Source organism: Pseudomonas sp. MH9.2 (assembly GCF_034353875.1).
In the GTDB taxonomy this organism is placed as follows: domain Bacteria; phylum Pseudomonadota; class Gammaproteobacteria; order Pseudomonadales; family Pseudomonadaceae; genus Aquipseudomonas.
Map to the genome: position 1 here is coordinate 229,178 of NZ_CP133784.1, position 56,831 is coordinate 286,008.

General features: G+C 56.7%; 52 protein-coding genes (2 of these 52 running past the window's edge). 27 read left to right on the forward strand and 25 right to left on the reverse strand.

Annotated features, from left to right (window positions below):
* The 6 genes from peaB to RHM55_RS01115 all read left to right on the forward strand — a co-directional run.
* Positions 1-731: the 3' portion of a quinohemoprotein amine dehydrogenase maturation protein gene (peaB, locus tag RHM55_RS01090; RefSeq protein WP_322179111.1), read on the forward strand. The gene continues 700 nt to the left of window position 1, outside the view; only the last 731 of its 1,431 coding nucleotides appear in the window; its start codon lies beyond the left edge, outside the window; its stop codon occupies positions 729-731.
* Position 732: 1 nt separating this feature from the next.
* Complete coding sequence (qhpC, locus tag RHM55_RS01095; protein WP_219059831.1) at positions 733-1,056, forward strand: quinohemoprotein amine dehydrogenase subunit gamma; 324 nt, start codon at positions 733-735, stop codon at positions 1,054-1,056.
* Positions 1,057-1,089: 33 nt separating this feature from the next.
* Complete coding sequence (peaD, locus tag RHM55_RS01100; protein WP_322179112.1) at positions 1,090-2,208, forward strand: quinohemoprotein amine dehydrogenase subunit beta; 1,119 nt, start codon at positions 1,090-1,092, stop codon at positions 2,206-2,208.
* Positions 2,209-2,372: 164 nt separating this feature from the next.
* Entirely contained in the window at positions 2,373-3,047 is a 675-nt protein-coding gene (locus tag RHM55_RS01105) for a type 1 glutamine amidotransferase domain-containing protein (RefSeq protein WP_322179113.1), read from the forward strand.
* Positions 3,048-3,121: 74 nt separating this feature from the next.
* Complete coding sequence (locus RHM55_RS01110) at positions 3,122-3,448, forward strand: SPOR domain-containing protein (protein ID WP_407074639.1); 327 nt, start codon at positions 3,122-3,124, stop codon at positions 3,446-3,448.
* A 93-nt stretch (positions 3,449-3,541) separates the two neighbouring features.
* Positions 3,542-4,036, forward strand: a complete 495-nt coding sequence (locus RHM55_RS01115; protein WP_322179115.1) for a hypothetical protein — start codon at positions 3,542-3,544, stop codon at positions 4,034-4,036.
* A 95-nt stretch (positions 4,037-4,131) separates the two neighbouring features.
* Here RHM55_RS01115 and RHM55_RS01120 read toward each other — a convergent pair whose 3' ends face one another.
* Positions 4,132-4,452 carry a DUF883 family protein gene (locus RHM55_RS01120; protein WP_322179116.1) on the reverse strand — a complete coding sequence of 107 codons (321 nt, stop codon included), beginning with the start codon at positions 4,450-4,452 and terminating at the stop codon, positions 4,132-4,134.
* 166 nt (positions 4,453-4,618) lie between these two features.
* Here RHM55_RS01120 and RHM55_RS01125 point away from each other — a divergent pair, with 166 nt between their 5' ends.
* Positions 4,619-4,873 (forward strand): hypothetical protein, encoded by a 255-nt coding sequence (locus tag RHM55_RS01125; RefSeq protein WP_219059824.1) that lies wholly within the window; start codon positions 4,619-4,621, stop codon positions 4,871-4,873.
* A 139-nt stretch (positions 4,874-5,012) separates the two neighbouring features.
* On the opposite strand, the gene RHM55_RS01130 is transcribed toward RHM55_RS01125, so the two are convergent.
* Complete coding sequence (locus tag RHM55_RS01130; protein WP_322179117.1) at positions 5,013-5,492, reverse strand: LEA type 2 family protein; 480 nt, start codon at positions 5,490-5,492, stop codon at positions 5,013-5,015.
* 235 nt (positions 5,493-5,727) lie between these two features.
* Between RHM55_RS01130 and RHM55_RS01135 the strand changes: the two genes are divergently transcribed.
* The 6 genes from RHM55_RS01135 (at position 5,728) to RHM55_RS01160 (ending at position 12,565) form a co-directional block, all read left to right on the forward strand.
* Complete coding sequence (locus RHM55_RS01135; RefSeq protein ID WP_322179118.1) at positions 5,728-6,738, forward strand: AraC family transcriptional regulator; 1,011 nt, start codon at positions 5,728-5,730, stop codon at positions 6,736-6,738.
* A gap of 163 nt (positions 6,739-6,901) precedes the next feature.
* On the forward strand, positions 6,902-8,566 hold the full coding sequence (locus RHM55_RS01140) for an AMP-binding protein (RefSeq protein WP_322179119.1): 1,665 nt from the start codon (positions 6,902-6,904) through the stop codon (positions 8,564-8,566).
* A 13-nt stretch (positions 8,567-8,579) separates the two neighbouring features.
* Positions 8,580-9,347, forward strand: coding sequence for an SDR family NAD(P)-dependent oxidoreductase (locus RHM55_RS01145; protein WP_322179120.1), 768 nt, complete (start codon positions 8,580-8,582; stop codon positions 9,345-9,347).
* A 14-nt stretch (positions 9,348-9,361) separates the two neighbouring features.
* A complete protein-coding gene (locus tag RHM55_RS01150) occupies positions 9,362-10,552 on the forward strand; it encodes an acetyl-CoA C-acyltransferase (RefSeq protein ID WP_322179121.1) in 1,191 nt (396 codons plus the stop codon).
* Positions 10,553-10,573: 21 nt separating this feature from the next.
* Positions 10,574-11,701 (forward strand): acyl-CoA dehydrogenase, encoded by a 1,128-nt coding sequence (locus RHM55_RS01155; protein ID WP_322179122.1) that lies wholly within the window; start codon positions 10,574-10,576, stop codon positions 11,699-11,701.
* Positions 11,702-11,791: 90 nt separating this feature from the next.
* Positions 11,792-12,565 (forward strand): enoyl-CoA hydratase, encoded by a 774-nt coding sequence (locus RHM55_RS01160; RefSeq protein WP_322179123.1) that lies wholly within the window; start codon positions 11,792-11,794, stop codon positions 12,563-12,565.
* Positions 12,566-12,580: 15 nt separating this feature from the next.
* Here the strand turns inward: RHM55_RS01160 and RHM55_RS01165 are convergent, their stop codons facing one another.
* Positions 12,581-14,749, reverse strand: coding sequence for a type VI secretion system Vgr family protein (locus RHM55_RS01165; RefSeq protein WP_322179124.1), 2,169 nt, complete (start codon positions 14,747-14,749; stop codon positions 12,581-12,583).
* Positions 14,750-15,048: 299 nt separating this feature from the next.
* Here RHM55_RS01165 and RHM55_RS01170 point away from each other — a divergent pair, with 299 nt between their 5' ends.
* Positions 15,049-15,753 (forward strand): YebC/PmpR family DNA-binding transcriptional regulator, encoded by a 705-nt coding sequence (locus tag RHM55_RS01170; protein WP_322179125.1) that lies wholly within the window; start codon positions 15,049-15,051, stop codon positions 15,751-15,753.
* Between the two features lie 92 nt (positions 15,754-15,845).
* Here the strand turns inward: RHM55_RS01170 and RHM55_RS01175 are convergent, their stop codons facing one another.
* The 9 genes from RHM55_RS01175 to RHM55_RS01215 all read right to left on the reverse strand — a co-directional run bounded on the left by RHM55_RS01175 (position 15,846) and on the right by RHM55_RS01215 (position 25,576).
* Complete coding sequence (locus RHM55_RS01175; RefSeq protein ID WP_322179126.1) at positions 15,846-16,172, reverse strand: chorismate mutase; 327 nt, start codon at positions 16,170-16,172, stop codon at positions 15,846-15,848.
* Entirely contained in the window at positions 16,169-17,107 is a 939-nt protein-coding gene (locus RHM55_RS01180; RefSeq protein WP_322179127.1) for a carbohydrate kinase, read from the reverse strand. Before RHM55_RS01180 ends, RHM55_RS01175 begins: the two co-directional genes overlap by 4 nt.
* Positions 17,108-17,122: 15 nt before the next feature.
* A complete protein-coding gene (gene xylB / locus RHM55_RS01185) occupies positions 17,123-18,604 on the reverse strand; it encodes a xylulokinase (protein ID WP_322179128.1) in 1,482 nt (493 codons plus the stop codon).
* 7 nt (positions 18,605-18,611) lie between these two features.
* Positions 18,612-20,093, reverse strand: a complete 1,482-nt coding sequence (locus tag RHM55_RS01190; RefSeq protein ID WP_322179129.1) for a mannitol dehydrogenase family protein — start codon at positions 20,091-20,093, stop codon at positions 18,612-18,614.
* Positions 20,094-20,111: 18 nt separating this feature from the next.
* Positions 20,112-21,215, reverse strand: a complete 1,104-nt coding sequence (locus RHM55_RS01195; RefSeq protein ID WP_322179130.1) for a sn-glycerol-3-phosphate ABC transporter ATP-binding protein UgpC — start codon at positions 21,213-21,215, stop codon at positions 20,112-20,114.
* A 46-nt stretch (positions 21,216-21,261) separates the two neighbouring features.
* On the reverse strand, positions 21,262-22,095 hold the full coding sequence (locus RHM55_RS01200) for a carbohydrate ABC transporter permease (protein WP_322179131.1): 834 nt from the start codon (positions 22,093-22,095) through the stop codon (positions 21,262-21,264).
* 10 nt (positions 22,096-22,105) lie between these two features.
* Complete coding sequence (locus RHM55_RS01205; protein WP_322179132.1) at positions 22,106-23,038, reverse strand: sugar ABC transporter permease; 933 nt, start codon at positions 23,036-23,038, stop codon at positions 22,106-22,108.
* A gap of 80 nt (positions 23,039-23,118) precedes the next feature.
* A complete protein-coding gene (locus tag RHM55_RS01210) occupies positions 23,119-24,429 on the reverse strand; it encodes a sugar ABC transporter substrate-binding protein (RefSeq protein ID WP_322179133.1) in 1,311 nt (436 codons plus the stop codon).
* A 241-nt stretch (positions 24,430-24,670) separates the two neighbouring features.
* A complete protein-coding gene (locus RHM55_RS01215) occupies positions 24,671-25,576 on the reverse strand; it encodes an AraC family transcriptional regulator (RefSeq protein ID WP_322179134.1) in 906 nt (301 codons plus the stop codon).
* Between the two features lie 130 nt (positions 25,577-25,706).
* Between RHM55_RS01215 and cobF the strand changes: the two genes are divergently transcribed.
* Positions 25,707-26,465, forward strand: coding sequence for a precorrin-6A synthase (deacetylating) (cobF, locus tag RHM55_RS01220; protein WP_322179135.1), 759 nt, complete (start codon positions 25,707-25,709; stop codon positions 26,463-26,465).
* A gap of 39 nt (positions 26,466-26,504) precedes the next feature.
* Here the strand turns inward: cobF and RHM55_RS01225 are convergent, their stop codons facing one another.
* From RHM55_RS01225 to RHM55_RS01235, 3 genes are all read right to left on the reverse strand, one after another.
* On the reverse strand, positions 26,505-27,809 hold the full coding sequence (locus RHM55_RS01225) for a glycosyltransferase (protein WP_322179136.1): 1,305 nt from the start codon (positions 27,807-27,809) through the stop codon (positions 26,505-26,507).
* 122 nt (positions 27,810-27,931) lie between these two features.
* A complete protein-coding gene (locus RHM55_RS01230) occupies positions 27,932-28,450 on the reverse strand; it encodes an Hcp family type VI secretion system effector (protein ID WP_322179137.1) in 519 nt (172 codons plus the stop codon).
* 288 nt (positions 28,451-28,738) lie between these two features.
* Complete coding sequence (locus RHM55_RS01235; RefSeq protein ID WP_322179138.1) at positions 28,739-29,107, reverse strand: response regulator; 369 nt, start codon at positions 29,105-29,107, stop codon at positions 28,739-28,741.
* 270 nt (positions 29,108-29,377) lie between these two features.
* Between RHM55_RS01235 and RHM55_RS01240 the strand changes: the two genes are divergently transcribed.
* The 7 genes from RHM55_RS01240 (at position 29,378) to nudC (ending at position 38,058) form a co-directional block, all read left to right on the forward strand.
* The gene (locus tag RHM55_RS01240; RefSeq protein WP_322179139.1) at positions 29,378-32,875 is read left to right on the forward strand and encodes a response regulator; all 3,498 of its coding nucleotides are present in this window, start codon (positions 29,378-29,380) and stop codon (positions 32,873-32,875) included.
* 68 nt (positions 32,876-32,943) lie between these two features.
* Positions 32,944-33,765, forward strand: a complete 822-nt coding sequence (locus RHM55_RS01245) for a protein-glutamate O-methyltransferase CheR (protein ID WP_322179140.1) — start codon at positions 32,944-32,946, stop codon at positions 33,763-33,765.
* A gap of 95 nt (positions 33,766-33,860) precedes the next feature.
* Positions 33,861-34,379: a chemotaxis protein CheB gene (locus tag RHM55_RS01250; protein ID WP_322183146.1), complete on the forward strand. Its 519-nt coding sequence runs from the start codon at positions 33,861-33,863 to the stop codon at positions 34,377-34,379.
* Positions 34,373-35,554, forward strand: a complete 1,182-nt coding sequence (locus tag RHM55_RS01255) for a hybrid sensor histidine kinase/response regulator (RefSeq protein WP_322179141.1) — start codon at positions 34,373-34,375, stop codon at positions 35,552-35,554. Before RHM55_RS01250 ends, RHM55_RS01255 begins: the two co-directional genes overlap by 7 nt.
* Before the next feature lie 88 nt (positions 35,555-35,642).
* The gene (locus RHM55_RS01260) at positions 35,643-36,020 is read left to right on the forward strand and encodes a response regulator (RefSeq protein ID WP_322179142.1); all 378 of its coding nucleotides are present in this window, start codon (positions 35,643-35,645) and stop codon (positions 36,018-36,020) included.
* Positions 36,021-36,329: 309 nt separating this feature from the next.
* Complete coding sequence (locus RHM55_RS01265) at positions 36,330-37,142, forward strand: crotonase/enoyl-CoA hydratase family protein (RefSeq protein WP_322179143.1); 813 nt, start codon at positions 36,330-36,332, stop codon at positions 37,140-37,142.
* Between the two features lie 79 nt (positions 37,143-37,221).
* Positions 37,222-38,058 carry an NAD(+) diphosphatase gene (gene nudC, locus RHM55_RS01270; RefSeq protein WP_322179144.1) on the forward strand — a complete coding sequence of 279 codons (837 nt, stop codon included), beginning with the start codon at positions 37,222-37,224 and terminating at the stop codon, positions 38,056-38,058.
* Here the strand turns inward: nudC and RHM55_RS01275 are convergent.
* From RHM55_RS01275 to RHM55_RS01300, 6 genes are all read right to left on the reverse strand, one after another.
* On the reverse strand, positions 38,026-38,805 hold the full coding sequence (locus tag RHM55_RS01275; RefSeq protein WP_322179145.1) for a TSUP family transporter: 780 nt from the start codon (positions 38,803-38,805) through the stop codon (positions 38,026-38,028). The two genes, nudC and RHM55_RS01275, sit on opposite strands and share 33 nt — an antisense overlap.
* A gap of 150 nt (positions 38,806-38,955) precedes the next feature.
* The gene (locus RHM55_RS01280; protein WP_322179146.1) at positions 38,956-40,101 is read right to left on the reverse strand and encodes a Gfo/Idh/MocA family oxidoreductase; all 1,146 of its coding nucleotides are present in this window, start codon (positions 40,099-40,101) and stop codon (positions 38,956-38,958) included.
* Positions 40,102-40,228: 127 nt separating this feature from the next.
* On the reverse strand, positions 40,229-40,996 hold the full coding sequence (locus RHM55_RS01285) for an SDR family oxidoreductase (protein WP_322179147.1): 768 nt from the start codon (positions 40,994-40,996) through the stop codon (positions 40,229-40,231).
* 24 nt (positions 40,997-41,020) lie between these two features.
* On the reverse strand, positions 41,021-42,088 hold the full coding sequence (locus tag RHM55_RS01290; RefSeq protein ID WP_322179148.1) for a phosphotransferase family protein: 1,068 nt from the start codon (positions 42,086-42,088) through the stop codon (positions 41,021-41,023).
* A 202-nt stretch (positions 42,089-42,290) separates the two neighbouring features.
* On the reverse strand, positions 42,291-42,605 hold the full coding sequence (locus tag RHM55_RS01295) for an SCP2 sterol-binding domain-containing protein (protein WP_322179149.1): 315 nt from the start codon (positions 42,603-42,605) through the stop codon (positions 42,291-42,293).
* A gap of 69 nt (positions 42,606-42,674) precedes the next feature.
* Positions 42,675-43,385: a histidine phosphatase family protein gene (locus tag RHM55_RS01300; protein WP_322179150.1), complete on the reverse strand. Its 711-nt coding sequence runs from the start codon at positions 43,383-43,385 to the stop codon at positions 42,675-42,677.
* 206 nt (positions 43,386-43,591) lie between these two features.
* Here RHM55_RS01300 and sohB point away from each other — a divergent pair, with 206 nt between their 5' ends.
* The gene (gene sohB / locus RHM55_RS01305; protein WP_322179151.1) at positions 43,592-44,614 is read left to right on the forward strand and encodes a protease SohB; all 1,023 of its coding nucleotides are present in this window, start codon (positions 43,592-43,594) and stop codon (positions 44,612-44,614) included.
* Between the two features lie 100 nt (positions 44,615-44,714).
* On the opposite strand, the gene RHM55_RS01310 is transcribed toward sohB, so the two are convergent.
* Positions 44,715-45,209: a DUF934 domain-containing protein gene (locus RHM55_RS01310; protein WP_322179152.1), complete on the reverse strand. Its 495-nt coding sequence runs from the start codon at positions 45,207-45,209 to the stop codon at positions 44,715-44,717.
* Positions 45,193-46,851 (reverse strand): nitrite/sulfite reductase, encoded by a 1,659-nt coding sequence (locus tag RHM55_RS01315; RefSeq protein ID WP_322179153.1) that lies wholly within the window; start codon positions 46,849-46,851, stop codon positions 45,193-45,195. Before RHM55_RS01315 ends, RHM55_RS01310 begins: the two co-directional genes overlap by 17 nt.
* A 507-nt stretch (positions 46,852-47,358) precedes the next feature.
* Between RHM55_RS01315 and RHM55_RS01320 the strand changes: the two genes are divergently transcribed.
* Positions 47,359-48,444 carry an ABC transporter substrate-binding protein gene (locus RHM55_RS01320; protein WP_322179154.1) on the forward strand — a complete coding sequence of 362 codons (1,086 nt, stop codon included), beginning with the start codon at positions 47,359-47,361 and terminating at the stop codon, positions 48,442-48,444.
* 4 nt (positions 48,445-48,448) lie between these two features.
* On the opposite strand, the gene RHM55_RS01325 is transcribed toward RHM55_RS01320, so the two are convergent.
* On the reverse strand, positions 48,449-48,667 hold the full coding sequence (locus RHM55_RS01325; RefSeq protein ID WP_322179155.1) for a DUF2970 domain-containing protein: 219 nt from the start codon (positions 48,665-48,667) through the stop codon (positions 48,449-48,451).
* Positions 48,668-48,818: 151 nt separating this feature from the next.
* Positions 48,819-52,526 (reverse strand): methionine synthase, encoded by a 3,708-nt coding sequence (gene metH, locus RHM55_RS01330; protein ID WP_322179156.1) that lies wholly within the window; start codon positions 52,524-52,526, stop codon positions 48,819-48,821.
* Positions 52,527-52,678: 152 nt separating this feature from the next.
* On the opposite strand from metH, the gene RHM55_RS01335 reads away from it, so the two are divergent.
* From RHM55_RS01335 to nfuA, 3 genes are all read left to right on the forward strand, one after another.
* Positions 52,679-54,982 carry a fatty acid cis/trans isomerase gene (locus RHM55_RS01335; protein WP_322179157.1) on the forward strand — a complete coding sequence of 768 codons (2,304 nt, stop codon included), beginning with the start codon at positions 52,679-52,681 and terminating at the stop codon, positions 54,980-54,982.
* Positions 54,983-55,195: 213 nt separating this feature from the next.
* A complete protein-coding gene (locus RHM55_RS01340) occupies positions 55,196-56,230 on the forward strand; it encodes an acyltransferase (protein ID WP_322179158.1) in 1,035 nt (344 codons plus the stop codon).
* 58 nt (positions 56,231-56,288) lie between these two features.
* Positions 56,289-56,831: the 5' portion of a Fe-S biogenesis protein NfuA gene (nfuA, locus tag RHM55_RS01345; RefSeq protein WP_322179159.1), read on the forward strand. Its footprint extends 51 nt past the window's final position; the window shows 543 of its 594 coding nt (coding positions 1-543); it begins with the start codon at positions 56,289-56,291; its stop codon lies beyond the right edge, outside the window.

Sequence of the window (56,831 nt, forward strand, 5' to 3'; positions counted from 1 at the left end):
GCGGGCAGGGTACTTACGACGTGGTTCGACGCAAGGCGCAAATGCTCCTGTCGCGTTACAACAGCCGTCCGGTCGGTGCACGGGTAACCCTGACCAAGGGCGTCACCGACGTCGAGACGATTTGGGATCACTTGTTCAACGAGATGGGTTTCGCCGAAGTCGGCTTCGCCCCGGTGACCTCCGGCGACATCAGCACTTACAACCTGTCCAGCGAGGAACTGATCGAAGTTTTCGCCAGCATGAAGGCTCTGGGTAGACGCTATCTGGAAGCTGCGCTGATCCATCGCAATATTGGATTCTCCAACCTGCATCAGTTGATCACCGACATCCATGAGGGGCACAAGAAAGCCCTGCCATGTGGCGCGGGCTTGAAGATGCTGGCCGTAGACCATAAGGGCGAGTTGAACCTGTGCCACCGGTTTACCGGCTCAACGCTGCCGACATTCGGCAACGTTCACACCGGGGTCAAACAGGTGGAGTTGAACGACTTCCTGTCCCAGCGCCTGGACCGCACCAATACGGGGTGTGAAGACTGCCGCATTCGTAACTTGTGCTCGGGCGGCTGCTACCACGAAAGCTATGCCCGTTATGGCGACCCGGCTCATCCGACGTATCACTACTGCGAACTGATGCGCGATTGGGTCGACTTCGGTATCGAAGTCTATACCCGGATCATGGCGGTCAATCCTGCGTTCATTACCAGCTATATCACTCCGCGGAAGGCGCATTGATATGAAACATCTCAAAGCAATCAACAATAAAGCCCTGAAGCTTGAACAGGCTGCGGCAGAGAACCGCATCGAAGAAGTGGTGGCCATGAGTTCGGTCGCCGGTTGTGCCTCGACCACTGACCCAGGCTGGGAAATCGACGCATTTGGGGGGGTGTCGTCGCTCTGCCAACCCATGGAAGCAGACCTCTATGGCTGTTCCGATCCATGTTGGTGGCCTGCCCAGGTGCCCGACATGATGAGTACCTATCCCGACTGGAACAAGGATGCGCAAGCCTCCAACGACAGCTGGCGCAATCTTGGAACAGTGTTCCCGGACGACAAATAAAAAATCGGACAGATGAACATGAGGGATATCAGCATGCTTCGCTCAGGCACCTGCGGCCTTGCCGCTTTCGCCATCCTTGGCACCTGTTCATTATCGGCCCTTGCCGATACGAACCCGACACTCGATCCCGGCCATGAGTACATGGTCACGACCAATTACCCGAACAACCTGCACGTCATCGACCTGCAGACCGACACCCTGTACAAGACCTGCACGTTGCCGGATGCCTTTGGTCCGGGCACCGTTCAGTTATCGCCGGACCACAAGATTGCCTACGTGCTGAATAACCACTATGCCGATGTCTATGGCGTTGAACTGGACAGCTGCAAGCAAGTCTTTCATGCCAGCATCACCCAGAAATCGGGTGAGAAAGCGCGGTCGATGTTCGCGTTCACGGTCAGTCACGATGGCAGGGAGCTTTACACCGTTGCCAACCCGACATTGATGCTCAAAGACCGCTATGAAGTGCAGCAGCCGCGCCTGGACATCTACGCCACCGATGCCGGCATGGACGCTAAGCCGGTACGCAGTTTTCCAGCCCCGCGCCAGCTGACCATCATGCAGAGTGGCGATGACGGCACTTTGTATGTGGCCGGTGCGGATGTCTACAAGGTCAACGTGAAAACCGGCAAGTTCGACGTGTTGATCCCCAGTCGGCACTGGACGCGTCCGTTGTACAGCCCGCCAGACGTGTTGTATGTGTGGAACCAGCAGACCTACAGGCATGATTTTGCGCTGCTCTACACCACTGCCAGGTTCAAGGACAAAAAAGAGGACCCGGCCACGGCCGACCTGCTTTATGGCTTGTTCAGCGTTGACCTGAAAACCGGCAAGACTGAAACCACGGACTTTGGCCCTTTGACCGAGATCTACTTCAGCGGCATGCGCTCGCCCAAAGATCCGAACCTGATGTACGGCGTGCTCAACCGGTTGGCCAAGTACGACATCAAGCAGAAAAAGCTGGTCACAGCAGCCAGTCTGGATCACTCCTACTACTGCATTTCCTTCAACAAGGCGGGCAGCAAGATCTACCTGGCCGGCACCTTCAATGATGTGGCGATCTTCGATGCCGACAGCCTGAAACCCTTGGGGAAAATCAAATTGCCCGGGGGAGACATGGCAATTACCACTGCGCAGATATTCATTCGCTAAACGCTCTCTGATCAAGCGCCACTCAAAAAACCGCAGTCCGGAAAAGGCTGCGGTTTTTTCGTCTCTAATCGGATTAAAGTGTGCACTGTGAAATGCCCCGGAACCTAAGGGGCATGCCTGTACTCCCACCTACACTGATTGAAAACTGGCAGGAGACACTCGATATGAAGATTCTGATGGTGCTTACGTCCCATGACAAACTCGGCGATACGGGCGAAAAAACCGGTTTCTGGCTTGAGGAGTTTGTTGCGCCGTACTACGTTTTTTTAGATGCAGGTGCAACGGTCACAGTGGCGTCCCCCAAAGGCGGTCGGCCCCCTCTGGACCCGAAAAGTGACGCCCCGGACGGTCAGACCGAAACGACTGAGCGCTTCAAAAAAGATTCGGCTGCGCAGCAGGTACTGGCCAGCACAGTCAAGCTGGCCGATGTGCAGGCCAGCGGTTTTGACGCAATCTTCTATCCGGGTGGTCATGGCCCCTTGTGGGACCTTGCCGAAGATCCGAAGTCCATCGCCTTGATCGAGGCGTTCTACAGTGCCGGTAAGCCAGTTGGTTCGGTCTGTCACGCGCCGGGTGTACTTCGCCACGCGAAGGTCAATGGCGAGTCGATTGTCAAAGGCAAGCGCGTAGCAGGGTTCAGCAACAGCGAGGAGGCGGCTGTCGGTCTTGCCCACGTCGTGCCGTTCCTGGTAGAAGATGAACTCAAGCGCCTCGGTGGTCATTATGAAAAAGTCCCGGACTGGCAAGTTCTGGCGATCACCGACGGCTTGTTGGTGACCGGCCAAAACCCGGCGTCTTCAAGTGCTGCGGCAAAGGCGTTGTTGAAGCTCCTGGTTTGACGGTGTTAAGCCTCCGGCAGCTCCGCGCCCGGCAGTGTTAAACTTCCCGGTACTTCACACGCGGGGGAATGGCTGTGCGCAGATTGTCCATAATGGTTGCGGTTTTGATGTTGGCGGGATGCGGTGCAGGCGAGCCGGATAAGCCAGCCAAGGTGCAGGCACCTGCCGTCGCGCAGGTCGCCGTGCCACAGTGGGATGTTCTGGTGGCAGAACCCAAAGCGGTCAGCGACCTGACAGACAGGCTCATCGAGCACGGGTTTCCTTCTTTTGTCGCGGTCCGGGACGGCAAGGAGCGAGTACTGCTGGGGCCGTTTAACTCAAGAGCGGAAGCCGAAGAAAAACGCGCCCAACTGGCAATGAAGATGAGCTACGCGGCTTCAGTGGTTGACCATCCGCAGTGAGCCTGTGGACGGCAGCAGGTGCAGCGCGACACCCTGCACGGGGGTGTGTTATCACCCTCGGTTCGATGTACTAATAAATAATGGAGGGGTTTTATGGACGAAGTACAGCGGTTAGGCGAGTTGTTGAGCGCCAATCAACGCAATGAAGAACACAAGCATCAGCAGTTCCACGCTGATCTGGCACATTGGGAATCGAGCATTCTCAAGCTGTACGAACAGATTGAAGGCTGGATGGCCCCCCTCAAAAACAGCGGGCAGATGGTGTTCGAATACGAGCCGCACCTTGCGCAAAGCAAGGGTTATCCGGATGAGAATTCGCCATTCCGCACGCAACGTATGACGCTGTCATTTGCGTCCCGTCAGGTGGTATTTGTACCCGATGCCATGGGCCCCAAAGGCCAGGTCTCGATTGCCGCGAGCGGCCTCAGTGTGCATGCTCAGGAACAGATTTCCCTGACCCTCACCCCGCCTGCGGAACAGTGGATGATGAACAAACGCATCGGCGTGAAGGAATCGGAAACCCTTCCGTTCACAGCGGATGGCTTTGCCAGACAGCTGCAGACGCTGGTCCCTCAGCACCCGGCTTAATGCAAATGGGTGCTGCCCTCTACGCAACGCGATCGCGCTGCGTAGGACGACGGGGCAGAGTCTCCCATCAAGCGGGCTTTGTACCTGGTTTCAGATCAAGAGCGACGCCCAAGCAGTAAGCCCACTACCAGGCCCAGCCCGGCAGAGAGGGCGACGGTCTGCCATGGGTGACCACCGATGTAGTGTTCGGTGGCGTCGACCACGGGTTTGGTGCGTTCACGCACGTTGGAGACTGAATGCAGGGCTTGTTTCAGCTTCAGGCTCAGCTGTGCACGCAGTGTTTCAGCGTCGTCGCCTACCAGCGTTGCGCTGTCCTTGAGCAATTTGTCTGATTCTTCTATCAGCGCCTGCAGCTCACTGAATGCCTGATCCTTGATTTGCTCGGCGGTGTTTTGCTCGGCGGTTTTACGGGCCATGGTTTCTTCCTTTCAATTGATGACAACAGTGAGCAATGGAGTCTCCGGCGGGTGGAAAAGTTGCAGTCTTTTTCGCGTTCATCGGCTAAGTGGACAAACATTACCGGGTCAGAAACTTCCCACAGCAGTGTAAGATACAGTCGATTTTTAGCCACAGGTGATCTGTATGAGCTTCAACCTGGCCAACCGGCCCGTCGCTGAGCGCGCAGCGCTTGAAGATGAAAAATCCAGACTGTTCGATCTCTGGCAAAACAACTTGGGCAAGGCCAAAGGCGATGCTGGCCGACTGGTGGGTGAAAAATCCAAGCGCAAGGGTAAATGGGCCGAATGGGTTCGTTCGGAACTCGACGGCATGTCCCCGCCTGAATACGCCAACATGGTGCGCAGCGAAATAAACCGTTTGATGGCGGCCGCCAAGTAGAGATCGGCTGAGGCAGCCTCAAAATAGCTCGGCGATTGCGTCCCTGACCTTGATGACTGCGGGGTCAAGCAAGGCGCTGGCGCACCAGCCGAGCTCTTTCGCGCGCATCAAGGCTGGCGTGCGCTTCATTAATGAGTAATCACCAGTTGCCGTAGACCGATTGAGGCAGGCTCAGGGTGCCACTGTCGCTGAAGCGCATGGTCCCGAACAGGCCACCTGCCAGCTTGCCGTGGAGCACGTAAGGCAGGTTGTCCAGGCTCTGGGTTTGTGTCAGCCCCAGTGCCTGGCGCAGTGCAGCGAAGGCCGACACACTGACGGGCACCACCAGCACGGTCTCGGAGAAGCCGGGTAGGGAGCCTTGCTGATCGCTGACGCCTGAGGCCAGCTGTCTGCCGTTGATGTCTAGCTCCAGGGCGACACCGCTGTAATTGATCACCTCTTCGTTAGGGTTTTGCAGACGAAGTTTGACCGCAAAGCGCAGTTCCAAATCCTGACCTTGCAGCGGTTCAATGCCGACTACGTTTATGTTTAGCGGGTCGCGGTGAGGGAATAGCGCGCAGGCGCTCATAGTCAGAATCAACAGCGAAGTGAGCAGGGCGCGGATCAGGCGTGACGGCATCAGTGACGCTCCAGTTAGCAAGGCACAATAGCAAGTCGTTGAACTCGTTCTTTGCAGCTTGAGGGTTCAACTGTGCGACCGCGTAAGGGGCCAGAGGTTCGTTTTACGCTGGTGGTTCCGAGCCCTGAAACACCTTGAGCTGGCTTTTTGTGCGTCGGCCCCTAAGATGGCCGGCAATAAAGCCGTAAACACCCCAGAGTGTCCAGGGACGGCTCGCAAGGACAGGCAATCATTCATGTCGGAAAAAGACACCATCTCTATGCAACTGGTGCGCGAAGCACTGTTGCAGAGTTGTGCGCCAGGGGCAGCCACTGCCGAGGTGTTGAGCAAGGTGGGGATTGCACCCGCGTTGCTTGGACAAGCCAATGCACGGGTACCGGCGACGGCGTATGCACGGTTGTGGCGCTTGCTGGCGCGGCGTCTGGACGATGAGTTTTTTGGCATGGACCCACGGCGTCTGAGGTCGGGCAGTCTTGAGTTCCTGTGCCGTTCGTCCATGGCTCAGTTGACGGTGGCAGCGGGGCTTGAATCGGGCTTGAGCTTTCTATCCTTGATGCTGGAGGACTTGCAGGCGGGATTGGTGCGTCAGCAGAGCCTTGCGGAAATTGTCCTAGATGAGCTCGACGGGCCACCGAAGCGGGCGTTTACGTATTTCACTTACTGGATGATCGTCCACGGCGTCGCCTGCTGGCTGGCGGGGCGACGGATTCCGATACTGGCCATCGAACTGCGATGCGCGGAGCCGGACTTCTGTGAAGATTACAACGTGATGTTTTCCGAAAACCTGCGCTTTGACCGGCCCAGGACTCGGATGATTTTCGCAGCTGACTGCCTGGACCTGCCGATTAAACGCAGTGCCGAGGAGCTCAAGCGATTTTTGGCCCGCGCCCCGGCCAATATCCTAGTGAAATACCGCGACCCGGAAAGCTTCGCCAGTCGGATCAAAAACGACTTGCGCCTGCTGCCCGCCGAGCACTGGCCGGAAACCGAGGCCTTGGCCCAAACATTGTGCATGTCGGCATCGACCCTGCGTCGGCGCTTGGCTGAAGAGGGTCAGACCTATCAAGCGATTAAAGACAGTGTGCGCAAGGAACTGGCGATTGTCTGGCTGGCCGACGCCGAGGTCAGCTTCGCCGACATCGCCGAGCGTCTGGGCTTCGCGGACACCAGTTCGTTCTACAAGGCGTTCCGCAAATGGTCAGGTTCGAACCCAGGGCATTATCGGAGTTTGATCCTGGGCGTGTGAGCAGGGGCTGTGAGCGCGGGTGTCAGGCGTCTGAGTCAAGCGATTCACATTGGCCAAACCAGTCACTCAACTTGATAGCTTTGACCATTGCCCGCGTTCGTCCTCGGGGTGATTATTCTTGCGACTTTTCTTACGGTTCCAAGAATAAAAGACCGAGGATGAAATGCGCGAATACACACACGCTGCCAACACATTTGATTATCAAACTACCTGCAATGCCACGCTCCAGGGCGAGTTGACGGGGCTCAATGCCTGCGTTGAGTGCTGTGATCGTCATGCCTTGCCTGGGCGCATCGCGTTGTTCTGGGAAGGTCGCCAGGGTGCCAGCGCGACGTATACCTTCATGGAATTACAGGAAAAAGCCGGGCGTTTCGCCAACTTCCTCAAGGCCCAGGGCGTAAAGCCTGGCGATACCGTCGCCGGCTTATTGCCGCGCACGGTCGAGTTGCTGATCGTGGTGTTGGGCACCTGGCGGGTCGGTGCCGTGTATCAGCCGATGTTCACGGCCTTTGGTCCCAAAGCCATCGAACATCGCCTGCACTGCTCGGGCGCGGCGCTGGTGGTCACTGACGGCGATAACCGTCACAAACTGACGGACGTGCCGAATTGCCCGTTGATCGTCACCGTGGGTGGCGCCAAGGGGGAGGGCATCGTACGGGGTGATTTCAGTTTCTGGGCCGAAGTGGAGTGCCATCCTGCGGCGTGCGAGCCGGTGATTCTGCCCGCGGATGCACCATTCCTGCTGATGTGCACCTCTGGCACTACCGGCCCGGCGAAACCGCTGGCGGTACCCTTGCGGGCAATTGTTGCGTTTCAGGGGTACATGCGCGATGCCATCGACCTGCGCCCGGAAGATGCATTCTGGAACGTGGCCGACCCAGGCTGGGCTTATGGCCTCTATTACGCAGTCATCGGTCCGTTGGCGTTGGGTCATCCGACGACCTTCTATGATGGTCCGTTCACGGTCCAAAGCACCTGCCAGATCATCCGTAAATACGGGATTACCAACCTCGCGGGTTCACCCACTGCGTTTCGTCTGTTGATCAGCGCCGGTGCCGAGTTCGCTAAACCGATCAAGGGCCAATTGCGCGTGGTGAGCAGCGCCGGGGAACCGCTCAATCCTGAAGTGATCCGCTGGTTTGCCGAAAACCTCGACGTCACCATTCATGACCATTACGGGCAGACCGAGCTGGGCATGGTGCTGTGCAACCATCACGGCCTGGAACACCCGGTAAGAATGGGCTCGGCAGGCTTTGCGGTGCCGGGGCATCGGATTGTGGTGTTGGGCGAAGACGCTGAAGAGCTGCCCGCCGGGCAACCGGGGATTCTCGCTGTGGATCGCGAGCAATCGCCGCTGTGCTGGTTCGACGGTTACAAGGGCATGAAAACCAGCGCTTTTGTTGGCAAGTACTACTTGAGCGGCGACACCGTAGAGTTGAACGATGATGGCAGCATCAGCTTCGTCGGCCGCAGTGATGATGTGATCACGACTTCCGGCTACCGGGTGGGACCTTTCGATGTTGAAAGCGCGCTGATTGAGCATCCAGCCGTGATGGAGGCGGCGGTCATCGGCAAGCCGGATCCGGAGCGTACCGAACTGGTGAAAGCCTTTGTTGTGCTGACTCAGCACTACCGCGCCGATCCGCAATTGGCCGAAGAGCTTCGCCTGTATGTACGCCAGCGTCTGGCCGCGCATGCCTATCCACGGGAAATCGAGTTCGTCAGCGAGCTGCCTAAAACCCCGAGTGGCAAGCTCCAGCGCTTTATTTTGCGCAATCAGGAAATCGCCAAAGCCCAGGCTGATCAAGCCGCCCCCCATACCGCGTGATTCAAGGAATTTTATGCAGATCCAAGACAAGGTGTTTCTGGTCAGTGGCGGCGCCTCTGGCCTCGGTGCAGCCACCGCGCAGATGCTGGTCGCGGCGGGTGCGAAGGTTATGTTGGTGGACATGAATGCAGAGGCCGTTGCTGCTCAGGCTGAAAAGCTTGGCGCACAGGCGCGTTGGTCAGTCGCCGATGTCAGCCAGGAAGCCCCTGCACAAGCGGCCGTTCATGCGGCGGTGGAAGCCTTTGGTGGGCTGCACGGGCTGGTCAATTGCGCCGGCGTGGTCGGCGCTGAAAAAATCCTCGGCAAGAATGGCCCGCATGGGCTGGACAGTTTCAGTCGGGTGATCGGCGTCAACTTGATCGGCAGCTTTAATCTGCTGCGCTTGGCGGCGGCGGCCATCGCTGAGACTGAGGCGGGCGAGGGTGGCGAACGCGGGGTCATCATCAATACTGCGTCGGCGGCCGCCTACGACGGGCAGATCGGCCAGGCCGCTTATGCGGCGTCCAAAGGCGCCATCGTCAGCCTGACCTTGCCTGCCGCCCGCGAACTGGCGCGTTTCGGTATCCGCGTGATGACCATCGCCCCCGGTATTTTCGAAACACCGATGATGGCTGGCATGACTCCGCAAGTGCGTGATTCGCTGGCGGCGGGTGTGCCGTTTCCACCGCGTCTGGGCAAGCCCGAAGAGTTCGCTGCGCTGGTTCGGCATATTATTGAAAACAGCATGCTCAATGGCGAGGTGATCCGTCTCGACGGTGCCTTGCGTATGGCAGCCAAGTAGCTGAGGAGTTAGTAATGACCATTCAAGATCCGATTGTAATCGTCAGTGCCGTGCGCACCCCAATGGGTGCCTTCCAGGGCGAATTTAAAAGCCTGACCGCGCCACAATTGGGCGCTGCAGCCATTCGTGCCGCTGTCGAACGCGCCGCTGTTGCGCCGCAGGATGTGGAAGAAGTGCTGTTCGGCTGTGTGCTCTCGGCAGGGCTGGGGCAGGCGCCTGCCCGGCAAGCGGCATTGGGCGCCGGGCTGAGCACGTCGACGGTGTGCACCACGCTGAACAAAATGTGCGGTTCGGGCATGCAGGCGACGATTCTGGCCCATGACCTGCTGCTCGCCGGCAGCGCGAAAGTCGTGGTCGCTGGCGGTATGGAAAGCATGTCCAACTCACCGTATCTGCTGGACCGGGCGCGTAGCGGTTATCGCATGGGTCATGGCCGGGTGATCGACCATATGTTCCTTGATGGCCTCGAAGATGCCTACGACAAGGGCCGGCTAATGGGCACCTTCGCCGAGGACTGCGCCGAAACCAATGGTTTTAGCCGCGAAGCGCAGGACGACTTTGCCATTAATTCCCTGAAACGGGCGCAACACGCGATCAGCAGCGGCAGTTTTGCGGCCGAAATCGTCCCGGTGCAGGTCACGGTGGGTAAGGAGCAACGGCTGATCAGCGACGATGAGCAACCGCCCAAGGCCCGTCTGGACAAGATCCCTACCTTGAAACCGGCATTCCGCGAAGGCGGCACGGTGACGGCGGCCAACTCCAGCTCGATCTCCGACGGTGCTGCGGCGCTGATGCTGATGCGTCAATCAGAAGCACTGGCACGTGGGCTCAAGCCGCTGGCGGTGATCCGTGGCCATGCAGCGTTCGCTGACGAGCCTGGGTTGTTCCCGACCGCGCCAGTGGGCGCGATCAAAAAACTGATGGGCAAGACCGGTTGGTCGCTGGACGAAGTGGACCTGTTCGAAGTCAATGAAGCGTTCGCGGTGGTCGCGCTGGTGACCATGAGCACGCTGGAACTGCCCCACAGCAAAGTGAACGTCCATGGTGGCGCCTGCGCCCTGGGTCATCCAATTGGCGCCTCGGGGGCGCGGATTCTGGTGACGCTGCTGTCGGCCCTGCGCCAAAAAGGCCTGCACCGTGGCGTAGCCGCCGTGTGTATCGGCGGCGGTGAAGCGACAGCCATTGCGGTCGAATGCCTGTACTGAGACGGTTAACGAGGAAAAGTCATGCTACCCACAGAAGAACAACAGCAGATCAGCGACGCGGCCCGTCAGTTCGCCCAGGAGCGCCTCAGGCCGTTCGCCGCGCAATGGGATCGCGAGCATTCGTTTCCGCGCCAGGCCATCGGCGAGATGGCTGAGCTGGGTTTCTTCGGCATGCTGGTGCCCGAACAATGGGGTGGCTGCGATACGGGCTATCTGGCTTATGCCATGGCTCTGGAAGAGATCGCGGCCGGCGATGGCGCCTGCTCGACCATCATGAGCGTGCACAATTCGGTGGGCTGCGTGCCGATTCTCAAATTCGGTAACGATCAGCAGAAAGAGCGCTTTCTTCGGCCTTTGGCCAGCGGTGCCATGCTCGGAGCCTTTGCCCTGACTGAGCCTCAGGCCGGTTCCGACGCCAGCAGCCTGCGCACCCGCGCCCGGCGTGAAGGCGATCATTACGTGCTCAACGGCTGCAAGCAGTTCATCACCTCCGGGCAAAACGCGGGGGTGGTGATCGTGTTCGCCGTGACCGACCCCAGTGCGGGGAAACGTGGGATCAGCGCCTTTATCGTGCCGACCGACTCGCCCGGTTATAAGGTCGCGAGGGTCGAGGACAAGCTCGGTCAGCACGCCTCTGACACCTGCCAGATTCTGTTTGAAGACGTTAAGGTCCCGGTCGAACAGCGTCTGGGCGAAGAAGGTGAAGGCTACAAAATCGCGCTGGCGAACCTTGAGGGCGGGCGCGTCGGCATCGCATCGCAATCGGTTGGCATGGCTCGTGCCGCATTTGAAGTCGCGCGTGATTACGCCAAGGAGCGTGAAAGTTTTGGCAAGTCACTGATCGAACACCAGGCCGTGGCGTTCCGGCTGGCTGACATGGCGACTTCAATCGCCGTTGCACGGCAAATGGTGCATTACGCAGCAGCCCTGCGTGACAGTGGCAAACCGGCGCTGGTTGAAGCCTCCATGGCCAAGTTGTTCGCCTCGGAAATGGCCGAAAAAGTGTGCTCCAGCGCGCTGCAAACACTGGGTGGCTATGGTTACCTCAGTGATTTCCCGCTAGAACGTATTTACCGCGACGTCCGTGTCTGTCAGATTTATGAAGGCACCAGTGACATTCAGAGAATGGTTATCTCTAGAAGTCTTTAGTGTTATTTTTCAGGTAGTTGCATTCGAATGTTGATGTGTTTTGTGTAATGTGACATTTCCTTTCATTTATAAAATTAAGGATAGATATCAATGGGTTATGAAACTATTTTAATGGAAATCCGAGGTCGCGTCGGATTGATCACCCTGAACCGTCCGCAGGCGTTGAACGCCCTTAATGCGCAGTTGGTCAGTGAATTGAACCAGGCGCTGGACGTGTTGGACGCCAATCGCGATATCGGCTGTATTGTGCTGACAGGCTCGAAAAAAGCCTTCGCCGCTGGCGCTGATATCAAGGAAATGGTTGAGCTGACCTACCCGCAGATTTACCTGGATGACCTGTTTTCGGACAGCGACCGTGTCGCCAGTCGACGTAAACCGATGATCGCGGCCGTAGCTGGTTTTGCGTTAGGCGGCGGCTGTGAGCTGGCGCTGATGTGCGATTTCATTTTGGCGGGCGATAATGCGAAATTCGGCCAGCCGGAGATTAAGCTGGGCGTTCTGCCGGGCATGGGCGGTACTCAACGTCTGACGCGCGCCGTGGGCAAGGCCAAGGCAATGGAAATGTGCCTCAGCGGGCGTCTGATCGATGCCGTGGAAGCCGAGCGCTCGGGGCTGGTAGCGCGAGTATTGCCGGTCGATGACCTGCTGGACGAAGCGCTGAAAGTGGCCGCTGAAATCGCCGCCAAATCCTTGCCTGTTGCGATGATGGTCAAGGAAAGCGTCAACCGTGCCTTTGAAGTCAGTCTGTCTGAAGGCATCCGTTTCGAGCGCAGGGTATTCCATGCGGCCTTCGCTACACAGGATCAGAAAGAAGGCATGGCGGCATTCATCGAAAAACGTGAGCCTCTGTTCGAGGGGCGTTAATCGCCCTCTGTGCGGCTAAGGCCGGCTCAACCATTGGAACAGGGCACTCAAGTCGGCGGCTGCAGATGCTGGCGAGGGTGGCGCAGGCTCCGCGGTGGCTTTTGGGCTGCTGAAAGCTAGAAGCTGCTGCGATGTCCAGTTCTGCTGGAAGTACTGCGACAGCAACTGGCAGGAGCCGGGGTGCACCAGGCACAGCCGTTGTGGGGTTTTTCTGTACTCCACAGCCAACTGCTGAAGTTGTTCCTGGTCCAGGCCTAGAAACCCTCGGTGATCGGTCTTGCCGTCGAATAGAAAATGCTGCGGCGCCAGGCGTGCCAGATTCTTCAGGCTGGGAGCGTCCATGCGCACGATGTACCAGATTCGATGTGCCAAGGGTTGCCCAAGCAGGCCTGGCTCCTCGGTCAGGCGCAGGTCGAGGCCAGGCAGTGAAGGTTGTCCGTAGGGCGACCGGTCTTCGCGACACACAGCGGTGCCCGGGATCGGCGCGTCCTGAAACCGTTCAAGGGCTTGATCCGAACCCCTGGAGAGGCTTTGTGGGCCTGTCACCTGGATACTCTCACGTTGCAGCACAATTCGGGTTTGATGGGTGTCAAGCATCAGCGTATGGCCGGCATCAGCGTGCAGTGTCTGGCCAGCACTTAAATGAATGCGTTCTGACACCGGTTCCAGAGGGTGACCGTCAACTCGGATCCGCGTTGGTTGCACCTGCGTATCGGTGGCTTCTGCCGGGTGGCCGCAGATTACTGGCCGATCCGGGTCGTTGTCGAAATAACGCACCTGCATGTGCGAACCCCCGGTTAATTCAGACAAGTTGCTGTCATTCGGTTTGCCGTGACTGGCCAGTGGCACCCAACATCTGATGTCGGCATGCCAGTGAAACCTGACCTGAATCTGGCCGTGTTCATCGCGCTGAACAGGGTGCTCATCAACGCCGACCAACGTGACCGTCTGCCCACCAGGAATATGCGGTTTGCAGTGTTTGAGCTGCGGCCGAAAAGTCTGGGTCCAGGGGATAGCCCGAAAGTGGTTGCGATAGCCTTGACTGAAGGGCGCGATCCCGGCACCCGGCATAACCCCGGGAGGATGATCCGTGGCTTCCCACCATTTCCTGTCAGAGGCCGGGTCATGATCGAATATCGCAGCGATATCGAGCGGGTCGAAGCCGTTCAGCAGCTGCAGTTGTTTGCCCGCATGGTGGACTTCAGTCAGTAGCCACTGATCATTGAACAGGTTGTCGGGGTGAGCAAACACCTGCTGAATCTGGCCACTGACCAGCGTGGGTTGATTACTTTGACCGTGTACCAGGCGTCTTTCGCAACGCAAGCGCTCCAGTGTGCGCTCGCTCAGTTGCCTTATTCGGGCGTCTTCAGGGGTCGATTGATCGACACGGCGAAAGGACTCGCAAGGCTGATTGACGGCAGGGTCACTGGCTGGCGCAAAACTGATGTTGTCTCCCGGCATTATTAAGGGTTGATCGATGGGGGCAGGGCCCTGGCTGCTGTAGCTGGGTGGAATGGAAAAACGTTTGGCCATATGGCTTATCGTCGCCGGGCACGCAGCGCGGCCGTCGTTCATATGGAACCGGATCGGCGTTGGCTGTTCGGGAAAGCTGCCCGGATCATCGGAAAAAATCAGCACGTGGTCGCTATGGCGGTGTTCGAAGCGGTAGTGGATGCCTTCCTCTTCGCACAAGCGTTGCAGCAGATGCAGGTCGTTTTCGTCGTATTGAACACATATCGACCGTGGCGGATACAGGCCTATCATGTGCTCGAAGCGATAGCTGTCACCGTCGATGCCATGTTCTTCAAGGAGTTGAACGATGATCTGCGGCGCGCTCAATGCCTGAAAAATTCGCCGATGACTGCGCTGCAGCAGCACGTGCATCCTGGGCGCCAGATGAACGCGGTAATGGCTCAAACTGGTACCCGCGTAGAGCAGGCTGGCGCCAGCGATCAGCCCATGAATACCTTTGTTGTCGACGCTATTGTTCAGTGCGTCGAAGGACAGATAGGCGCTGCGTGAGAGCAGTGGGCCGAAGTCCAGGTGCGGGTTTGGGCTGATCAGGTCAATGTCGAAACGATAGGGTTCATTCAAGGCTTCGTGGCCCTTGAAACTGATGACCTGTAGCGCCAGCTCGCAATGGGCGATGGTCAGGGTCGTCAGGGTTCTATTGTCTCGGCTCATCCGCGCATCCTCGGTCTTAAAGCATCAAGGGTGCAGAGGGTACGGAATGCCGGCAACGAAAGTCATCGTTAAGCCATTTTTCGGAAAAGGACTACAACTCAAGTATCGGTCTTACAGGTGCAAGCCCGTGTTTTCCTGTCCAGGATCAAGCTCGTTCGATCAATGACTCGATTGCGGGGGTTTCATCTGGCGTTATCGCGTATAAAATACCCTTCATTTTTCAGCGTTATGCCGCCTCAGCTGTCAGCTGCCTGCTGACAGAGAGGGGCAGTAAACAGTCACGGATCAAGAGAACAAGCATGGGCGCACAGTGGAAGGTCAAGCATAAAGAAGCAGCATCCAACGCTAAAGGGCGGATTTTTGGCAAGCTGTCCAAGGAAATCATGATCGCTGCGCGTGCTGGCGCTGATCCTGACATGAACCCGCGCCTGCGACTGGTTGTCGAGCAGGCGAAAAAGGCCTCGATGCCTCGCGAAACCCTCGAGCGCGCTATCAAAAAAGGTGCTGGCTTGCTGGGTGAAGGCGTGACGTTCGAGCGTCTGACCTACGAAGGTTTTGCGCCGCACCATGTACCGGTGATCATCGAGTGCCTGACGGACAACATCAACCGTACGGTCTCGGAAATCCGCGTGTTGTTCCGTAAAGGGCAACTGGGGGCCGCCGGTTCTGTTTCCTGGGACTTCAATCATCAGGGCCTGATCGAGGCTGTTCCTGCCACGCCGGATGCGGATGCCGAGTTAGCGGCCATCGAGGCAGGTGCTCAGGATTTCGAACCCGGAGAAGACGGCGCCACCCTGTTCCTCACCGAGCTGACCGATCTGGATGCCGTTTGCAAGGCGCTGCCTGAGTTCGGCTTTGTCGTGCAGTCCGCACAGTTGGGTTATCGCCCAAAAAGCACCGTTGATGGCCTGAGCGACGAGCAAATGGCGGAAGTCGAAGCGTTTCTTGAAGCCATCGATGGCCATGACGATGTGCAGAATGTGTATGTAGGGTTGGCAGGCTAACCCGTTGAATCGGTTTGCCTGAGACACTCTCTTCAGGCAAGCCTGCTCCCGGCACAGCGGTGAGCAAGCTTGTCTGTGTCCTCCGCCCGAGCTTAGCGCGAGGTCGGTTCCTGAATCACCGCGTGTGCTATCAGTTCCTGATGGATAAACGCGCTAATCATCGCCCTGTAAACTTGCTCGGTCACTGCCGGGTTGGCGCCCAGCTCCACGGATAGCGAAACCACCTTGGCGATGACCTGCTCGACCCTTTGCGGGGCTTTTACGTCATCGGTGGTTTTCTTGAAATGGGCCGCCTGTTCTACATAGGTCCCGCGCTTGGCCAAAAGCGCGACGATGTCGCGATCAATCTGATCAATGTTTTCGCGTACCTGATCGATGCTTTCGCAGTCGACAATCCCGCTGGGGGCTTGCTCATTCATGTTAATTGATCTCGATAAGGTAAATCCGGGCCGACCTTGGTGCAGGTCAGCGCCGCCGCAGCGACGGCGAAGTTGAGCATTGCGTCGATAAGCGCTCTGGACAGCTGTTCCAGTCCGCTTGGGCTATCAAGTTGCCGTTCGCTGAGAAAGGTGATCAGTGCGGCCTGGAACGTGTCGCCTGCGCCCACGGTATCGGCAGTGACGACTTCATGGGCGGGTACCGACCAGTTTCCATGCTGGCGAGTGAAGACGCTGGCGCCTTTGCTGCCTCGGGTGAGGAAGACCAGTTGGCAACGTTTGATCAACCAGCTCTGGGCAATGCTGTGTGGGTCGCGATCCGGGTAAAGCAGGTTCAGGTCTTCATCGCTGACCTTGATGATGTGGGCATGCTCGGCAAAGGCGCTGATCTGTTCTCGCCAGCGCTCGATATCGGGTTCAGGATTGAGGCGCACGTTGGGGTCAAGTGTGATCAGACGCTGGTTGCTTTCACGTTCGATCAGCGCCAACAGCGTGTCGGCAATGGGTTGCACCACCAGCGAGAACGAACCGATGTGAATACCGCGCACGCGCTCATCCAGCGCTGGTAGGTGCTGAACTTGCAATTGCCGGTCCGCGCACCCTTCACCGCGAAAGCTGTAGTGCGGCGAGCCGTCGGCGCCCACGGCAACCATCGCCAAGGTGGTGGGGGCGTCGAAGTCGATCAGATAGTCGGGTTGCACACCTTCCTCGTCGAGTACTGTGCGTAGCCGACGGCCCAGATAATCGGTGGAAATCCCTGCAAAAAAAGCCGTATCAACGCCCAGGCGGCGCAGGCCCACCGCGACGTTGAATGGCGAGCCACCGGCAATGGCCTGAAAGCCCACTTTGTTGCTTTGCCCGTTGTTGTCTGGCTGGCTGAAAAAATCGAACAGCGCTTCGCCACAGACTAAAAACATAGATGCTCCACGGCCTTAAAGTGCCCGTAAATAATGACGATAGCGGTCGTAGACCTGCTGATAAGCAATGACATTCTCGGGGATTGGTCGGGTTTCGCTGCTCGCGTCGAGGCCCACGCAGCGCTGACACAATGCCTGCAAGCTCTGACTTTGTCCGTTTTCTGCGGACCAGCACCATGCTGCCTGAATGGCCGCGCCGAGTGCTGCGGCTTCACTGTGTTCGGTGCAGATAACCGGGGTGTCCATGACATCCGCGACGATTTGCCTCCAGATCGCGCTTTTAGCGCCGCCGCCGATCAAGCGGACCGTCTCACTCTTGATGCCATTGGCGCGCAGCAGGTCCAGGCCGTAGCGCAAACCAAAGGTGGTGCCTTCGACCACTGCACGGCACAGGTTGGCCTGGCTCAGGTTGGTGCTGTTGAGCCCCAGAATACTGCCGGTGGCATGGGGCAGGGCGGGTACACGTTCGCCATTGAGGAAGGGCAGCATCAGCACCCCTTCGGCACCGATCGGCGCTTGGGCTATCGCGCGGTTGAAGCTGTCGATGTCCAAGGAAAACAGTTCGCGAATGGCGCTGGTGGCATTGGTCAGGTTCATGGTGCAAATCAATGGCAACCAACCACCGGAGGAAGAACAGAAGGTCGCCACCGAGGCTTGGTCGCTGACCTGTGGCTGGTCCGCATAGGCGTAGACAGTGCCCGAGGAGCCCAGACTCATGGTGATCGAGCCGGGTTGGATATTGCCGGTGCCGATGGCGCCCATCATGTTATCGCCACCACCACTGGCGACAATAGCGTCTGGGTTTAGCCCGAGTAGTTGGGCGATTTGCGGACGAATCGTGCCCACGGCTTGCTGCGCGTCGATCAGCTGAGGCAAGGCACGGCTCAAGCGGCCACTGGGGTCGATATGTTCGAGTAGCGCCACGTCCCAACTACGGGTGCGCACGTTGAAATAACCAGTGCCGGAGGCGTCGCCGAATTCGCTGCAACAACGTCCGGTCAGCCAGTAGTTGAGGTAGTCATGGGGCAGCAATATCTTGTCGATGCGTACGGAAAACTCAGGATAGTGCTCCAGGGTCCACAGCAGCTTTGAGACCGTGTAACCCGGTGCAATGGCAACACCGAGGCGCGCGAGAGAGCCGGCTTCTCCGCCGAGATAGTCCAGTAGTCGATTGTTTTCCGGGGTGGATTCGGTGTCGCACCACAGTTTGGCCGGGCGTAACACTTCGCCCTGTTGATCCAGTAGAACCAGGCCGTGTTGCTGCCCGGAAACACTGATTGCCTGGATCTGTGAGCCGCTGATGCCGGCCTCCGCGAGCGCATCACGGGTGGCCTGTTCGAACGCCGCGAGCCATTGCTGCACATCCTGCTCGCGCCGACCATTGGCCGCACTGATCAGACGGTGCGGCGCGGCGCCTTGGCCAAGCACGTTGCCGCTTACTGCATCAAGCACAATGGCCTTGGTGCCTTGGGTTCCGCAATCAATACCGAGAAACATGCTCACCTCAGACGGATTTGGCCAGCAGATTTTCCAGGGTCTTGCGGACGCCCAGTTCACGCAAGCTGTTGAGGTTATGTTCGAACGCGGCGACGAACTCGGCGGACCGTGGAATTGCTGTGCCAAAGATTTCTACAACCTCGAGCAAACGCTGAGTGATCAAGACATCGTCGACGACCAAGGCCTGACAGAATTCTGTCCTGGGGTCGACGATGGGATACGTGTTGCCGGCTTCATCCACTCCCTTGAGGTATATGGCCCAGGCCGCCACCACCAGAGACGCACGGTCGAGGTTGCCTTTATCAAGAATCAGGCGGTTGATGGTCGGCACGGTGAACTTGGGAAACTTCGATGAGCCGTCGGAGCAAACCCGTGCCAACTGATCGGCAATCGCCTGATTGGAGAAGCGCTCGATCAAGGTGTCCTTGTAGCCTTCCAGGTCGATCCCGGGCACCGAAGCCAATTGTGGCGTGACATCCAGGTCCATGTAGGCGCGTACGAATTGCACGTACAGCGGATCGTTCATGGTCTCGTGGACGAAGCGATAGCCCTGCAAAAAGCCCAGATAGGTCAGTGCCAGATGACTGCCGTTGAGCAACTTGATTTTCATCTCTTCGTAGGGCGTCACGTTGTTGGTGAACTGCACACCGACCTTTTCCCAGGCTGGGCGGCCGCTGACGAAGTTATCCTCCAGCACCCATTGCACAAACGGTTCGCAGACCACCGGCCAGGCATCATCGACACCGTATTCATCGTGCAACTGGAGTCGCTGAGCGGTGGTGGTCATGGGGGTGATGCGGTCGACCATTGCGTTGGGGAAGCTGACGTTGGCGGCAATCCAGTCGTGCAGATCGGCATCGCGCAGGGCAGCGAAAGCCAGCAACGCCTTGCGTGCGACGCTGCCGTTATGTGGCAGGTTATCGCAAGACATTACGGTGAAGGCTGGAAGGGCGTTCGCGCGGCGTGTTGCCAGGGCCGCGCAGAGCAGGCCGAACACGGTCTTCGGCGAAGTCGGGTACGCAAGATCATGTTGAATCTGCGGCAAGTGCGCCATGAATTGGCCGTTGCTGTCGTCGATGCAGTAGCCACCTTCGGTGATCGTCAGTGAAACGATCCGAATCTCAGGGCTGGCCAACTTGTCGATCAACGCCTGCACGCCATCTTCAGCCAGTAACATGTTGCTGATGGAACCGATAATGCGGGTTTCAGTGTCGTCGGTATCGCCGAGTTCACAGAGCGTGTAGAGGTAGTCTTGCTCGGCTAGGGCGTCACGTACTGCGCGATCTTCCGGGCGCAGGCCAATCCCGCAGATACTCCAGTCGAGGTCTTCGCCGAGGTTCATCAGCGCGTCGGTGTAGAACGCCTGATGTGCGCGGTGAAAACCACCAACACCGATGTGGGCGATCCCCTGGCGAGTGTCGGCCGGGCTGTAGAGCGGGCGAGCGACGGTGGCGGGGAGCTGTGAAAGGTTCTGCTTGTTCAGTTTCATGAGGGCGGTCTCGAATGTTTAAGCGGCGGCCTGTAAAGCGCTGGTGATCACCAGGCCCTGAGCGTCGAACAAATGGCAGTGGGTGCTGTCCAGGTGCAGGTTCAGACTCTCGCCATGCTGGCTGGCCAGATCTCCGCGGATACGCAGGGTCAAGGCTTCACCTGATGAAGTGCGCACATGACAATACGTGTCGCTGCCCAAGCGCTCGCTGACGTCGGCGATTACCTGCATCTGGCAGTCTCCTTCCCTGGCGATGTTCAAGTGTTCCGGGCGTATGCCAAGGGTTACCGCGCTGCCGACACTCACGCTGGCGCCGGCCAATGGCAGGTTGATTGTGGTGCCAGCGTCCAGGGTGACTTCGCAGCCACGGCTGTCGGCACGGCTGACGGTGCCCTTGAGAAAGCCCATTTTCGGTGTGCCCAGAAAGCCTGCAACGAACAGGTTGGCTGGATGGTGGTACAGCTCCAGCGGCGAGCCGATTTGTTCAACCTTACCACCGTTGAGGACCACGACCTTGTCGGCCAGGGTCATGGCCTCGACCTGATCGTGGGTCACGTAGATCATTGTCGCCTTCAGCTCTTTATGCAGGCGTGACAGCTCCAGGCGTGTTTGAACGCGCAACGCTGCGTCGAGGTTGGAGAGGGGCTCATCGAACAGGAATATTTTTGGGTTGCGCACAATTGCCCGGCCGATGGCCACGCGCTGGCGCTGACCGCCGGAAAGCTGTTTGGGTTTACGCTCCAGCAGCGGTTCCAGTTGCAGGATGCGCGCCGCTTCGCTGACTTTGCGCTCGATATCGGCTTTGTTGCCACCGGCCAGATCGAGGGCGAACGACATGTTCTTGCGCACGGTCATATGCGGATACAGGGCGTAGGTCTGAAATACCATGGCCAGGTCGCGCTTGGCCGGGCTGACCTGGGTGATGTCTCGCCCATCAAGCTCGATGGTACCGGCAGTGACTTCTTCAAGCCCGGCGATCAGCCGCAATAGCGTGGATTTGCCGCAGCCGGAGGGACCGACGAAAACCACGAATTCACGGTCGCGAACGTCCAGATCGATGCCCTTGATGATGGCGTGGCCGTCGAAGCCTTTTTGCAGGTTTCTGATACTCAGGTTAGCCATGGTGACCTCCGTTCTGTTCTGTTTTTATTCTAGAAAGGTAGAAAGACTATTTGACGGCGCCAAAAGACAGGCCGCGTACCAGTTGTTTTTGGCTGATCCAGCCGAAGATCAGAATCGGCGCGCAGGCCAGGGTCGAGACTGCCGAGAGCTTGGCCCAGAACAAGCCTTCCGGGCTTGAGTAGGAGGCGATCAGGGCTGTCAATGGCGCGGCATTGGACGAAGTCAGGTTCAGCGACCAGAACGCCTCGTTCCAGCACAGGATCAGTGACAGCAGGGCTGTGGACGCCAGGCCACCTTTGCAGATGGGTACTAGCACCCGGAAGATCTCTTGCAAGGTCGTGGCTCCGTCCAGTCGCGCGGCTTCGAGAATGTCCGGCGGGATATCCTTGAAGTAGGTGTAGATCATCCATACAACAATGGGTAGGTTGATCAGGGTATAGATAATGATCAGGGCGAATCGGGTGTCCAGCAGACCGAAGGTTTTGGCCAGCAAGTAGATCGGCATCAGCACGCCCACCGGTGGCAACATCTTGGTCGAGAGCATCCACAATAAGGTGCCTTTTGTGCGTTTGGTCTCGAAGAAAGCCATGGAATAGGCCGCCGGTATGGCGATCAGCAGGCACAGGGCCGTGGCGCTGAAGGAGATGAGCACCGAGTTCCAGGCAAAATGGAAATAGCCGCTGCGTTCCTCGATGTGCAGGTAGTTCTCCAGCGTCGGGCTGAAGATGAACTGAGGTGGCGTGGCGAAAGCGTCGATTTCGGTCTTGAAGCTGGTCAGCACCATCCAGAAGATAGGGAAGAACACCAGCGCCGCTATGGCCCATGACAAGGTGCCGAGCACCAGGCTCTGCACGCGACGGGATTGTTTGAGCGTCATCATGATAAGGCCCTCATGACTTATCGGTGAGGTTTTTGCCAATCATCCGAATCAGGATGATTGCGGCAATGTTGGCGATCACCACGGCAATCAAGCCGCCAGCCGACGCCATGCCGACATCGAACTGCAGCAAGGCCTGGTTATAGATCAGGTACGCCAGGTTGGTCGAGGCATAGCCCGGACCGCCGTTGGTGGTGGTGAAAATCTCGGCGAACACCGACAACAGGAAAATCGTTTCGATCATGATGACCACGGCAATGGGCCGGGCCAGATGCGGCAGCGTCAGGTACCAGAAAATCGCCAAGGGACCGGCGCCGTCCAGGCGCGCAGCCTCTTTCTGCTCCTGATCAAGCGATTGCATGGCCGTCATCAGGATCAGGATGGCGAAGGGCAGCCATTGCCACGATACGATGATGATGATCGACAGCAGCGGGAAGTGGGCGAGCCAGTCCACCGGCTGCGCGCCGAAAAATTTCCATACAGCGGCCAGAATTCCGGAAACCGGATGGAAAATCAGGTTCTTCCAGATCAGCGCGCTGACCGTTGGCATGATGAAGAACGGCGAAATCAACAACACCCGGACGATGCCTCGACCGAAAAATTCGCTGGCTTCCAGCAGGGCTGAAATCAGGACGCCGAGAATCACGCTGATCGCCAGCACACTGCCCACCAGCAATAAGGTGTTGGTGGCGCCGGGGATGAAGCCACTGTCAGTGATGAAGTAGGTGAAGTTTTCCAGACCGACGAATTCGTTCTCGCCGGGATTCAGCAGACTGTAGCGAATCAGCGAGAAGTAGATCGTCATGCCCAGCGGCACAATCATCCACACCAGCAACAGCAGTATGGAAGGGCTGACCAGAAACCAGCCGGGTTTGACCCTCCGGCGTTTGGCCTTGGGTTGTTGGCTGGACGTAGCCAGACGGGGGTTAACGGCTGAGGTATTCATGATGACTCCGAGCCTGGACGCAAGCGTGAACACAGTGTCGAGGGGCAGAGGGCCTCTCGACACCAGCGATAGTCAGAGGACTACTTTTTCGGGTAACCCGCTCGTTTCATGTCCCGCTCAGTGGAGTTTTGCGCGGCGACCAGGGCGGCATCGACTGTCATCGTACCAACCAGGGCTGCGGAGAATTGCTGGCCGACCGACGTGCCGATGGCCTGGAACTCAGGGATGGTCACCAACTGGATACCGACATAAGGCACCGGTTTTAGCGTAGGGGTCTTGGGTGTCACTGCCTTCAACGATTCGAGGGTGATCTTGGCGAACGGTGCAGCCGTCATGTACGCCTCGTTGTAGGTCGAGGCGCGAGTGCCTGGTGGCACGTTGGCCACGCCATCTTTCTCGGCAACCAGTGCGGCGTACTCCTTGGAAGTAGCCCAGGTACTGAAGGTTTTGGCGTCAGTCTGGTTTTTTGCGCTGGTCGGAATGGCCAGCGCCCAGGAGTACAACCAGGCAGAGCCTTTGTCTGTGACCTCATGCGGCGCGTAAGTGAAGCCGACATGGTCGACGACCTTGCTTTGAGTTTTATCGGTCACAAAAGAGCCCGCAACGCTGGCATCCACCCAGATCGCACAGTTGCCGCTGTTGAACAGGGCCAGGTTTTCGTTGAAACCATTGCTCGATGCGCCAGGCGGCCCGGATTTTTTCATGGTTTCGACGTAGAAATTCAGTGCGTTTTTCCACTCGGGTTGATCGAACTGAGGTTTCCATTGCTCATCGAACCAGCGTGCGCCGTACGCATTGGCAACGGTGCTGATCAGCGCCATGTTCTCGCCCCAGCCGGCCTTGCCGCGCAAGCAGATACCGTATTGTTCTTTGTCTCGGTGGGTGAGTTTTTCGGCGAAGCCGGCGATCTCGCTCCAGGTTGGGCGTTCAGGCATCGTCAGGCCTGCGTCCTTGAACAGATCGGTGCGGTAGTAGGTCATCGAACTTTCGGCATAGAACGGCAGGGCATACAGCTTGCCGTCAACCGACAGGCCATCGCGTACCGATGGAAAAACGTCATCCAGCGCGTAGCTGGCAGGCAGGTCTTTCATCTCTTCCAGCCAGCCTTTCTGACCCCACAACGACGCTTCGTACATGCCGATGGTCAGCACATCGAACTGGCCCCCTTTTGTGGCGATGTCGGTGGTCAGGCGTTGGCGCAGAACGTTTTCTTCCAGCACCACCCAGTTGAGTTTGATATCAGGGTGCTGTTGTTCGAAGGTTTTAGACAGACGTTGCATGCGAATCATGTCGCTGTTGTTGACCGTGGCAATGGTGACTGTACCGGCGACGGCCGTGCTGCCAAGTACCAGGCAGGTGCTGGCGAGTAGCGCTTTTACTGAAGCCTTCATCGATCTCTCCTCTCCTGCGCTCTGAGAGCTGCAGAAGGTCAGTTATTGTTTTTGTATCTTCCGGAGGCAAGGAAGACTGTGAACTGATTACAACGGTCTGAGGGAGAGATGACAAATCCTGCACTGCACTCAAACTGATACTTTTTTGCACTCATGGCGCAAACGGAAATGCATTGAAATATCGCTCCGGCATAGCGTCGGGCGGTTTCAGCGTAGTTGAAGGGGGCGAAGGTGGGGTGAATCAGTACAGGTTTTGTTCGGTCAGTCGCTGGACGGCCAAACGACGATAGTGCGAGGGCGTCATGCCTTTGAGCTGCTGAAAACGCCGATTAAAATTGGAAATATTATTGAAACCGGACTCGAAACACACATCGGTCACCGGTTTATTGCCATCCGCCAGCAGCTCGCAGGATTTACTGACGCGCAGGCGATTGACGAACTCGACGAAGCAACGGCCAGTCGCCTGCTTGAACACCCTGGAAAAATACGTCGGTTTCATGCCCAGATACTCGGCGACCTCTTCAAGAGGCAGCTCGCGCGCGTAATGAGCGAAGATGTAATCCACGGCGCGGTTGGTGCGGTCGATGCTGTGTTCATCGGCCAATTGCGGCGAGGTCGTGCCAGAGAGCAGTTGGACGTCATCACTCGCGGCCAGAAGCTCCAGCAATATGAAAAAATGCCCCAGCCGGCTGATACCCCTGCTGTCGGCGATTTTTTGCATCAGCTTCATCGCCTGACGGATCGTGCGTTTGCAGCGAAACTCGATTCCGTATTGTGCGCGCTCCAGCAGTGGGGTCAGGGTCTTGAGTTCGGAAAACACCTGGTTGCCGCTCTCGAACAACTCGTCGGTGAAATTCACCAGCATGTCGCGTTTGACCACCACTTCGTCTTCGCCGACCTGACTGATCCAGTTATGTGGCAGGTTCGGCCCGGTCAAAAACAGGCTTTCAGGGTAGAAGTTACCGATGTAATCGCCGATGAACACCTTGCCCGAACTGGCGACGATCAGATGCAGCTCGTATTCCTTGTGAAAATGCCAGCGCACCAAAGGACAGGGAAAACCATGCTCGCGATAAATGATCGACAGCCCGTTATGGTCGTCCATCAGTTCGTAGGAGGGGTCGGTTATTCTTGTTGTTTTGGTCATGCACTGGTCGTCGATGGTGATTCGCTCAGGTCCTAATGTGCACTATTTGGCTGAGCGGTAACATGGACTTAACAAAGGGTCGTATGAAAGGGTACGAAATGAGGATGACCGTGGTTTTGGATGTGGGCTCATGAAGAACATTCTGCTGATCGGCATTGGTGCGGGTAATCCAGAACACATCACGGTTCAGGCCATTAACGCGCTGAACCGGACGAACGTGTTTTTCATCCTGGACAAAGGCTATGCCAACGACGATCTATTGCGTTTGAGGAAGGAGATTTGCCAGCGCTACATGACGCGCGACGACTACCGCGTGGTGCAGGTGCAGGATCCGCAGCGCGAAGACGATCCTCAGTCCTATCAGGCGGGCATCGAGTATTGGCATGAGCAGCGCGCGGTGTTGTTCGAGCAACTGATTGGCGATGAAGTGGCTGAGGGGGAGGTTGGCGCGTTTTTGATCTGGGGCGATCCGTCGCTGTATGACAGCACTTTGCGGATACTCGACCGGGTACTGGAGCGCGGCGCGCAGTCGTTTGAGTATCAGGTCATTCCGGGCATTACCAGCGTTCAGGCGTTGGTCGCCCAGCACCGGATACCGTTGAACCGCATTGGCGAGCCAATCCAGATCACCACCGGCCGGCGACTGGCGCAGAGCCCGGAGGGGGATATCGATAACGTCGTGGTGATGCTCGATGCCCATTGCACGTTTGACACCCTGACCGACACCGATTTGCACATCTACTGGGGTGCGTATCTGGGCACCCCGGATGAAATCCTGATCACAGGAAAACTCAAGGACGTCAGTGCTGAAATTCGCCGCGTCCGCGAAGCTGCCAGGCGCGAGAAAGGGTGGATCATGGATACATATTTGTTGCGTAGACCACGCTGAGGCCTTCGCCCGCAAGCTGGCGAAGAAAATACCCGGATATCAAACTGAAGTTCGATTCTTGGCTTCGATCCATTGCGCCATGTATTGGGTACTTTTGTGGTGGTGGTGACGTAGCATGGCACCGGTGAAGTTGTCGGTTCGATGCTGCTGCAGGGTTTGGCGGCAGGCCTCAATCCGCGCAATCAGGCTCGCGCAGTGCTGCTCGTACTGATAGCGCGCACTCACTATCGCCCAGCCATTGGCTTGCGCCTGTGCCCACAGGGTTTTGTCCCGATAGAGCTCGACGGCTGCAGCAGCGATGGCGCTGGCGCTACTGGCTATCGCGCCCGGCCATGGCAGGTCGCCGGCCATGGCTTCAGCGCCGATAGGCGTGGTGACATTCGGGGTGCCGCAGAGCATGGCGTCGACGATCTTGCCTTTGATGCCAGCACCAAACCGCAAGGGTGCCAGACAGACTCGCGCACCGGACATCACCTCCAGTGCATCTTCCGCCCAGTTCATGACATGAAATCCCTGTGCTGCGTTGTGCAGGGCAGTGGCTTTGGGGGGGGTGTAGGCCCCGTAGATGTGCAGTTGCGCAGACGGTAGCTGTTGGCGAATCCGTGGCCAGATCGCATTTTTCATCCATAACACCGCATCCCAGTTCGGCGCGTGGCGAAAGTTACCGATGCTGAGGAAGTGCGCGCGGTCTTCGAAAGGTCGCGCAGTGGTCGGTGTGCCATTGAGCATCAGTGGGCACCAATGCAGTAATGCCATGGGGAGCTTGAACTGATCGACGAGTAGATCGATTTCTACATCGGAGATCATCAGGCTGATGTCGGAGCGATAGATCGCGGCAATTTCGCGCTGAGCCAGGTCACTGGCCGCCATGTACGGGAAAATAGCTTGAGGTGAGGCACTGAAAAATTCATAAAAATCATCAAGATCAGAGTCTTTCTTCAGGTGATCCTTGAGCAGTTGATGCCGAGCGTCGCGCAGGCTTTGCAGGTCTGAGGTTTCGAGAATGCGCAGCGCGTCGGGGCAATGCTTCTCCACGCGCCAGGCAAATTGTTCTTCCATCATGAAACGGTCGAACAGCACGATGTCTGGCTTGAGTTCAGTGATGAACACATCGAAGCTGCTGTTATTGAGTTCGATGCTGACTTCGGCAATGCCGAGAGCGGCGAGATCAGCTTTGTGTTCGCCTTCGCTCGCAGGGCTGCTGAAGGTGATTTGCCAGCCTTGACTCAGGAAGCACTCGATCAACTGCATCATGTGACCACCCGCTGCCGACGAGCGCGGTTCTGGCCAGACATAACCAATGATGAGCACGTGGGTGGGAGTGCTTGAGTGGGGCAGGCTCATGGGAGGGGGTTCTGGGTGATCGAGGGGCGTAATTAAACCACAGGTTTTGGGAGGCATCACCGATACGCCGAAAGCGCGACAAAAAAAGCATCGACCCCTTGAGGGGGCGATGCTGTTTGTGATTACTCAGTCTTGAGTTTGCGCCAGTCGTCGGAGCCCGAAGTACCGCTGACTTCATGGGTCCAGGAGATTTTGCGATAGGTGAAGTAGACGTCTTCAAGGTGAGTGAAGTGCGACTGTTTCGGGTCCTGGCAGTTTGGCATGTGCGAATGCACTTCAACGATCAGTGCATCGTCCAGTTCGATGGTGAAGTAGTGCTGTTGAGTGCCCTCTGCCGAGGTGCGGAACCACTCCAGGCGGCATTTGCTCAGGAGTTCGCCGGAGGTCAAAGCCGCGAAAATCAAAGGCGAGGACTTGTCGAACACCTTGGTGATCATCAGAGGTTTGTGTACGCGTTGGCCGGTCGGTTGGCCGGATTGAGGGTCGCGTGGAATGATGATTTGATGGTCGAAGGCTTGAACCAGGATTTGGTCTTCATGACCTTCCTGATAGATGTTGCCGACCGAGTCCTGGGTAAAAGTGCCTGCGGTGATCAGGCCCTGTTTGGTGCCTTCGATCTTCAAATACGCGGGTGTTGGCATGAAACGCTCCTTTCAGGATAAACAGAGGGTGTCCGTAAAAACTAATGCGTTGCGGACACTGTTTCATCTATCAAAAGCCATGCCGTAAAATATAAATTGATATAAATCATATTGATAGCGTTATTAGTTAAAGCTATTTAGAGATGTATGGTGGGCGTTTAACTCCGGTTGAGCAAGTTCTTGCTCATGCCGACGGAGCATCCTGCGCATAGGATAAGGGCCCTTGGAAACCGGATCAGGCAAGTTTTCGGGGTAGTGGCGGGTTTGGGTTGTGCAGGAAATTGCGTATCAGGCCTTTTGGCCCAAAATCCCCTTCACCTTGCTTCGCAACTGATCGATGGAGAACGGTTTGCCGATGACGTCCATACCTTCCTGCACCTCGATACTTTCTGCATACCCACTGGCGAACAGCACGGGCAGGCTGGGGCGTAATTTCCGGGCCTCGGTCGCCAGATCGCGGCCATTCATATCGGGTAGTCCCTGATCAGTCATCAGCAGGTCTATGACTTTCTGACCGTCGCCCAGGTGGGCGAGCGCGTCTTTACCGTCAGCGGCTTCGAGCACGCTGTAATCCAGCTCTTCAAGTACGTCGACGATCAACATGCGTACGATGTTGTCGTCTTCGACCACGAGGATGGTGCTGGTGGGTGCGGACATAAAATGTTCCCTGAAAAAAGACAATAATTCGCAGCTGATTGTTTCTGACAGCATGTTAATGAGTATGTAAATGATAGCGACAAGTTCCCTCTAGCAGGAAAAACTATCCATTTGGGTTCCTTTCTGCTCTTTTTTCACCCTGATGAGATTTTTTGTAGGCCGTTTCATGGTGCTGTGCCTGAATTTTCTGCTTCATGTGCTAGAAAAACAGTCTTTTGCAGATGTTTCCTGCAGACTCTGTCGTTTCGATGAATTCGCCCGGACCTTTTGATGAACCCTCCGTCTTCGATTGACGAGCAACGCTTCCGTAAAATGTTGGGCCGCAACATCAGTCTGCCGTTGGGTGTCGGTGTGCTGAGCGCTGTTTTTTTTATCTCTCTGATTACCTATTTATTGACGGTGATCCAGTGGGTCGAACACACCGACCGCGTGATCAACAACGCCAATCATTCGCTCCGGCTGTCCATCGATATGGAAACGGGCATGCGCGGCTTTCTGCTCACGGGTGATGAGCACTTTCTCGATCCCTATGAAGTCGCCAAACCTGGGGTGGTGGCTGAACTCAAAAGTCTGGACCAACTGGTTGCCGATAACCCTCAGCAACTGGATCGCTTGAGGCGTCTGTCTGCCCTGCAGGATGAATGGAACGATTTTGCCCAGGAAATGATCACGTTGCGCCGAAAAAATGGTGATTATCAATCGGCTATTGCCGCCGGTCGAGGCAAGCGTCTGACCGACGAAATTCGCAGCGAATATGATCAGATCGTGGCGATCGAGCAGCAACTGCGCATCACTCGCAACGAAGACGTCACGCACACCACGATTCTCACAGTGACCTTGTATTTGATTTTTGTGGTGCTGATCAGCGGCTTCCTGGCCTACATAGGCCGGCGCGATATGTTTGCGTTATCAAAAAGTTACCTTGAGAACCTGAAGCTGCAAGAGAATAACGCTCAGCGCTTGCAACACGTGGCGTGGCTGCGCAACGGGCAAAGCGAGCTGGCAGAACAAGTGTTGGGGCAGCTGACATTGAACGTGCTGGGCCGCAATGTGTTGCAGTTTTTTGCCCAATACCTGGGCTCTGTCGTGGCCGCGATGTATGTCCGTCAGGAACATGGTGGCTTCACGCGTGTGGCATCTTACGGGTTTTCCCGCGAGCAGGAACAGCACGAGCAGTCGATCTACGGCGGCGAGGGCGTTATCGGTCAGGCTGCGCTGCAAGACAAGATCATCACCCTGGACGATGTGCCGGGTGATTACTTCAAAGTCAGCTCGGGTCTGGGCGATGGTTCGCCGCGTAGTGTCCTGATCGTGCCAACCAGCAATGACGACCAGGTCAATGGCGTGATCGAGTTGGGTTTTTTGCGGGCCTTGACCGAACGCGATGTCGAGTTTCTCGAGGTGATTTCCGACAACATCGGCACCTCGATTGAAGCGGCACGTTACCGCCAGCGCTTGCAGGACGTACTCGCCGGAACCCAGCAGCTCAATGAAGAACTGCAGGTGCAGCAGGAAGAGCTTAAAGCCGCTAACGAAGAGCTTGAACAACAGTCACACATCCTCAAGGAGTCTCAGTCCCATCTGGAAACCCAGCAGGCAGCTCTTGAGCAAACCAATGAGCAGTTAGCCGAACAGGGCCAAGCCCTGGCCGATCAGCGTGATGCGTTGGACCGCAACAACGAAGAGTTGAATATTGCGCAGGTTGAACTTGAAGCAAGAGCTGAAGAGCTGCAACGCTCCAGCAAATACAAGTCTGAATTCCTTGCCAATATGTCTCATGAGTTGCGAACGCCGCTTAACAGCTCACTGATTCTGGCGAAACTGCTGGCGGAAAACCCGACAGAGAACCTGACGGCCGAGCAGGTCAAATTCGCCGAGTCTATCTATTCGGCAGGCAACGATCTGCTGAACTTGATCAACGACATTCTCGACATCTCCAAGGTCGAAGCCGGCAAGCTCGACATGCGCCCGGAAACTACCAGTGTGGCGCGGTTGGTCGAAGGCCTGCGGGGTATGTTTCAACCCATGGCCGCAGACAAGAAACTCGACTTTCAAGTCGAATTACAGGCGGGCGCGCCAACGCTGCTGTTTACTGATCGCCAGCGCCTGGAGCAAGTACTGAAAAACCTGTTGTCCAACGCGATCAAGTTCACTGAGCGCGGCAGTGTCAGTTTGACCGTATCGCGGCAGCCGGGCGAGGGCATTACCTTCACCGTGCGCGACACTGGCATCGGCATCGCCGAAGAGCATCAGGAAAGCATTTTCGAGGCATTCCGCCAAGCCGACGGCACCACCAATCGGCGTTACGGTGGCACCGGCCTTGGGCTGTCGATTTCCCGCGATCTGGCCAAATTGCTGGGTGGCTCGATCTCCGTCACCAGTGCGCCAGAGCAGGGCAGCATTTTCACCTTGGTGGTGCCTGAGCAATACGTTGAGCAGGTCCAACTCGAATATGGCGAACAGCCGGTAGCGGTCGCAGCACCTGTCATGGTGATGCCACCGGTCATCCCCGTTGTAGTGAAGGTTCCGACACTGCCAGCTATTCCAGACTTTGCCGATGATCGCGACAAGGCACCGTTCAGTACCCGCTGCATGCTGGTGATCGAGGATGAGGTCAGTTTCGCGCAGATTCTTTACGATCTGGCTCACGAATTGGGTTATCAATGCCTGGTGGCCCATGCCGCTGACGAAGGGTTCAACCTGGCGGCACAGTTCATACCTGACGCGATCCTGCTGGACATGCGTCTACCGGATCACTCGGGTCTGACCGTGCTACAGCGCTTGAAAGAACTGGCGCCGACCCGACATATTCCGGTCCACGTGATCTCTGTAGAGGATCGCCAGGAAGCCGCGATGCACATGGGGGCCATCGGTTATGCAGTCAAGCCGACCACCCGTGAAGAATTGAAGGATGTTTTCGCCAAGCTCGAGGCCAAGCTGACCCAGAAGGTCAAGCGCATCCTGCTGGTGGAAGACGACGCCCTGCAACGCGACAGTATCGCGCGATTGATTGGCGACGATGACATCGAGATAACCGCCGTCGGGTTCGCTCAGGATGCGTTGGATCTGCTGCGGGATAACGTCTACGACTGCATGATCATCGACCTGAAACTGCCTGACATGCTTGGCAACGACCTGCTCAAGCGCATGTCCACCGACGACATCTGCTCGTTTCCGCCCGTGATCGTCTACACCGGGCGCAATCTGACCCGGGATGAAGAAGCCGAGCTGCTCAAGTATTCCCGCTCGATCATCATCAAAGGTGCGCGTTCGCCCGAGCGTTTGCTGGATGAGGTGACGCTGTTCCTGCACAAAGTCGAATCGAAACTGTCCAGCGAACGCCAGAAAATGCTCAGGACCGCCCGCAGTCGAGACAAGGTGTTTGAGGGCCGTAAAATCCTGGTGGTCGATGATGACGTGCGTAACATCTTCGCGCTGACCAGTGCCCTGGAGCACAAAGGCGCGGTCGTTGAAATCGCTCGTAATGGTCGAGAGGCCATCAACAAGCTTAATGATGTCGACGACATCGACCTGGTGTTGATGGATGTGATGATGCCCGAGATGGACGGCTACGAAGCGACCGTGGAAATTCGCAAGGATCCACGCTGGCGCAAGCTGCCGATTATCGCGGTGACGGCCAAAGCCATGAGAGACGATCAGGAGCGCTGCCTGCAGGCGGGCTCCAATGATTACCTGGCCAAGCCCATTGACCTTGACCGTTTGTTTTCGTTGATTCGCGTATGGCTGCCAAAAATGGAACGGTTCTGATTCATTGAACGTATCAGGCATTGAAGCCACTAAGTTGACTCCTGGAACCGAGTATCTGGATTTGTGCCATGTCGCTTGAGCGAAACACCGAAATTGAATTGCGTCTGTTAATGGAGGCGATTTACCTCAAATACAGTTACGACTTTCGTGATTACTCTGGAGCCTCGGTCAAGCGTCGGGTCAATCATGCGTTGCGCCAGTTCGATTGCAAGACCATCTCGGCGTTGCAGGAGCGCGTGCTACATGACCCATTAGCGTTCATGCAGCTCTTGCAGTTCCTGACTATCCCGGTCAGCGAAATGTTTCGCGATCCTGGGCATTTCCTGGCGATTCGTCAGGAGGTAGTGCCGCTGCTCAAAACATACCCTTCGATCAAGATCTGGATCGCCGGTTGCAGTACAGGGGAGGAGGTCTACTCCATGGCGATCCTGTTGCGCGAGGAGGGTCTGCTTGATCGAACCATCATCTACGCGACTGACATTAACCCCAGTTCGCTGGAGAAGGCGAAGATGGGCATATTCTCCCTGGAGAATATTCGTGCGTACACCGAGAACTATCAACGGGCGGGCGGGCAGCGGGCGTTTTCCGACTATTACACGGCGGCGTATGACCACGCTATTTTCGATAAGACCCTGCGCGAGAACGTCACGTTCGCCGATCACAGCCTGGCAACTGATAGTGTGTTTTCAGAAACCCAGTTAATTTCATGCCGTAACGTACTGATTTATTTTAATAAGAAACTTCAAGATCGGGCATTTGGGCTGTTTCACGATTCGCTCTGCCATCGGGGCTTTCTGGTACTGGGCAGCAAGGAAACACTCGATTTTTCCGCCTATAGCAAAAATTTTGAAACATTCGTCAAACAGGAGCGGATCTACCGTAAGTCATGAATACGACTGAACAATACCGCCACTTGCCCATTCGCGCGCTGCCTCTTGTCGATGCCATTGTCATCGGGGCGTCGGCTGGCGGCGTGGATGCCTTGATGAAGATTTTCTCTGCGTTGACGCCAGGCTTTGCTTTGCCAATTATCACGGTCTTGCATTTACTTGATGAGCGCCGCAGTCATTTGGCTGAAATTTTTCAGCGGCGCCTGCCTATCACGGTCAAAGAAGTCGATGACAAAGAGATAATTGTTCCTGGCACGTTGTATTTCGCCGCTCCCGGCTATCACGTGTCTGTGGAAGAAGATTTCAGCCTGTCACTGAGCCGGGAAGAGCGCATCTACCATTCACGTCCCAGCATCGACATCCTTTTTGAGTCGGCCGCTGATGCCTATGGACCTCGGCTGGCCGGGGTGTTACTGACCGGGGCCAATCAGGACGGTGCTCGAGGATTGGCTATGATCAAGCATCACGGCGGATTCACTGTGGTTCAAGATCCCCGGCTGGCTCATGCACCCACCATGCCCGAAGCAGCGTTGGCGTTACATATGCCGAATCATATCCTGCCGTTGCACGACATTGGCCAATTGCTAATCGAGCTGGAAAGAACCGCATGCTAAGTGAAATCCAAGCCAACCTGCTGATCGTCGATGATCTACCGGAAAACCTGCTAGCGCTTGAGGCATTGATCAAGCGTGAAGGCCGCACGGTCTTTAAAGCCCTGTCTGCTGATGAGGCACTTTCGCTGTTGCTGCAGCATGAGTTCGCTCTGGCCATTCTCGATGTGCAAATGCCAGGAATGAACGGCTTCGAACTGGCTGAGCTGATGCGCAGTACCGAGAGAACCAAAAATATTCCTATCGTGTTTGTCAGTGCCGCCGGTCGTGAGTTGAATTACGCATTCAAGGGCTACGAAAGTGGCGCGGTGGACTTTCTGCACAAACCGCTGGATATCCATGCGGTGAAGAGCAAGGTCAATGTATTTGTCGACCTTTATCGTCAACGCAAGGCGATGAAGCAGCAGGTCGAAGCCCTTGAACAGAGCCGCCACGAGCAGGAAGCTTTGCTTAAGCAGCTTCAGTCCACCCAGAACGAGCTTGAGCATGCAGTGCGCATGCGCGATGACTTCATGTCGGTTGTTTCTCACGAAGTGCGCACCCCGCTTAACGGGCTTATCCTGGAAACCCAGCTGCGCAAACTGCACTTGACCAAGGGCAACGTTGCTGCGTTTACCCTGGACAAACTGAGCGCCATGGTCGATCGCGATGAGCGGCAAATCAAGAGTTTGATTCGTTTGATCGAGGATATGCTGGATGTCTCACGCATTCGTACCGGTAAGCTGTCGATTCGTCCCAGTCGTTTCGATCTGGTGCAACTGGTCAGCAACCTTCTGGAGAGCTTCTCCGCGCAGATATCGAACGCTGAGTCGACGTTGTCTTTTACGGGCGAAGGGCCGGTCATAGGGACCTGGGATGAGTTTCGTATCGAGCAGGTGGTTGTGAACCTGCTGACCAACGCACTGCGCTATGGCTCTCATAACCCGATCGACGTGCGGGTGTATTGCGAAGGCGGGCAGGCGCGGGTGGATGTGCTTGATCACGGTATTGGTGTCAGCGAAGAAAACCAAAAACGAATTTTTCAGCAGTTTGAGCGGGTATCGGCCAATCATGTCATCGCCGGATTGGGCCTGGGTTTGTTTATTTCCGAGCAGATCGTCGCCGCCCATGGTGGGTCGATCAGCGTAGATAGCGAGGAGGGTAAGGGATCGTTGTTCAGGGTGAGCCTGCCGCTTTAAAAGCTGTTGGCAATTATCCGACGTACAGCGCAACCTACGCCGCGCGCCATGGTCGTAGTGGCAGCTATTTAGAGATATAAGGCACCCCATGAGCTCTGATGCAGAAGATGTCGTACTCATCGTCGAAGACGAACCGCTGATCCTGATGTTGCTCGCCGATTATCTATCGGGCGAGGGCTACCGGGTATTGAAAGCCGAAAATGGCGAACAGGCGTTTGAGATACTGGCGACCAAACCTCACCTGGATTTGATGATCACTGATTACCGCCTGCCGGGTGGTGTATCGGGGGTGATGATTGCTGACCCCGCGGTGAAGCTGCGACCTGAATTAAAGGTGATTTTCATCAGCGGCTACCCCGCCGAAATCCTGGAGTCCGGCAGCCCCATCGCTCTCAAGGCGCCAATCCTGGCCAAGCCGTTCACGATGGACAACCTGCATACGCAGATTAAAAAACTGCTGGCGTGATTGAGTGGTTGTGATGCTGGTATACCCAATTTCATTACGCCTCAACGGCCTCTTTGCGCGCTCGGACACCCATCCCGAAATACTCTAGTGTCTTCATCCTGCAGCATCGGATTGCTTTCTCCTGAACGATGTGGCGCTCCGCGCAGTACGCCTTGATCCTGGTGATTCGAACGGTCTGACTTCGCGCCGCCGAATGGGTTTTTGTCCTGCAAATGGCATAACCGCAGCCTTACGGCTGGTAACGCGTGCTTGTTATAGTCTGAGCACCATTACAACCAAAAAATGTGAGTATTTTCGAAGATGACAACCGTGTCCGATTACCAGGCTTTCCACGTCGAACTGACCGATAACATCGCTCACGTGCAGATTAATCGGCCGGAAAAGGTCAATTCAATGAACGCCGCGTTCTGGAGCGAAATCATTGATATTTTCCAGTGGATCGATGAAACGGATGAAGTGCGCGTCGTGGTCCTGAGTGGCGCTGGCAAACACTTCTCCTCGGGTATCGACTTGATGATGCTGGCATCGGTTGCCACTGAACTGGGCAAAGATGCGGGGCGAAATGCACGCTTGCTACGGCGCAAAATTCTGCAGCTTCAGGCCTCGTTCAATGCCGTGGACAGCTGTCGCAAACCGGTATTGGCGGCAGTTCAGGGATACTGCCTGGGCGGTGCCATCGATTTGATTGCAGCGTGTGATATGCGTTACGCCGCTGAAGATGCACAATTCTCGATCAAGGAAATCGACATGGGCATGGCGGCGGATGTGGGTACTTTGCAGCGCCTGCCGCGTATCATCGGCGACGGTATGCTGCGCGAACTGGCCTACACCGGGCGTACCATGGGTGCAGAAGAAGCGCGCAGCATCGGCCTGGTCAATCGCACGTTCGTCGACACGCAGAGCCTGCTTGACGGCGTGATGGCCATTGCTGGTGAAATTGCCAGTAAGTCGCCGATCGCTATTGCCGGGACCAAGGAAATGATCAGCTACATGCGTGACCATCGGATTGATGACGGCCTTGAATACGTCGCCACGTGGAACGCGGCAATGCTGCAATCAGCGGACCTTCGGTTGGCCATGGCCGCGCATATGAGCAAACAAAAAGCTGTCTTCGATAACTAAAGCATTCAATCATGAAGGCCGACTGGAACACTGAGCTGCAAGCGATCACCCAGACGTGCGCAAGCAGAGGAGATTATTCATGACACGCCCAAGGCGCTGGACAACGGCCGTACTGGATATCCAGGTCAGCGGCGGTTGGGCTGTGGTTCACAGTACCCAGGGATTTCTGCTCGACGGCAACGGCGTGATGTTCCCAAGGGAATGGCTCAAGCGTCAGGACTTGCCGTTGCTCAGCGAACACGGCATCGGCCATTTCGATGGTGAGCCGGTCTACCTGCTGGTGCTCAAACATCCGGTGGACGTCGAGGGTTGTACCTGGCAAGGCCTGCGTCAGTTCATGCTGGAAGGAGACTTCGACGTTTACAGAAAACTCGGCTATGCCGCACAGATAGGCACATGGGCGCGGGAGCATCGGTTCTGTGGCAGCTGTGGCCAAGCGATGCAGCAAGTGCCGGGTGAGCGTGCCATGTACTGCGAACACTGTGATTTGCGCCATTACCCGCGTATTTCGCCGAGCATGATCGTGCTGATCACTCGTGGCGATGAAATCCTGTTGGCACGCTCGCCGCGTTTTGTGCCGGGCGTCTACAGCACCCTGGCGGGGTTCGCTGAGCCTGGGGAGTCTGCGGAGGATTGCGTACGCCGCGAAGTGATGGAAGAGGTGCAGTTGGAGGTCAAGAACATCCAGTACATGGGCAGTCAGTGTTGGCCGTTCCCGCACTCGATGATGCTGGGCTTCCATGCCGAGTACGCGGGAGGCGAAATCGTTCCCCAACTGGATGAGATCGAAGATGCGCGCTGGTTCGACATCAATGATCTGCCGCCGTTACCGGCCCACCGCTCCATCGCGCGCTACTTGATCGATCTGTATCTGGCCAGGCGTTCAGGCGCCGCTGAACCAGTGTTGCCAGGCTAGGCGCACAGTCAGTCCCAGCACCACGATAATGAACACCGGGCGGATAAATTTTGCGCCGCCCTGAATCGCGGTACGAGCGCCAAAGAAGGCCCCGATCATCAGCGACGAACCCATGCTCAGGCCGATCAGCCAGTCTACCTGGCCAGAGAAGATGAACACTGACAGCGCCGCAGCATTGCTGACGAAGTTCATGCTGCGCGCCACACCGCTGGCCTTCACCAGATCCAGAGGGTAGAGCAGCAGACTGCTGACGGTCCAGAATGCACCCGTGCCCGGCCCGGCGACACCGTCATAAAATCCTAATCCCAGGCCTTGCGGCAGTTGCCACTTCTTCTTGATGGGCGCGTCGCTGTCCAGCGGTGCCTTGGGTGTGCCACCGAACAATAGGTAAAGGCCGCAACCGAACACAATCACCGGGAGCATCTGGTTGATCCACTCAGCGGGCAGGTAATGCGCAACCACCGCACCAATCGATGCCCCGACTGCCGTGCCAATCAACGCGTGAATCCATTGCTTGGGGTCGAACAGCTTGCGTCGGAAAAAGGTGTAGCTGGCCATCGCCGAACCGAAGGTCGAACTGAGTTTGTTGGTGCCAAGGACCAGATGCGGTGGGAGACCGGCAGTCATCAGGGCAGGGGTGGTCAACAAGCCACCACCACCGGCGATCGCATCAATGAACCCTGCGACAAAAGCAACGACTGCAAGAATGGCGAGGGTGGTCAGGTCAACACTGAGTTCAAAAGGCATGCGAGGGATCGACTTATACGGCTTGGGCAGAATGGCTGCTCCAGAAGGCGACCATTTTACGCATAACGGGTGATAAATCGATGTATCGGTTCGACCGCGCCAAGCCATTCGCGAATAAATTCGTTCCCACACAACGTGCAGGAAAAGCGCTTACAGCTCATCAATCCTGACCCAACGCTGCTCTGCCGCCGCCAGGCGAATAGCTGCGGCTAAACGTTCTACTTGCCAAGCCTCTTCGAAATCAGGCCCTTCATTGCCATGACCGCAGACCGCCTGAATCAATGCATGCACTTCCAGCGTCTTGAGTTCGTTGTACCCCAACTGATGCCCAGGTGCGGGACAGAAGACTGCATAACCGGGCAGTGTTGGTCCTGCGAGTATCCGCTGAAACCCGTCTTGCCCTGGGCGGTAAACCTGCAGCTCATTGAGTCGCTCCTGATCAAACGCAAGGGTGCCCCGTGTGCCGCTGATCTCGAAACTCAGGTGGTTTTTGTAGCCGTGCTTGAGCCAGCTGCTGCTGAACGTGCCGCGAGCGCCGTTGGCGAAGCGCAACAAGGCATGGGTCTGATCGTCGACGGCGATGGTGCGCTGTTCGCTGCTGCCCACGGCAACCGGACGTTGGGCGTGCACAGTATGAGAGTCGGCACATACCGCGTCGATGTCGCCGAGCAGGTGACGGGCCAGCGCCAGCAAATGGCTGCCCAGGTCTGCCAGCGCGCCCCCTGCGTGGGCAGCTTCACAGCGCCATGACCAAGGCGTTGCTGGATCCCCCATGAAATCTTCGCTGAACTCTCCCTGAAAGCCGATGATTTCGCCCAGCTCGCCGTCTGCGATCATCTGTCGCGCCAGACCGATGATGGGGTTGTGCTGGTAGTTGTAACCCACCCGCGTGACCACACCCGCAGCTTGGGCGGCTCGACGCATTTCACTCGCTTGACCGAGGCTGATCGCCAGGGGTTTTTCGCAATACACCGCTTTGCCGGCTGCCAGTGCCGCCATGGCCATGGGGTAGTGCAAGTGATTCGGTGTGGTGATCGCCACCAGGTGCACGCCGGGATCGTTGATCAATGATTGCCAGTCACCGTGAGCATGAGCGAAGCCCCAGTCGTTGGCGCATCGCTCGGCACGTGCGGCATCAGCATCGGCCAGTGCAGCGAGATGCACCTGCACGGGCAGTTGAAACGCGGCGCTCACATTGCGAAAGGCCAAGGCATGGGCACGCCCCATGAAGCCAGTGCCGATCAGGCCAATGCCCAGTGTGGGCAGAGCAGATGAGGGTACATAAGATTCGCGCATGACAAAGTCCGGTTAGAGTTGTTGTGCGGAAAATATATTCTTAAATCATTTTTTATGGAATATATATTCTTTTAGTGAGTCGTAAAAAAACAGCCCGAAGGCTGTTTTTTTCACCCGTACAGGAGAATCAGGACAGGTAACCACCGTCCACATTCAACGAAACACCGGTGGTGTAGCTGGATGCATCACTGGCCAGGTACAGAACGGCGCCAGCCATTTCGCTGGGTGCGGCCACACGCTTGAGCGGGATCTGCTCCAGCGCCATGTTCAGGATCGCATCGTTTTTGACCAGGGCCGAGGCGAATTTGGTGTCTGTCAGACCTGGCAGCAGGGCGTTGCAACGAATACCGAACGGCGCGCACTCCTTTGCGAACACTTTAGTCATGTTGATCACGGCCGCCTTGGTCACCGAATAGATGCCTTGGAACACGCCTGGCGAAATGCCATTGATCGAAGCGACGTTGATGATGCTGCCGCCGCCGTTTTCGCGCATCAGTTTGCCGGCTTCAATGGACATGAAGAAGTAACCGCGAATGTTAACGTCGACGGTTTTCTGGAATGCGCTCAGGTCCGTGTCCAGTACATTGCAGAATTGTGGATTGGTTGCAGCGTTATTGATCAGAATGTCCAGACGACCGAACTGTTCGCGAATCTGCGCGAACGCGTTATGGATCTGTTCCATCTCGCCGATGTGGCAGGCAATTGCAGTAGCCTTGCCGCCGTCAGCGATGATCGCGTCCGCGACGTGTTGGCAGCCATCGATCTTGCGGCTGGAGACAATGACGTGCGCGCCTTGTTGAGCCAGTAGCTTGGCGATGGCTTCACCAATGCCGCGGCTGGCACCGGAAACGAAAGCGATTTTGCCGTCGAGGTCGAACAGTTGGGTCTTGGACATGTTTTCTTCCTTATTGTGTCGCAATCAAAGGCTGGATTTATCGATCACTTGCAGGCTCATCTGCTCCAGCAGCTTGTTCATCTGAATGAACTGCGCGAAGCGTTTGTCCTGGGTCTGACCATGAAAAAAACGGTAGTAGATTTGTTGCACGATACCGGCCAGGCGGAACAAGCCATAGGTGTAGTAGAAGTCAAAATTGTCGATCTGGATGCCGGAGCGTTCAGCGTAGTAATCGACGAACTGACGGCGGGTCAGCATGCCGGGCGCATGGCTAGGCTGGCGGCGCATCAGTTGTACCGGTGCCGGGTCGCTGGCTTCGATCCAATAGGCCAAGGTGTTGCCCAGGTCCATCAACGGGTCGCCAATCGTGGTGAGCTCCCAATCCAGAACGCCGATGATTTTCATCGGGTTGGTCGGGTCGAGAATCACATTGTCGAAGCGATAGTCGTTGTGCACGATGCTGGACACGGGGTGATCAGCCGGCATCTTTTCCGTGAGCCAGGCCCTGACCGTCTCCCAACTCGGCGCATCCGGGGTCAGCGCTTTTTCGTAACGGTCGCCCCAACCACCAATCTGGCGTTTCACATAACCTTCGGGCCTGCCAAGGTCCGCCAGGCCGCACGCGGTGTAGTCGACCTGATGCAACTCGACCAGCGTGTCGATAAAGTTTTTACACAGGGCTTCGGTCTGTTGGGCGTCGAAGTTCAGTTCAGGCGGTAGATCAGAGCGCAGAATGATGCCGTTGACCCGCTCCATGACATAGAACTCAGAGCCGATCAGTGACTCGTCAGTGCAATGCACGTAAGCCTTTGGGCAATACGGAAAGCCGACATTCAACTGATTGAGAATGCGGTATTCGCGGCCCATGTCGTGCGCAGACTTGGCTTTGTGGCCAAAAGGCGGACGCCTCAGGACGAACTCCTGGTCCGGGTATTGGATCAGGTACGTCAGGTTCGAAGCACCGCCCGGAAACTGGCTGATCTCAGGCGAGCCCCTCAGGCCGGGAATATGCGCCTTGAGGTAGGGGTCGATGAGGCTGGCGTCGAGTTCTTCGCCAGAGCGGATCTTGGTGGACTGGTCAGTAAGCGCCATGCTTATCCCTTCTGCTTATTATGGAGTGCAGACATTATTGACTAATCTAATGCGACCACTCTTCGCTCACAAGCTGGAAACGGCCTTATAGGTGAGCGTGTTGCTGCCCAATCATTGGCTTTGATCGCTGGGTGTCCGTGAGTTGCAGGCGAAAAAAAACCGAGGCCCTGAGACCTCGGTTCTGCGTGCATTGCAGCCAGGTTTAAGCCGGGAACAGCTCGCTCAGCTTCATGGCCAGCATCATGTCGCCTTCAGCGCGCAGCTTGCCGCCCATGAACGCCTGCATGCCGTCGGTTTCGCCGCTGACGATGCCTTTAAGGGTCTCGCTGTCCATGACCAGTGTCACTTGAGCGTCAGGGTTCTCGCCTTCTTTAACGTCGCAAGTACCGTCTTTTACGATCAAGGAGTAGTGTGTGTTGTCATCGATCTTAAAGCCAAACACCAGGTCCAGGCCTGCAGCTGCACTTGGGTTGAACTTGGCTTTCATGGATTGAATGGAGTCAGCTACAGAAGTCATGGTGCGATCCTTTTTCTAGGGTTCTGGTGGATAGGTTCCAGCGACCATTCAGGTCGCCGTGGGCCGGTCTCAGCGATAAGTGATGAGCTCCGGCGCCTGCAACAGTTGCAGGTGCGCATGACTGTTGAAGGAAGCCAAGGCTACCTCGCGACCACGGAATTTAAGCTGGTTGAGCGAGGTATTGACGATTTGCCAGTTGAGTTCGAACGCCTGCTTCGCGGGCATCTGAGTGATTAAGTGGAGCAGCGCGGTGATTGTACCGCCTGAGGTGAAAATCGCGATCCGGTCTTTGTTGCCCGCCTGATCGAGAACCCGGTGCAAGCCCGATTGAACCTGCTCGACAAAGCCGAGCCAGCTTTGCAGCCCCGGAGTGTCATAATCACCCTTGAGCCAACGGTCCATGATCAACGCAAATAGTCGCTGAAACTCACCGCGGTTTTGCGCGGCATTACGCAGCACATGCAGGGCTTCCGGTTCATCGGGGAGCAGGGCCGGGAGCAGGGCACGGATCACCGCATCGGCGTCGAATTCATTAAACGCGGGATCGACTTCAAGCGGGGCCATGGATTGCCCTGCCGCCTTGAACTGGTCCATTACCGCCTCGGCCGTATGCTGCTGACGACGCAGGTTGCCAGACAGGCAGCGATCGAAGCTCAAGCCCAGCTGTGCCAGGTGGGTGCCGAGGATCTCGGCCTGGCGAATACCCATCGGAGACAGAACGTCGTAGTCGTCTGCACCAAAGGAGGCCTGGCCATGTCGAATCAAATAGATGCTGCCCACGTCGGCGTTATCCCGGGACGTTGAAGGTTTTGCGAGGTTATGAGGATGCTTGAAGCGTGTCAATGAAAAAACATACGCTTGTTTGAATGGTTGTTTCCGGGACATCCCTGGCAAGTGATCGACTGGCCGTCTGCAAGGCACGCCGGTATGCTTGAGTCATCCGCGGCTCCTTGATTGGAGGGGCGCAAAGTGTGAGAGGAGTATTTGTGGAGTTTATGGCTGAATACGCAATTTTTCTGGCCAAGACGGTCACCCTGGTGGTTGCCATTCTGATTGTGCTGGCGGCTTTCGCTTCGCTACGCAGCAAAGGCCGACGCAAATCTGCCGGGCAGTTGCAGGTCAGCAAGCTGAATGACTTCTACAAAGGTCTGCGCGAACGTCTTGAACAATCGCTGTTGGATAAGGACCGGCTCAAGGCGTTGCGCAAAGAGCAAGGCAAAAGCCTGAAGAAGGAAAAGAAACTGGCCGACGCCAAGCCTCGGGTGTATGTGCTGGATTTCGACGGTGATATAAAAGCGTCCGCAACCGAGAGCATGCGCCATGAAATCACGGCGCTGTTAACCTTGGCCACGGTCAAGGATGAAGTGGTCCTGCGCCTGGAGAGTGGCGGCGGCATGGTCCACAGTTATGGCTTGGCCTCATCGCAGTTGGCACGGATTCGTCAGGCGGGTATTCCACTGACCATCTGCATCGACAAAGTGGCGGCCAGCGGTGGCTACATGATGGCTTGCATTGGTAACAAGATTATCAGCGCACCTTTCGCTATTTTGGGTTCCATCGGCGTGGTAGCGCAGTTGCCCAACGTCAATCGTCTGCTGAAGAAGCATGATATTGATTTTGAAGTGCTGACCGCTGGCGAGTACAAACGTACCTTGACCGTATTTGGCGAAAATACCGAGAAGGGCCGGGAGAAGTTCCAGGAAGAGCTGGACATTACTCATGAGCTGTTCAAAAACTTTGTCGCGCGCTACCGTCCGCAATTGGCGATCAACGAAGTTGCTACCGGGGAAGTCTGGCTTGGCATGGCGGCGCTGGACAAACAGTTGGTGGACGAACTCAAGACCAGTGACGAATACCTTTCTGAGCGCGCCAAGGTCGCTGAAGTTTTCCATTTGCATTATTCCGAGCGCAAAAGCTTGCAGGAACGGATCGGCTTGGCGGCCAGTGGGTCGGTAGATCGTGTCTTGTTGAGTTGGTGGAGTCGGCTGACACAGCAGCGCTTCTGGTAATCGTAAGCGCCTTTGTCAGGTTTTCAGTGACAAGGATGGTTCATCAGATAGCAAAAAGCCCGGGGTTCAAATTGAACCCCGGGCTTTTTTTCAGGCCGAATCAGCGACGCCGGAACAGCGGCAACGGTTCATCAGTAGCGGCCTGGTAGGTCACCGAGAAGTCTTTAAGACCTTCAAGTGCTTCATACGGGTCTTTGTCGGGGCGAATCGCAAAGGCGTCGAAACCACAGCGGTGCATATAGAACAATTGGTCACGCAACACATCACCAATGGCCCGTAGTTCGCCTTTGAAACCGTATCGATCACGAAGCAGACGCGCATTGGAGTAACTGCGGCCATCGGTGAACGCCGGAAAATTCAGGGCGATAACCTGGAAGTTATCCACGTCATCACCAATTTGCTCAGCTTCTTCGTCGGCGTCCAGCCATACACCCAAGCCGCCGTCACGCGCTTTGAGGGCGTGACTATGGTCGAGCCATAAAGCCAGCGGCACAATCAGGTCATCACAGTTGGACAGGCCGTCAAGCGTCGTGTCCTTGGGCAGCAAGTGCCAGGTTTCGTCGATGACTTCGTTGTTCTTAATGATTCGCTGCATAGACGCGCTCCTTGAAAGGGTCAATGCCGATACGCTGGAAGGTGTCGATAAAACGCTCATCTTCGTGCCGCTTCTCTATGTAGACGTTGATCAGCTTCTCGATCACGTCGGGCATCACATCCTGGGCGAAAGACGGGCCCAGAATTTTACCCAGGCTTGCATCACGGTTGCTGCTGCCGCCAAGGGAGACTTGATAGAACTCTTCGCCTTTCTTGTCCACGCCAAGAATGCCGATATGCCCCACGTGGTGGTGACCGCAGGCGTTCATGCAGCCGGAAATATTCAGGTCCAGCTCGCCGATGTCGAACAGGTAATCCAGATCGTCAAAGCGACGCTGGATGGCTTCGGCGATCGGGATCGATTTGGCGTTGGCCAAGGAGCAGAAATCGCCCCCTGGGCAGCAAATGATGTCGGTCAGCAAACCGATGTTCGGGGTGGCGAAACCCTGTTCGCGGAGCTCGCCCCACAAGGTGAACAACTGGCTTTGCTCAACGTCGGCAAGAATGATGTTTTGCTCGTGGGACGTGCGCATCTGGCTGAAGCTGTAACGATCAGCCAGATCGGCAACGCCATCGAGTTGTTTGTCGGTGATATCGCCTGGGGCAACACCGGTCGGTTTGAGCGACAGGGTCACCGCTGCGTAGCCTGGCTTTTTGTGCGCAAGAACGTTGCGCGAGCGCCAGCGGGCAAAACCCGGGTGTTCTTTATCGAGGTGAGCCAGTTCAGCGCTTTGATCGCTGAGGGCTTTGTACTCGGGGTCGACGAAGTGCTTGGCGACGCGATGCACTTCGGCTTCGGTCAACGTGGTCTGGCCGCCCCGCAGGTGGACCATTTCCGCGTCGACTCGCTCGGCGAACACTTCAGGCGTCAGTGCCTTGACCAGAATCTTGATCCGGGCCTTGTACTTGTTGTCACGACGGCCATAGCGGTTATAGACCCGCAGGATAGCGTCCAGATAGCTCAACAGGTCCTGCCAAGGCAGAAACTCATTGATGAAGGCACCGACCACTGGCGTACGGCCAAGGCCACCACCGACCAGGACGCGGAAACCCAGTTCGCCCGCAGCGTTACGCACTGGCTCCAGGCCGATGTCGTGTACCTCAATGGCGACACGGTCACTGGTGGAACCATTGATGGCGATCTTGAATTTACGCGGCAGGTAGGCGAATTCGGGGTGGAAGGTAGTCCACTGCCGAATGATCTCGCACCACGGACGCGGATCAACCACTTCATCCGCCGCAACACCGGCAAATTGATCGGTGGTGACGTTACGCAAGCAGTTACCGCTGGTCTGAATCGCGTGCATCTGCACGGTTGCGAGTTCAGCCAGAATATCCGGCACGTCTTCCAGCGCGGGCCAGTTGAACTGAATATTTTGGCGGGTGCTGACATGGGCATAGCCCTTGTCGTAATCACGAGCGATTTTGGCAATCATGCGCAACTGCCGCGAGGTCAACTGGCCATAAGGCACAGCCACCCGCAACATCGGCGCAAAGCGTTGAATATAAAGGCCATTCTGCAGGCGCAGCGGGCGAAACTCTTCTTCGCTCAGCTCTCCGGCCAGGTAGCGTCGGGTCTGATCCCGGAACTGCTTGACGCGGTCCTCGATGATCCGCTGATCGTACTCGTCGTATACGTACATATAGGTCCTGTTCTCAGGCTGCTTACAGCAAATCTGCGCGCACGGCCGCGCACTCCCAACGGAGCCGAGGGAAGATACCAGTTTGCAGTTATGCGCAAAAGTGAAGTTTGAGTATATGCAAAGAACTAAAAGAACTATCCAGGTCGGGTTGATCGCATAACCCTGCTTGAGGAATGGGCAATGCTCGACTTTACTAAGGGCGTGATCGCGGCAATCTGCTGTCGCAGAGGCGGTCACGCTTCATGTGCAATCACCGATAAAACCGAAAAGAGGCGATGCAATGAGCAACCCTGTCAAAGCAGTGAAAGCCGATAGCAGCGTAGATGCCTGGGCCATTTTCTTTATTGTCATCCTGGTCGTAACGACGGCCGTATTCTGGGTGAGCCACCAATAACGCAAGCAACCTGCGCCTGTCCGACGTGACGGTCGGACAATGCGTTAAACGGTATCCAGAGGTCTGCACTTAGGCAGTTATACTGCGTGCCTATTTTTCAGGCCAGCATGAGAATGTTTAAACTTTTTTGTAGCGCGTTGCTGGTATTGAGCAGCGTGTGGATGACTGCGACCGAAGCAGCGACGGTGGTTTTTCTGAATCCGGGCCTGTCGACGGAAACGTTTTGGGTCAGTTATTCAAAGTTCATGGCGGCGGCGGCCAACGACTTGGGCATGACGCTGCAGGTGCGTTACTCGGAACGGGACCCTCATAAAACGCTGATCCAGGCGCGCGAAGCGTTGTTGGGCCCTGACCGGCCCGATTACCTGGTGTTCGTCAATGAATTGTATGCCGCCCCGGAAATTCTTCGTCTATCCCAAGGCAGCGGCGTCAAGCTGTTTGCCGTCAACAATACCCTCACCCCTGATCAGATCAACATGCTCGGCGACGTCCGCACTCGCTTTCCGAATTTGATCGGTAGTTTGGTAGGGAATGATGAGGAGGGCGGTTACTTGATGGCCAAGGAGCTGATTCGCCTGCACCCGAAGGTTGCCGCTGGTCATAGCATCGACATGCTGGCGTTCTCTGGAGCAGCAACAACACCCGTCGCTCAGCTTCGCGAGCAGGGTCTGCGACGCGCTCTGGGTGAGCACCCGGAAGTGCATTTGCGTCAACTCGTGTACAGCGGTTGGGAACGAGAGCGAGCGCAGGAACAGGCCCGACAGTTGTTTCAGCGCTACCCGAAAACAAGCCTGGTATGGTCTGCCAATGATGAAATGGCGTTTGGCGCCATGGCTGCATTGCGTGAACGGGGCGGAGCGCCGGGCAAGGATGTGCTGTTTAGTGCCTTGAACTCTTCGACAGCGGCCTTGCAGGCGCGTCTGGACGGAAGTTTGAGCGTTCTGGCGGGTGGGCACTTCACGTTGGGTGGGTGGGCCATGGTGTTGCTGCACGACTATGACGCAACCAGGGAACAGGATCGCCAGTACCTGGGGGCGCGTCAATTAAGCGTGTTGCAGCTTCTTGGCCAGCAGGATGCCAGGCGCCTGCTGCAGGCTGGCCGCCAAGACGACTATGGCGTCGATTTCCGCACATTCAGCATGACGGGGAACCCTAAGCCGGGTGCGTACCGTTTTTCCCTGAAAAGCATACTGTACTGAAGGGTCAACCCACGGCGAAGTGCAATACCAACTGGACAATGCCAAACAAGGTCAGGGCGAAGATCGCCGTGAACAGCACGCCCAGTATGACGAAGTGACTGGGTTTGCCGTGGGTAAAATCCCGAGCCCGGTTTTTCCCGCTCTGTACACCAAATGCCGCCGCTACAACGCTCAGCACCATCTGCCAGAAAGTAGGCGGCTTATTGTTTGAAGAGTCGTCCATACACCCTCGTGAATTCACATCAACGTAAAGAAAACTCACTAAGCATAGTCAAGTCAGAGGGATATGCCCTGCGCGGGTCACTTTGATGGGTGGCAGCGCCTACTGAAAAAGGAAGCAACCCATGGTCGGGCTGCCTCCTGAACGCGCTGTCTTAGTCGTCGTATCCCAGGTTTGGCGCCAGCCAGCGCTCAGAAACGCTCAGCTCCTGACCTTTGCGCGCCGTGTAGCTTTCTACCTGATCCTTGTCGACTTTACCCACGGCAAAATATTGCGCCTGTGGATGAGCGAAGTACCAGCCACTCACCGACGCCGCAGGGAACATTGCATAGCTTTCGGTCAAGGTGACACCGCTCAGGCCTGACTGACCCTCCTCGGTGCGGTCCAGCAGGTCGAACAAGGTGCCTTTTTCGGTGTGATCCGGGCAGGCCGGATAACCCGGTGCAGGGCGGATACCGATGTACTGCTCCTTGATCAGGTCTTCGTTGGCCAGTTGTTCGTCCTTGGCATAACCCCAGTAGTTTTTCCGCACCTGTTGGTGCAGCCACTCGGCGCAGGCTTCGGCAAGACGGTCGGCCAGGGCTTTGACCATGATTGCGTTGTAGTCGTCGCCTTTGTCTTGATAAGCCTTAGACACTTCTTCGGCACCGATGCCCGCAGTGGTGATGAAACCGCCGACGTAATCGGTGACTCCGCTGTCCTTGGGTGCGACAAAGTCAGCCAGGGAGAAATTCGGTTTGCCGTCGGTCTTGATGATCTGTTGACGCAGGTGATGCAGCTTGGCCAGCGGTTTGCCGTCGTTGCCGTAAAGCTCCAGGTCATCGTTGTCGACCTGATTGGCAGGCCAGAAGCCGAACACTGCGCGAGCGCTGATCAGTTTTTCGTCGATCAGTTTGCGCAGGATGTCCTGAGCATCGGCAAACAGCGAGGTCGCGGCTTCGCCAACCACTTCATCGGTGAGAATGCGCGGGTATTTGCCGGCCAGGTCCCAGGAGATGAAGAATGGGGTCCAGTCGATGTACTCGGCCAGCACATTAAGGTCGATATTTTCCAGGACCTTCACGCCGGTGAACGTAGGTTTGACCGGTTGGTAATCGGCCCAGTCGAACTTCGGCTTCTTGGCCACGGCAGCGGCGTAACTCAGGCGCTCGGTGCGGGAACTGCGGGCAGCGGTGCGCTCACGTACCTCGATGTACTCGAGCCGGGTTTTCTCGATAAACGCCGGCTTCAATTCCTTCGACAGCAATTGCGTGGCCACGCCAACGGCGCGGGATGCATCGGTGACGTAGATCACCGCGTCGTTGCTGTACTTGGGTTCGATCTTCACCGCGGTATGGGCTTTGGACGTGGTCGCGCCGCCGATCATCAGCGGCAGGGTAAAGCCCTGACGCTGCATTTCCCGGGCGACATGCACCATTTCATCGAGTGACGGTGTAATCAGTCCAGACAGGCCGATGATGTCGCACTTCTGTTCCTTGGCCACCTGCAGGATCTTCTCTGCCGGCACCATCACGCCCAAGTCGACGATGTCATAGCCGTTGCAGCCCAGAACCACGCCGACAATGTTCTTGCCGATGTCATGCACGTCGCCCTTGACCGTGGCCATGAGAATTTTGCCCTTGGCTTCGGGTTTGTCGCCTTTTTCCAGTTCGATGAACGGGATCAAGTGGGCCACGGCCTGTTTCATCACTCGCGCGGATTTAACCACCTGTGGCAGGAACATTTTTCCTGAGCCGAACAGGTCGCCGACGATGTTCATGCCGGACATCAACGGCCCTTCGATCACTTCGATCGGGCGCTTGAACGACTGCCGAGACTCTTCGGTGTCTTCGACGATATGGGTGGTGATGCCTTTGACCAGCGCGTGTTCCAGGCGCTTGTTGACTTCCCAGCCACGCCACTCTTCGGTTTCGGCTTCTTTGACGCTGCCGTCACCCTTGTACTTGTCGGCGATGGCCAGCAGGGCGTCGGTACCGTTTGGCGTGCGGTTGAGGACGACGTCTTCCACACAATCGCGCAATTCGGTCGGTATTTGGTCGTAGATCTCCAATTGCCCGGCGTTGACGATCCCCATGCTCAAACCGTTGCGGATCGCATACAGCAAGAACACCGAGTGAATCGCCTCGCGTACCGGATTGTTGCCACGGAACGAGAAGGATACGTTGGACACGCCACCAGAGGTCAGGGCATGGGGCAGGTTGTCGCGAATATAGGCACAGGCGTTGATGAAATCGACGGCGTAGTTGTTGTGCTCTTCGATGCCCGTGGCAATGGCGAAAATGTTCGGGTCAAAAATGATGTCTTCAGGCGGGAAGCCGACATCGTTGACCAGGATGTCGTAGGAGCGCTTGCAGATTTCTCTCTTGCGCTTCTCGGTGTCGGCCTGGCCGTCTTCATCAAACGCCATCACCACCACGGCGGCGCCATAGCGTTTGCACAGTTTGGCGTGATGGATGAACTGCTCCACGCCTTCCTTCATGCTGATGGAGTTGACGATGCCCTTGCCCTGAATGCACTTGAGGCCGGCTTCGATCACCTCCCATTTGGAGGAGTCGATCATGATCGGAACGCGGGAAATGTCCGGTTCGCCGGCAATCAGATTGAGGAAGGTCACCATGGCCTTCTTCGAATCGAGCATGCCCTCGTCCATGTTGATGTCGATCACCTGAGCGCCGGCTTCGACCTGCTGCAAGGCGACTTCAAGCGCTTCGGTGTAGTTGTCCTCACGGATCAGCCGGGCAAAACGCGCAGAACCGGTGATGTTGGTGCGCTCGCCGACGTTGATGAACAACGAACTGCGATCAATGGTGAACGGTTCCAGGCCGGATAGGCGACAGGCTTTAGGGATGTCCGGAATAGCCCGCGGCGGGTACTTGCTTACCGCATTGGCGATGGCCTTGATGTGCGCAGGTGTGGTCCCACAGCAGCCACCGACGATATTGAGAAAGCCGCTCTGGGCGAACTCTTCGATGATTGCCGCTGTCTGTGCTGGCTCTTCGTCGTATTCACCGAAGGCGTTCGGTAAACCGGCGTTCGGGTGCGCCGAAATGTAAGTGCCGGCTTTGTTCGACAGTTCTTCCAGGTAGGGACGCAAATCGCTGGCGCCCAGCGCGCAGTTCAAACCCACCGAAATAGGTTTGGCGTGGCTGACCGAGTTCCAGAACGCTTCAGTGGTTTGTCCGGACAAGGTGCGGCCCGAGGCATCGGTGATGGTCCCGGAGATCATGATCGGCAATTCAAAGCCGACTTCTTCGAACACGCCCTGCACGGCGAAAATCGCGGCCTTGGCATTGAGGGTGTCGAATATCGTCTCGATCAGGATCAGATCGGCGCCGCCTTCGATCAAGCCGTGGGTGGCTTCGGTGTAGTTTTCCACCAACTGATCGAAGGTCACGTTGCGGTAACCGGGGTTGTTCACGTCTGGCGACAACGAGCAGGTGCGGCTGGTCGGGCCTAGAACGCCAGCAACGAAGCGCGGCTTGTTGGGCGTTTCCAGGGTTTTAGCGTCAGCGACCTTGCGGGCGAGGCGAGCACCTTCTACGTTCAACTCATAGACCAACGCTTCCATACCGTAATCGGCCTGGGAAACCTGGGTGGCGTTGAAGGTGTTGGTTTCGAGAATGTCAGCGCCAGCATCCAGATAGGCCTTTTCGATGGCCCCAATCACGTCCGGACGACTGAGAATCAGCAGGTCGTTATTGCCTTTGACATCACTTGGCCAGTCGGCGAAGCGTTTGCCACGGTAGTCCTCTTCCTCCAGTCGGTAGCTCTGGATCATTGTGCCCATGCCACCATCGAGAATCAGAATGCGCTCTTTGAGGGCTTGCTGGAGAGCGTGGAGGCGAGCGCTGCGGTCGGACATAGGACTACCTGGAAAGGCCAATACAGAAGGTCCGAGATAATAGCAAACCTGCGCGCTTTTAGTGAGAGGAGGGCATTCTCATGAATATCGCTCATGTTGTAGGGAGTAAGCCACTGTAGAATCACCGCGTTTTAATGGTCGGGACACTGGACATGCCATATCGGGTACTCGCAAGCCTCTTTTTGCTGCTCCTGTGCAGTGGGGTACGTGCGCAAGATTCAGGGTCGAACCCTTCCTCGTCTATTTCCTACACCCGAGACGTGCAGCCGATCTTTACCGAGAAGTGTGTCGCCTGCCATGCCTGTTATGACGCCGCATGCCAGCTCAACCTGGGCAGTGCCGAAGGAGCTCTGCGGGGCGCGTCGAAAGTTCAGGTGTATAACGGCAGGCGCAGCGAAGCCGAGGCGCCTACCCGACTGTATTACGATGCCCATAGCGTCACGGCCTGGCAGCATAAAGGCTTCTATTCGGTGTTTGATGCGCAAGGCAGTCAGGCTGCACTGATGGCGCGGATGCTCGAGCTCGGCCATAAAACGCCACTGACGCCCAATGCCAAAGTTCCGGCCGAGATCGTTCTGGGGATGGACCGAGATAATCAATGCCCAATGCCGGCTGAGTTCGATACCTATGCCGGCAACCATCCCAAGGAAGGCATGCCGCTGGCAGTGACCGGCCTGACCGAACCGCAGTATCAAACCTTGCGGCGCTGGTTGGCGGCGGGTGCGCCGATTGATCAACAGGCGCTGGCCCCGAGCGCCAGCGAGACGCTGCAAATCACTCAGTGGGAAGACATGCTCAATGCCCGCGGCGCCAAGGAAGGGTTAGTGGCGCGGTGGTTATACGAGCATCTGTTTCTGGCACACATTTATTTTGAAGGCGGCGAGCCTGGGCATTTCTTTCAGTGGGTTCGTTCGCGCACGCCCAGCGGTCAGCCCATCGACCTGATCAATACACGACGACCCAACGATGATCCGGGCTCCGACGTGTATTACCGCTTGTGGCCAGTACAAGGGGTGATCGTGCACAAGACCCACATCACATACCCGATGAGCCCAGGCAAAATGGCGCGGGTCAAAGAGCTGTTCTACAGCGGTGACTGGACTGTCAGCGCTTCGCCTGGCTACGGCCCACGGCACCGCGCCAATCCGTTCGACACGTTTCAGGCGATTCCTGCCCAAGCGCGTTATCAGTTCATGCTCGACAACGCCGAGTACTTCGTGCGCACCTTTATCCGTGGTCCGGTCTGCCGTGGGAATATCGCCAGTGATGTCATTCGCGATAATTTCTGGGCTCTTTTTCAGGACCCGGCACATGATCTGTACCTCACGGATGCGGCTTATCGTGACAAGGCTACGCCCCTGTTGTCGATGCCCGGCCAGATCGACGACGTTGGCAGCGTTTTGACTCTGTGGCACTCCTATCGCGACAAGCGCAATGAGTACGAAGCACTACGCAGCAAAACCTATGCTCAGGCGCCAGCCCCCAGTTGGTCGACGTTGTGGGCCGGTAACGACAACGCCTTGTTGTCGATTTTTCGTCACTACGACAGCGCCTCCGTCAATAAAGGGTTGATCGGCGAAATCCCGCAGACGATGTGGCTGTTCGACTTCCCCATCCTTGAGCGAACCTATTACCAGCTTGCGGTCAATTTCGACGTATTCGGCAACGTTGCGCATCAAGCGCAGACTCGGTTGTATTTCGACCTGATCCGCAACGGTGCCGAGCAGAACTTTCTGCGGCTGATGCCCGCTGACTCGCGCGATGAGATCTTGAGCGACTGGTACCAGGAAGGCGGCAAAGTGAAAATGTGGCTGGACTATCAGGGCATCGACGACGACGCGCCAAGCGGTCTTAAGCTCAATGAAAAAGACCCCAAACGTGATTTCGCCCTTCAGTTGCTGGTGCGCTACGGCGACTTGAATGGCCGGCCGGACCCGATCAACCGCTGCAGTGGCGCGTACTGTGCCCGGCAAACCCTGGTGCCCGAATTGCGCTACGCCGAACAGGCTCTGAGTCGCCTGACGTCTCGCCCGGCGGCGGGTTTGCAGGTGATCGCCCAGTTACCGGAAGCAAGCATGCTCCGAATCCAGGCCAGCGATGGTAAGCGCGAGCTCTACAGCCTGCTGCGCAACCGTGCACACAGTAACGTCGCCTTTATGCTGGGTGAGGAATCCCGCTATCAACCGGGGCTGGACACCTTGACTATCTATCCCGGCGTGCTGAGCAGCTACCCGAACTTTATGTTCAATATTCCTGCTGTGCAGGTGCCCGCGTTTGTCCGCGCCATGGAGCAGGCGCGGGACGCTGATGCGTTCGAAAAAATCGTTCAGCGATGGGGCATTCGCCGGAGCAATCCTCAGTTCTGGTTCTATTTTCATGACCTGACACGCTATATCCAGGAGACCGAGCCGGTTGAGGCGGGCATGCTGGACATGAACCGTTACGAGAATCTGTAGCCGTTCTTTAAACGGCTTCGCAGGTAAGCCTGCGAAGCCGTTGACACGCTCGTATTGAGCTGAACGCCTTGACAAACATGGCCCGCAGCCATCTACCAGTCATCAATCCCGCGCAACCTTTTGGCCCTTGTCGCGGTCCGACGTATCGAGACGACCTGAAGTAGCAGTCTATTCGGGGTCCTTGATGTTGATTTGAAAACAGGTGAGTTGCGGATGTTGATTTCGGTTCAAGCCTTGCGGGCACTCGCCGCGTGGGCAGTTGTGTGTCACCACTTTATGCAGATTTTCTTTGATTTTCATGCCAAAGGCCCCGTAGGGCAGTTCTTCGTCGACAGGGGGGCGGTAGGGGTCGATATTTTCTTCGTGATCAGTGGGCTGGTGATCTATCTGTCCACGCAAAACAAAGACATGCCAGCTGGACGCTTCATGGTCAATCGGATCATCCGTATCGTCCCGGCATATTGGGTCTACACGGCCGCCATGGGGCTGCTGTTGGTAGTCGCCAGTCCGCTATTGCCGCATCAAGTGATCAGTTGGCAGAACTTTATTCTTTCCCTGTTATTCATCCCTTCTGAAAACCCCGGCGGTTATGGCATGTACCCTACGTTGAACGTGGGTTGGACGCTGAATTATGAAATGTTCTTCTATCTATTATTCTCACTGGTGTTCCTGGTCCATCAACGTCATCGGCCACTGGTTGTCGCGGCCGCATTGTTCGCGGTGAGTGAGGTGTTGACCCGTTACGGCTGGATCAGCCATTTCTACCGCAACGACATTGTGTACGAGTTTCTGCTCGGCATCGGCATCGGTATTATCTACAGCCGGGGCTGGATCACTCCACGGCTATGGCTGCCGCTGCTGGCGATTGCCGGGGCCTTCGTCACTATTTACCACCTGCCACCCTCACAACGGTTTATGAACTGGGGGCTGCCCAGCGCGTTGATTGTCGTCGCCTGTATCTCACTGGAACCGTACTTCCAGGGCAATCGATTATTCAAGGTACTGGGCGACTGTTCCTACTCGGTGTACTTACTCCACGTATTGGTTCTCTATGGCGGATGGCTGGCGTCTGAACGCTATGGGCTCAATCCGTATGCGGTGTTTGCCGTGTGTGTACCGTTGATTGCCGTCGGAGCCTGGGGCAGTTACGAATTTATCGAAAAAGGACTTTATCTGCGCCTCAAAGGCTGGCTGGACAAGCGAAGAGCGGTGGGCGAGGCGGTCGCTCTTTCCCGACATAATTACTAGGACTTTGTGCGGCGCGAATGATTGGCGTAAACTGCGCCCACGTCTGCGAGGAATTTTCATGACCGCTATTACTATTACCGATGCCGCCCACGACTATCTGGCCGATTTGCTTGAAAAGCAGAACACTCAGGGCATCGGCATCCGCGTGTTTATTACCCAGCCTGGCACCCAATACGCTGAGACCTGCATTGCTTATTGCAAGCCGGGCGAAGAGAAACCGGAAGACAAGGCCATTGGCCTGAAAAGCTTCACTGCCTGGATCGACTCCTTCAGCGAAGCGTTTCTGGATGATGCGGTTGTCGATTACGCCACCGACCGAATGGGCGGCCAACTGACCATCAAGGCGCCAAACGCCAAAGTACCGATGGTCAATGCCGACAGCCCGATCAACGAACGCATCAATTATTACCTGCAAACCGAGATCAATCCGGGGCTGGCCAGCCATGGCGGCCAGGTTTCGCTGATTGATGTGATTGAAGAGAACAACGAAAATATCGCGGTGCTGAAGTTCGGTGGCGGTTGCCAGGGCTGCGGTCAGGCTGACGTGACCTTGAGAGAAGGGATCGAGCGCACTCTGCTTGAGCGTATTCCTGAGCTTAAC

Bases quoted from the DNA above. Each gene is read 5' to 3' on its own strand.
- qhpC (WP_219059831.1), top strand. From the start codon at position 733: ATGAAACATCTCAAAGCAATCAACAATAAAGCCCTGAAGCTTGAACAG.
- peaD (WP_322179112.1), top strand. From the start codon at position 1,090: ATGCTTCGCTCAGGCACCTGCGGCCTTGCCGCTTTCGCCATCCTTGGC.
- RHM55_RS01105 (WP_322179113.1), top strand. From the start codon at position 2,373: ATGAAGATTCTGATGGTGCTTACGTCCCATGACAAACTCGGCGATACG.
- RHM55_RS01115 (WP_322179115.1), top strand. From the start codon at position 3,542: ATGGACGAAGTACAGCGGTTAGGCGAGTTGTTGAGCGCCAATCAACGC.
- RHM55_RS01120 (WP_322179116.1), bottom strand. From the start codon at position 4,452: ATGGCCCGTAAAACCGCCGAGCAAAACACCGCCGAGCAAATCAAGGAT.
- RHM55_RS01125 (WP_219059824.1), top strand. From the start codon at position 4,619: ATGAGCTTCAACCTGGCCAACCGGCCCGTCGCTGAGCGCGCAGCGCTT.
- RHM55_RS01130 (WP_322179117.1), bottom strand. From the start codon at position 5,492: ATGCCGTCACGCCTGATCCGCGCCCTGCTCACTTCGCTGTTGATTCTG.
- RHM55_RS01135 (WP_322179118.1), top strand. From the start codon at position 5,728: ATGTCGGAAAAAGACACCATCTCTATGCAACTGGTGCGCGAAGCACTG.
- RHM55_RS01140 (WP_322179119.1), top strand. From the start codon at position 6,902: ATGCGCGAATACACACACGCTGCCAACACATTTGATTATCAAACTACC.
- RHM55_RS01145 (WP_322179120.1), top strand. From the start codon at position 8,580: ATGCAGATCCAAGACAAGGTGTTTCTGGTCAGTGGCGGCGCCTCTGGC.
- RHM55_RS01150 (WP_322179121.1), top strand. From the start codon at position 9,362: ATGACCATTCAAGATCCGATTGTAATCGTCAGTGCCGTGCGCACCCCA.
- RHM55_RS01155 (WP_322179122.1), top strand. From the start codon at position 10,574: ATGCTACCCACAGAAGAACAACAGCAGATCAGCGACGCGGCCCGTCAG.
- RHM55_RS01160 (WP_322179123.1), top strand. From the start codon at position 11,792: ATGGGTTATGAAACTATTTTAATGGAAATCCGAGGTCGCGTCGGATTG.
- RHM55_RS01165 (WP_322179124.1), bottom strand. From the start codon at position 14,749: ATGAGCCGAGACAATAGAACCCTGACGACCCTGACCATCGCCCATTGC.
- RHM55_RS01170 (WP_322179125.1), top strand. From the start codon at position 15,049: ATGGGCGCACAGTGGAAGGTCAAGCATAAAGAAGCAGCATCCAACGCT.
- RHM55_RS01175 (WP_322179126.1), bottom strand. From the start codon at position 16,172: ATGAATGAGCAAGCCCCCAGCGGGATTGTCGACTGCGAAAGCATCGAT.
- RHM55_RS01180 (WP_322179127.1), bottom strand. From the start codon at position 17,107: ATGTTTTTAGTCTGTGGCGAAGCGCTGTTCGATTTTTTCAGCCAGCCA.
- xylB (WP_322179128.1), bottom strand. From the start codon at position 18,604: ATGTTTCTCGGTATTGATTGCGGAACCCAAGGCACCAAGGCCATTGTG.
- RHM55_RS01190 (WP_322179129.1), bottom strand. From the start codon at position 20,093: ATGAAACTGAACAAGCAGAACCTTTCACAGCTCCCCGCCACCGTCGCT.
- RHM55_RS01195 (WP_322179130.1), bottom strand. From the start codon at position 21,215: ATGGCTAACCTGAGTATCAGAAACCTGCAAAAAGGCTTCGACGGCCAC.
- RHM55_RS01200 (WP_322179131.1), bottom strand. From the start codon at position 22,095: ATGATGACGCTCAAACAATCCCGTCGCGTGCAGAGCCTGGTGCTCGGC.
- RHM55_RS01205 (WP_322179132.1), bottom strand. From the start codon at position 23,038: ATGAATACCTCAGCCGTTAACCCCCGTCTGGCTACGTCCAGCCAACAA.
- RHM55_RS01210 (WP_322179133.1), bottom strand. From the start codon at position 24,429: ATGAAGGCTTCAGTAAAAGCGCTACTCGCCAGCACCTGCCTGGTACTT.
- RHM55_RS01215 (WP_322179134.1), bottom strand. From the start codon at position 25,576: ATGACCAAAACAACAAGAATAACCGACCCCTCCTACGAACTGATGGAC.
- cobF (WP_322179135.1), top strand. From the start codon at position 25,707: ATGAAGAACATTCTGCTGATCGGCATTGGTGCGGGTAATCCAGAACAC.
- RHM55_RS01225 (WP_322179136.1), bottom strand. From the start codon at position 27,809: ATGAGCCTGCCCCACTCAAGCACTCCCACCCACGTGCTCATCATTGGT.
- RHM55_RS01230 (WP_322179137.1), bottom strand. From the start codon at position 28,450: ATGCCAACACCCGCGTATTTGAAGATCGAAGGCACCAAACAGGGCCTG.
- RHM55_RS01235 (WP_322179138.1), bottom strand. From the start codon at position 29,107: ATGTCCGCACCCACCAGCACCATCCTCGTGGTCGAAGACGACAACATC.
- RHM55_RS01240 (WP_322179139.1), top strand. From the start codon at position 29,378: ATGAACCCTCCGTCTTCGATTGACGAGCAACGCTTCCGTAAAATGTTG.
- RHM55_RS01245 (WP_322179140.1), top strand. From the start codon at position 32,944: ATGTCGCTTGAGCGAAACACCGAAATTGAATTGCGTCTGTTAATGGAG.
- RHM55_RS01250 (WP_322183146.1), top strand. From the start codon at position 33,861: ATGAAGATTTTCTCTGCGTTGACGCCAGGCTTTGCTTTGCCAATTATC.
- RHM55_RS01255 (WP_322179141.1), top strand. From the start codon at position 34,373: ATGCTAAGTGAAATCCAAGCCAACCTGCTGATCGTCGATGATCTACCG.
- RHM55_RS01260 (WP_322179142.1), top strand. From the start codon at position 35,643: ATGAGCTCTGATGCAGAAGATGTCGTACTCATCGTCGAAGACGAACCG.
- nudC (WP_322179144.1), top strand. From the start codon at position 37,222: ATGACACGCCCAAGGCGCTGGACAACGGCCGTACTGGATATCCAGGTC.
- RHM55_RS01275 (WP_322179145.1), bottom strand. From the start codon at position 38,805: ATGCCTTTTGAACTCAGTGTTGACCTGACCACCCTCGCCATTCTTGCA.
- RHM55_RS01280 (WP_322179146.1), bottom strand. From the start codon at position 40,101: ATGCGCGAATCTTATGTACCCTCATCTGCTCTGCCCACACTGGGCATT.
- RHM55_RS01285 (WP_322179147.1), bottom strand. From the start codon at position 40,996: ATGTCCAAGACCCAACTGTTCGACCTCGACGGCAAAATCGCTTTCGTT.
- RHM55_RS01290 (WP_322179148.1), bottom strand. From the start codon at position 42,088: ATGGCGCTTACTGACCAGTCCACCAAGATCCGCTCTGGCGAAGAACTC.
- RHM55_RS01295 (WP_322179149.1), bottom strand. From the start codon at position 42,605: ATGACTTCTGTAGCTGACTCCATTCAATCCATGAAAGCCAAGTTCAAC.
- RHM55_RS01310 (WP_322179152.1), bottom strand. From the start codon at position 45,209: ATGCAGCGAATCATTAAGAACAACGAAGTCATCGACGAAACCTGGCAC.
- RHM55_RS01315 (WP_322179153.1), bottom strand. From the start codon at position 46,851: ATGTACGTATACGACGAGTACGATCAGCGGATCATCGAGGACCGCGTC.
- RHM55_RS01320 (WP_322179154.1), top strand. From the start codon at position 47,359: ATGTTTAAACTTTTTTGTAGCGCGTTGCTGGTATTGAGCAGCGTGTGG.
- RHM55_RS01325 (WP_322179155.1), bottom strand. From the start codon at position 48,667: ATGGACGACTCTTCAAACAATAAGCCGCCTACTTTCTGGCAGATGGTG.
- metH (WP_322179156.1), bottom strand. From the start codon at position 52,526: ATGTCCGACCGCAGCGCTCGCCTCCACGCTCTCCAGCAAGCCCTCAAA.
- RHM55_RS01335 (WP_322179157.1), top strand. From the start codon at position 52,679: ATGCCATATCGGGTACTCGCAAGCCTCTTTTTGCTGCTCCTGTGCAGT.
- RHM55_RS01340 (WP_322179158.1), top strand. From the start codon at position 55,196: ATGTTGATTTCGGTTCAAGCCTTGCGGGCACTCGCCGCGTGGGCAGTT.